Annotated in this window: 53 protein-coding genes, 1 tRNA gene and 3 pseudogenes (2 of these 57 cut by a window edge); 42 read left to right on the top strand and 15 right to left on the bottom strand. The window is 68.6% G+C overall.

Translation table 11 applies throughout. The features are described from left to right. The 4 genes from SGFS_RS25825 to SGFS_RS25810 all read right to left on the bottom strand — a co-directional run. A protein-coding gene (locus SGFS_RS25825) for an IS4 family transposase (RefSeq protein ID WP_286252351.1) crosses the window boundary here: on the bottom strand, positions 1 to 805 show its 5' portion. It extends 557 nt beyond the left edge of the window; only the first 805 of its 1362 coding nucleotides appear in the window; the start codon lies at positions 803 to 805; its stop codon lies off the left edge, out of view. A 373-nt stretch (positions 806 to 1178) separates the two neighbouring features. Next, positions 1179 to 1571, bottom strand: a complete 393-nt coding sequence (locus SGFS_RS25820) for a hypothetical protein (protein ID WP_286253817.1) — start codon at positions 1569 to 1571, stop codon at positions 1179 to 1181. Next, complete coding sequence (locus SGFS_RS25815; protein ID WP_286260061.1) at positions 1565 to 1993, bottom strand: ATP-binding protein; 429 nt, start codon at positions 1991 to 1993, stop codon at positions 1565 to 1567. The genes SGFS_RS25820 and SGFS_RS25815 overlap by 7 nt, the downstream gene beginning before the upstream one ends. Positions 1994 to 2039: 46 nt before the next feature. Then, positions 2040 to 2447: an NUDIX hydrolase gene (locus SGFS_RS25810; RefSeq protein WP_286260060.1), complete on the bottom strand. Its 408-nt coding sequence runs from the start codon at positions 2445 to 2447 to the stop codon at positions 2040 to 2042. A gap of 107 nt (positions 2448 to 2554) precedes the next feature. Between SGFS_RS25810 and SGFS_RS25805 the strand changes: the two genes are divergently transcribed. From SGFS_RS25805 to SGFS_RS25760, 10 genes are all read left to right on the top strand, one after another. Then, the gene (locus SGFS_RS25805; protein WP_286253816.1) at positions 2555 to 3343 is read left to right on the top strand and encodes a GntR family transcriptional regulator; all 789 of its coding nucleotides are present in this window, start codon (positions 2555 to 2557) and stop codon (positions 3341 to 3343) included. 168 nt (positions 3344 to 3511) lie between these two features. Continuing rightward, positions 3512 to 3868 (top strand): SCO3933 family regulatory protein, encoded by a 357-nt coding sequence (locus SGFS_RS25800; RefSeq protein WP_055711324.1) that lies wholly within the window; start codon positions 3512 to 3514, stop codon positions 3866 to 3868. After that, the gene (locus tag SGFS_RS25795; protein ID WP_286253811.1) at positions 3868 to 5244 is read left to right on the top strand and encodes an FtsK/SpoIIIE domain-containing protein; all 1377 of its coding nucleotides are present in this window, start codon (positions 3868 to 3870) and stop codon (positions 5242 to 5244) included. The genes SGFS_RS25800 and SGFS_RS25795 overlap by 1 nt, the downstream gene beginning before the upstream one ends. 83 nt (positions 5245 to 5327) lie before the next feature. Then, positions 5328 to 5987 (top strand): DUF2637 domain-containing protein, encoded by a 660-nt coding sequence (locus SGFS_RS25790; RefSeq protein WP_286253810.1) that lies wholly within the window; start codon positions 5328 to 5330, stop codon positions 5985 to 5987. A gap of 11 nt (positions 5988 to 5998) precedes the next feature. Beyond that, positions 5999 to 6190, top strand: coding sequence for a mobile element transfer protein (locus SGFS_RS25785; RefSeq protein ID WP_031059711.1), 192 nt, complete (start codon positions 5999 to 6001; stop codon positions 6188 to 6190). Between the two features lie 24 nt (positions 6191 to 6214). Continuing rightward, complete coding sequence (locus SGFS_RS25780; protein ID WP_286253808.1) at positions 6215 to 6409, top strand: hypothetical protein; 195 nt, start codon at positions 6215 to 6217, stop codon at positions 6407 to 6409. 25 nt (positions 6410 to 6434) lie between these two features. Further along, complete coding sequence (locus SGFS_RS25775) at positions 6435 to 6680, top strand: SpdD protein (protein WP_286253807.1); 246 nt, start codon at positions 6435 to 6437, stop codon at positions 6678 to 6680. Positions 6681 to 6835: 155 nt separating this feature from the next. Next, positions 6836 to 8122, top strand: coding sequence for a replication initiator (locus SGFS_RS25770; protein ID WP_286260059.1), 1287 nt, complete (start codon positions 6836 to 6838; stop codon positions 8120 to 8122). Next, a complete protein-coding gene (locus tag SGFS_RS25765; protein ID WP_141594888.1) occupies positions 8115 to 8297 on the top strand; it encodes a helix-turn-helix domain-containing protein in 183 nt (60 codons plus the stop codon). The genes SGFS_RS25770 and SGFS_RS25765 overlap by 8 nt, the downstream gene beginning before the upstream one ends. Beyond that, complete coding sequence (locus SGFS_RS25760) at positions 8297 to 9460, top strand: tyrosine-type recombinase/integrase (RefSeq protein ID WP_286253802.1); 1164 nt, start codon at positions 8297 to 8299, stop codon at positions 9458 to 9460. The genes SGFS_RS25765 and SGFS_RS25760 overlap by 1 nt, the downstream gene beginning before the upstream one ends. Before the next feature lie 55 nt (positions 9461 to 9515). On the opposite strand, the gene SGFS_RS25755 is transcribed toward SGFS_RS25760, so the two are convergent. Then, positions 9516 to 9591: transfer RNA gene (locus tag SGFS_RS25755), tRNA-Arg, on the bottom strand. A gap of 905 nt (positions 9592 to 10496) precedes the next feature. Continuing rightward, on the bottom strand, positions 10497 to 11180 hold the full coding sequence (locus SGFS_RS25750) for a GntR family transcriptional regulator (RefSeq protein WP_286253800.1): 684 nt from the start codon (positions 11178 to 11180) through the stop codon (positions 10497 to 10499). Between the two features lie 109 nt (positions 11181 to 11289). Here SGFS_RS25750 and SGFS_RS25745 point away from each other — a divergent pair, with 109 nt between their 5' ends. The 20 genes and pseudogenes from SGFS_RS25745 (at position 11290) to SGFS_RS25645 (ending at position 36430) form a co-directional block, all read left to right on the top strand. Next, positions 11290 to 12456, top strand: a complete 1167-nt coding sequence (locus tag SGFS_RS25745; protein WP_286253798.1) for a mandelate racemase/muconate lactonizing enzyme family protein — start codon at positions 11290 to 11292, stop codon at positions 12454 to 12456. Positions 12457 to 12620: 164 nt separating this feature from the next. Continuing rightward, on the top strand, positions 12621 to 13964 hold the full coding sequence (locus SGFS_RS25740; RefSeq protein ID WP_286253797.1) for a cation:dicarboxylate symporter family transporter: 1344 nt from the start codon (positions 12621 to 12623) through the stop codon (positions 13962 to 13964). A gap of 580 nt (positions 13965 to 14544) precedes the next feature. After that, a complete protein-coding gene (locus SGFS_RS25735; RefSeq protein ID WP_286253796.1) occupies positions 14545 to 16290 on the top strand; it encodes a CocE/NonD family hydrolase in 1746 nt (581 codons plus the stop codon). Then, on the top strand, positions 16287 to 17930 hold the full coding sequence (locus SGFS_RS25730) for an AMP-binding protein (protein WP_286253794.1): 1644 nt from the start codon (positions 16287 to 16289) through the stop codon (positions 17928 to 17930). The genes SGFS_RS25735 and SGFS_RS25730 overlap by 4 nt, the downstream gene beginning before the upstream one ends. Beyond that, positions 17927 to 18715, top strand: a complete 789-nt coding sequence (locus SGFS_RS25725; RefSeq protein WP_286253792.1) for an enoyl-CoA hydratase/isomerase family protein — start codon at positions 17927 to 17929, stop codon at positions 18713 to 18715. Before SGFS_RS25730 ends, SGFS_RS25725 begins: the two co-directional genes overlap by 4 nt. After that, a complete protein-coding gene (locus tag SGFS_RS25720) occupies positions 18712 to 19470 on the top strand; it encodes an SDR family oxidoreductase (RefSeq protein ID WP_286253790.1) in 759 nt (252 codons plus the stop codon). The genes SGFS_RS25725 and SGFS_RS25720 overlap by 4 nt, the downstream gene beginning before the upstream one ends. A gap of 126 nt (positions 19471 to 19596) precedes the next feature. After that, positions 19597 to 20565: an NADPH:quinone oxidoreductase family protein gene (locus SGFS_RS25715; protein WP_286253789.1), complete on the top strand. Its 969-nt coding sequence runs from the start codon at positions 19597 to 19599 to the stop codon at positions 20563 to 20565. 134 nt (positions 20566 to 20699) lie between these two features. Further along, positions 20700 to 21389 carry a TetR/AcrR family transcriptional regulator gene (locus SGFS_RS25710; RefSeq protein ID WP_286253787.1) on the top strand — a complete coding sequence of 230 codons (690 nt, stop codon included), beginning with the start codon at positions 20700 to 20702 and terminating at the stop codon, positions 21387 to 21389. A gap of 832 nt (positions 21390 to 22221) precedes the next feature. Next, positions 22222 to 22740 carry a (2Fe-2S)-binding protein gene (locus tag SGFS_RS25705; RefSeq protein WP_286253785.1) on the top strand — a complete coding sequence of 173 codons (519 nt, stop codon included), beginning with the start codon at positions 22222 to 22224 and terminating at the stop codon, positions 22738 to 22740. Positions 22741 to 22743: 3 nt separating this feature from the next. Then, the gene (locus SGFS_RS25700) at positions 22744 to 23745 is read left to right on the top strand and encodes an FAD binding domain-containing protein (RefSeq protein WP_286253783.1); all 1002 of its coding nucleotides are present in this window, start codon (positions 22744 to 22746) and stop codon (positions 23743 to 23745) included. Continuing rightward, entirely contained in the window at positions 23742 to 25916 is a 2175-nt protein-coding gene (locus SGFS_RS25695) for a xanthine dehydrogenase family protein molybdopterin-binding subunit (RefSeq protein ID WP_286253781.1), read from the top strand. Before SGFS_RS25700 ends, SGFS_RS25695 begins: the two co-directional genes overlap by 4 nt. Before the next feature lie 303 nt (positions 25917 to 26219). Beyond that, positions 26220 to 27380 carry an XdhC family protein gene (locus SGFS_RS25690; protein WP_286253779.1) on the top strand — a complete coding sequence of 387 codons (1161 nt, stop codon included), beginning with the start codon at positions 26220 to 26222 and terminating at the stop codon, positions 27378 to 27380. Positions 27381 to 27709: 329 nt separating this feature from the next. Next, positions 27710 to 29350, top strand: coding sequence for an MFS transporter (locus SGFS_RS25685; RefSeq protein WP_286253777.1), 1641 nt, complete (start codon positions 27710 to 27712; stop codon positions 29348 to 29350). Between the two features lie 201 nt (positions 29351 to 29551). Continuing rightward, a complete protein-coding gene (locus SGFS_RS25680) occupies positions 29552 to 30526 on the top strand; it encodes an Lrp/AsnC family transcriptional regulator (RefSeq protein ID WP_286253775.1) in 975 nt (324 codons plus the stop codon). A 59-nt stretch (positions 30527 to 30585) separates the two neighbouring features. Further along, a complete protein-coding gene (locus SGFS_RS25675; protein ID WP_286253773.1) occupies positions 30586 to 31599 on the top strand; it encodes an amidohydrolase family protein in 1014 nt (337 codons plus the stop codon). Positions 31600 to 31713: 114 nt separating this feature from the next. After that, positions 31714 to 32581: pseudogene (locus tag SGFS_RS51855) on the top strand (IS630 family transposase); the annotation flags it as partial. A gap of 208 nt (positions 32582 to 32789) precedes the next feature. After that, positions 32790 to 33539 carry an SDR family oxidoreductase gene (locus SGFS_RS25660; protein ID WP_286253771.1) on the top strand — a complete coding sequence of 250 codons (750 nt, stop codon included), beginning with the start codon at positions 32790 to 32792 and terminating at the stop codon, positions 33537 to 33539. Between the two features lie 353 nt (positions 33540 to 33892). Further along, the gene (locus SGFS_RS25655; protein ID WP_286253770.1) at positions 33893 to 34732 is read left to right on the top strand and encodes a helix-turn-helix transcriptional regulator; all 840 of its coding nucleotides are present in this window, start codon (positions 33893 to 33895) and stop codon (positions 34730 to 34732) included. A 488-nt stretch (positions 34733 to 35220) separates the two neighbouring features. Continuing rightward, entirely contained in the window at positions 35221 to 35457 is a 237-nt protein-coding gene (locus tag SGFS_RS25650; RefSeq protein ID WP_286253768.1) for an NAD(P)-binding domain-containing protein, read from the top strand. A gap of 229 nt (positions 35458 to 35686) precedes the next feature. Next, positions 35687 to 36430: an NADPH-dependent F420 reductase gene (locus tag SGFS_RS25645; RefSeq protein WP_185007532.1), complete on the top strand. Its 744-nt coding sequence runs from the start codon at positions 35687 to 35689 to the stop codon at positions 36428 to 36430. A gap of 411 nt (positions 36431 to 36841) precedes the next feature. On the opposite strand, the gene SGFS_RS25640 is transcribed toward SGFS_RS25645, so the two are convergent. The 3 genes from SGFS_RS25640 to SGFS_RS25630 form a co-directional block, all read right to left on the bottom strand. Then, entirely contained in the window at positions 36842 to 37018 is a 177-nt protein-coding gene (locus SGFS_RS25640) for a hypothetical protein (protein ID WP_286253766.1), read from the bottom strand. Between the two features lie 12 nt (positions 37019 to 37030). After that, positions 37031 to 37291, bottom strand: a complete 261-nt coding sequence (locus SGFS_RS25635; RefSeq protein WP_286253765.1) for a hypothetical protein — start codon at positions 37289 to 37291, stop codon at positions 37031 to 37033. 105 nt (positions 37292 to 37396) lie between these two features. Continuing rightward, positions 37397 to 38335, bottom strand: coding sequence for an alpha/beta fold hydrolase (locus SGFS_RS25630; protein ID WP_286253764.1), 939 nt, complete (start codon positions 38333 to 38335; stop codon positions 37397 to 37399). 97 nt (positions 38336 to 38432) lie between these two features. Between SGFS_RS25630 and SGFS_RS25625 the strand changes: the two are divergent. Continuing rightward, positions 38433 to 39278 (top strand): annotated as a pseudogene (locus SGFS_RS25625) (IS5 family transposase). Here the strand turns inward: SGFS_RS25625 and SGFS_RS25620 are convergent. Next, a complete protein-coding gene (locus tag SGFS_RS25620) occupies positions 39256 to 39648 on the bottom strand; it encodes a nuclear transport factor 2 family protein (RefSeq protein ID WP_185007536.1) in 393 nt (130 codons plus the stop codon). The pseudogene SGFS_RS25625 and the gene SGFS_RS25620 sit on opposite strands and share 23 nt — an antisense overlap. Before the next feature lie 294 nt (positions 39649 to 39942). Then, positions 39943 to 40116, bottom strand: a pseudogene (locus SGFS_RS25615) (DUF6233 domain-containing protein); the annotation flags it as partial. Between the two features lie 123 nt (positions 40117 to 40239). On the opposite strand from SGFS_RS25615, the gene SGFS_RS25610 reads away from it, so the two are divergent. From SGFS_RS25610 to SGFS_RS25580, 7 genes are all read left to right on the top strand, one after another. After that, on the top strand, positions 40240 to 40989 hold the full coding sequence (locus SGFS_RS25610) for an SDR family oxidoreductase (protein ID WP_286253758.1): 750 nt from the start codon (positions 40240 to 40242) through the stop codon (positions 40987 to 40989). 509 nt (positions 40990 to 41498) lie between these two features. Beyond that, positions 41499 to 42335, top strand: a complete 837-nt coding sequence (locus tag SGFS_RS25605) for a helix-turn-helix transcriptional regulator (RefSeq protein WP_286253757.1) — start codon at positions 41499 to 41501, stop codon at positions 42333 to 42335. 247 nt (positions 42336 to 42582) lie between these two features. Next, positions 42583 to 43176, top strand: a complete 594-nt coding sequence (locus SGFS_RS25600; protein WP_286253755.1) for a TetR/AcrR family transcriptional regulator — start codon at positions 42583 to 42585, stop codon at positions 43174 to 43176. Between the two features lie 106 nt (positions 43177 to 43282). Continuing rightward, on the top strand, positions 43283 to 44023 hold the full coding sequence (locus tag SGFS_RS25595) for an NADPH-dependent F420 reductase (protein WP_286253754.1): 741 nt from the start codon (positions 43283 to 43285) through the stop codon (positions 44021 to 44023). Positions 44024 to 44296: 273 nt separating this feature from the next. Continuing rightward, the gene (locus SGFS_RS25590; protein WP_286253753.1) at positions 44297 to 44995 is read left to right on the top strand and encodes a nitroreductase; all 699 of its coding nucleotides are present in this window, start codon (positions 44297 to 44299) and stop codon (positions 44993 to 44995) included. 156 nt (positions 44996 to 45151) lie between these two features. Continuing rightward, positions 45152 to 45289 (top strand): hypothetical protein, encoded by a 138-nt coding sequence (locus tag SGFS_RS25585; RefSeq protein ID WP_286253751.1) that lies wholly within the window; start codon positions 45152 to 45154, stop codon positions 45287 to 45289. Positions 45290 to 45402: 113 nt separating this feature from the next. After that, positions 45403 to 45549, top strand: coding sequence for a hypothetical protein (locus tag SGFS_RS25580; protein ID WP_286253749.1), 147 nt, complete (start codon positions 45403 to 45405; stop codon positions 45547 to 45549). A gap of 29 nt (positions 45550 to 45578) precedes the next feature. On the opposite strand, the gene SGFS_RS25575 is transcribed toward SGFS_RS25580, so the two are convergent. From SGFS_RS25575 to SGFS_RS25560, 4 genes are all read right to left on the bottom strand, one after another. Next, positions 45579 to 47060 carry a hypothetical protein gene (locus SGFS_RS25575; RefSeq protein ID WP_286253747.1) on the bottom strand — a complete coding sequence of 494 codons (1482 nt, stop codon included), beginning with the start codon at positions 47058 to 47060 and terminating at the stop codon, positions 45579 to 45581. Continuing rightward, positions 47053 to 47940, bottom strand: coding sequence for a hypothetical protein (locus tag SGFS_RS25570; protein ID WP_286253744.1), 888 nt, complete (start codon positions 47938 to 47940; stop codon positions 47053 to 47055). Before SGFS_RS25570 ends, SGFS_RS25575 begins: the two co-directional genes overlap by 8 nt. Before the next feature lie 387 nt (positions 47941 to 48327). Beyond that, positions 48328 to 48792 (bottom strand): hypothetical protein, encoded by a 465-nt coding sequence (locus tag SGFS_RS25565; RefSeq protein ID WP_286253741.1) that lies wholly within the window; start codon positions 48790 to 48792, stop codon positions 48328 to 48330. Positions 48793 to 49297: 505 nt separating this feature from the next. Beyond that, on the bottom strand, positions 49298 to 49819 hold the full coding sequence (locus SGFS_RS25560) for a hypothetical protein (protein ID WP_286253739.1): 522 nt from the start codon (positions 49817 to 49819) through the stop codon (positions 49298 to 49300). A gap of 465 nt (positions 49820 to 50284) precedes the next feature. Between SGFS_RS25560 and SGFS_RS25555 the strand changes: the two genes are divergently transcribed. The 4 genes from SGFS_RS25555 to SGFS_RS25540 all read left to right on the top strand — a co-directional run. Continuing rightward, positions 50285 to 50626, top strand: coding sequence for a helix-turn-helix domain-containing protein (locus SGFS_RS25555; RefSeq protein ID WP_286253737.1), 342 nt, complete (start codon positions 50285 to 50287; stop codon positions 50624 to 50626). A gap of 550 nt (positions 50627 to 51176) precedes the next feature. Then, positions 51177 to 52601, top strand: coding sequence for a hypothetical protein (locus tag SGFS_RS25550; protein WP_286253735.1), 1425 nt, complete (start codon positions 51177 to 51179; stop codon positions 52599 to 52601). Continuing rightward, positions 52598 to 53416: a hypothetical protein gene (locus SGFS_RS25545; protein ID WP_286253733.1), complete on the top strand. Its 819-nt coding sequence runs from the start codon at positions 52598 to 52600 to the stop codon at positions 53414 to 53416. The genes SGFS_RS25550 and SGFS_RS25545 overlap by 4 nt, the downstream gene beginning before the upstream one ends. Positions 53417 to 53505: 89 nt before the next feature. After that, positions 53506 to 57671, top strand: partial view of a hypothetical protein gene (locus tag SGFS_RS25540; RefSeq protein ID WP_286253730.1) — the 5' portion only. It continues 229 nt past the right edge of the window; the window shows 4166 of its 4395 coding nt (coding positions 1-4166); it begins with the start codon at positions 53506 to 53508; the stop codon falls past the right edge of the window.

Genomic DNA, 57671 nt, shown 5'->3' with positions numbered 1-57671 from the left:
TGATCACACGCAGCGTGAGGGCGGTCAGGTGTGCGGGCATCGGACCGCGGCGGCCGTGGCGCATCCACCGGGTGAGCCGGTCACCGGAGCGCCGGTCGGTGACCAGGGTGAGATGGGTGCCGTCCGGCAACGGGCGGATGACGGGCAGCAGACGCCCTGCCTGCACCCGCCACAGCACATCGGCGCCGGTGGCAGCAGCGTCCCGCAGGGCCTCGAAGCCGTCGTAGCCGCGGTCGGCAAGCAGCAGCATGCCAGGCTGCAGAGAGGGCAGCAGAGCACGGGCCTGCGGCCACTCGGTGTACTGCTGCGGCCCGAACACCGCATCGATTAGGGCACGGGTCCCGCACTCCACCAGCGCGGTCAGCCGCACCTGGGGATAGCCGGCCGGACGTGTGGTGCGGGCCGCATGCCGCCTGAACCGGGCCACGTTCGCTTCGCTGTCCGCCACCTCCACGCAGGTGCCGTCCCAGGCCACCAGCCGCAGACTCCGCCAGAACACCCCCGGCGTTGCCGGGGTGCCCACCGTGCCGCGAAGCCGGTCGAACAGCAACGCCAGCGGCTCGACCCCCAACCGCCGACGAGCCTGCCGCAGAGCCGCTGCCGATGGATCGGCAAGTGCCGAACCGGGCCACCTGGCCGTCAACGACGCCCACACCCGGCGGTATCCACACTCCGGGAACAGCACCATGGCCAGCACGAAGTAGACCACCACCCGCGCCGGCAGCAGCCGCACCCGCCGCTCACCCCGGCCCGCCGCTCGAACCACCTCGTCCACCAGCGACGGCGGCACCCACCGCGTCAACACCCCTAAATGACCGGGCAACCACACCCACGACCGGTCCCGAACCACCCCTGCGGTGGCACACTGAACAGACAACGGAGCCCCCTCGGACCGTGACCTCGACACTCACAGTCCGCGCCGGGCTCCGTTCCCATGTCAACCCACCCGACCAGCCACAACAGCCCTAACTTCCCGGTCTTGCCGTAAAGCCGTGGAGCCGACCGCCCGAGCCACGACGTACCCCTTCTCTGGCATCAGGTGGCCGCATGCTTTGAGCGCGGCACGGGCGCCGGCCGGGCTGGAGCGGGGCGTAGACAGGAGCGCAGGCCCGGCCGGGGGCCGGGCCGCGCGCGGTGAGCGGAGCGAGCCGCCTTGAACCAGTAAAGAAGGTTGTAACTCAGTTGGTCTGCTGGTCCGGTCGCGGCTTGAAGTCGTATGCGCATGACGGCAGTTGCCTGGCTTCGCGGTGCGCGAGCGGCAGGAAGACCACTGGTCGGATGGTCCAGGTGATGCGGGTCGTGGTGTGGGTGACGGACACCGTGCAGGGCTCGCAGCGCAACAGGGCTCGACGGGTCTCTATGCGGCCGTCGTACAGCCACTCCCACGCCTGCGCTGACGCGTCCGGGTCGAATGCCGGGGAGATGGTGCGGAGCGCCACGGCTACCCATCTGTCGGCCTGGGGCGCCGAGTAGGCGTCGAACGACCCCCTCAGCTCCAACCGGCCCTGACCGTTGAGGTCTTCGGTCCAGCATTCACACCAGTAGCCGCGGCGGGCGTCGTCCTTCAGCACAGGCGGTCTCCCGGTCGGGTGCCGGTGAAGAGTTCCGCAGTGACCGTGTAGCCAGCCTTGCTGCCGTGGATGGCGATTCGGTGGGCGAGTGCGGTGACCATGCCCAAACCGCGGCCGTGTTCGGCCTCGTCGTCCTGGTGCTCGACTTTCGGGGCCGTACCGGTGCCTCCTCCGTCCGTCACTGACAGGGCGATCACGTTGCGGGTCACCGCTAGGGCCAGGTGGAAGCTGCCCGTCTCCAGGCCGCTGGCCGTATGGAGGATTGCGTTCGCGCTCAGTTCGCTCACGATCAGTTCGGCATCGTCGGCCAGGGGTGATCCGCGCAGGATGTCGCGTGTCCAGCGGCGGGCCCGGCTCACCTCTTCCGGAAATCCTGGGCAAGTGAGTCCCCAGACCCGGGCGGTGCTCGTATACTCGTGCATACAAGTTCCTTCATGCTGGTAGGCCGCCATGTGCAGCGGGTTCGGGCTAGACGAGTTTCACGCCGTCGTGGGCGCGGATGGCCGGCGGGGATGCCGCGTCCAATGCGTCCAGGACGCGGATCGCGTACGCCTCGTCGGCAAGCTCGGTGACTTCTTCACGGGTGGCCCAGCGCAGGGCGCGGGTCTCGTCTCCGGTGGTCGGCGTGCCGTCGGCCGCCTCGCAGCGGAAGACCAGCGAGACGATCAGTCCCGTCATGTTCTTGTAGACGCCGGTCAGGGTCGCGGGAAGCGCGATCTTGACGCCGGTCTCTTCGAGAACTTCGCGCTGGAGGGCTTCCGGGATGGTTTCCTCGCGTTCGAGGACTCCGCCCGGCGGTTCCCAGTGGCCGTTGTCGCGGCGCTTGATCAAGAGGGCACGGCCCTGTTCGTCGACGATGACTCCGGCGACGCTCACGGAGTGCGGACGGTCGGTGCTCACGTTCCTCGGCCCTCTCGGCTGGCTAGGCTCTCCACCGTAGCAACAACAAACGCCCACTCGTCTAGATATCTAAAGGAGTACACGTGCCCTCTCTTCCTTCCGGCCTCCTCGGCGATCTCGACCCCACGAGCGATCGTGCGGTTTTCCGGCAGATCGCCGACCAGCTGCGCGAGGCCATCGACCGTGGGCGGTTCAAGGAGGGCGAGAAGCTGCCCTCGGAAGCGGAACTTGTCGATCACTACGGGGTATCCCGGATGACGGTCCGAAACTCCTTCTCCGTCCTCCAGGGCGAAGGACTCGTGCACGCCGAGCACGGCAAGGGCGTCTTCGTGCGACCACGGCCGCCCGTGCGGCGGCTCGCCTCCGACCGGTTCGCCCGGCGGCACCGTGAGCAGGGCAAGTCCGCCTTCATCGTCGAAGCGAACGCCGCCGGCAGTCACCCTCAGGTCGACAGCCTTGAGGTGAAGGAAGAAAAGGCCAGTCAGGACGTCTCGGCCCGGCTCGGGTCCGTGCGGCGGGTGCTGGCGCGTCGGCGCCGGTATCTGCTCGACGGTCGTCCGGTCGAGTTCGCCGCGTCCTATCTGCCCCTGGACATCGCGCGCGGTACGCCGATCGCCGAACCCAACCCCGGCCCCGGTGGCATCTACGCCCGGCTGGAGGAGCTGGGCCATCGCCTCGATCACTTCGAGGAGGAGATCCGGGCCCGGATGCCCTCGCCCGCAGAGGTGAAGACGCTGCGGCTGGCCTCCGGTGTGCCGGTCATTCACCTGATCCGCACTGCCTTCGACACCGAGGGGCGGGCCGTTGAGGTCTGCGACACGGTTATGGCGGCGGATGCGTACGTGCTGTCGTATCAGCTTCCGGCGACGTAATCAGGTGGTTTGCGGTGGTGCGCGGGGATGCTTCTCCGACTCGTACACCCCAACAGGCATACTCGTATAGACGAGTGGGCAAGTGGTGTGGCAGAGTCGTTCGCATGAGCCCGGAGACCGGGTTCACCGGACGTCACATGTATAGACGAGTAGATAGGGGAAGTTCCCTTGCGTACCATCCGTGTTGAGACCTCGGCCGCAACGATCCTGCTGACGGAGGCTCCCGAGCCCAAGGTCCGGGACCGGCAGACGGGCGAGATCGCCAAGGACGCCGTCAGCGGGGAAGCGCTGATGACGATCGGCGTCGTCTACATCGAGGACGGCGAGTCGTCGCTGATCAAGGTCACCGTGCCGGAAGGCGGTGTGGCCGAAGGGCTGGCCCTGGGGGCCCCGGTCGCGCTGCCGGGGCTGGTCGCCCGGCCGTGGGAGTCGGTGTTCAACGGACAGCAGCGGCACGGCATCGCCTTCCGCGCCGCCGCCGTGACTCCGGCCGCCTTCCCGGCCGCCATGGGGGCCACCGCCTGATGTCCGACCTGGTGACACTTCTGGAGGTGGGTGGTCCTGTCGCCGCACTCGGCGGCGGGGCCGCCTACGCCCGAGCCAAACACCCCCGCGTGTACTGGCCCACGGTCGGCCTGCCGATATCCACCGCCCGACTCCTCGGGACGTACGGCTCGGTCATGGAGGCATGCGGGCTGACCGTGGCGCCGTCCCGGCTGCGGGTCCTCGCCGTCAAGGCCACCACCCGCCGCGAAGTCCGGCCGGTACCGCCGCGCCGGGGCATCATCCGGCCCACCGCGACCGGGCTGCGGCTTCGCCTCCGGCTCGCTCCGGGCCAGGAACCGGCGGACGTCGCCGCCTCCGCCGAGCGGCTGCGGCACGCGTGGGGGGTGCACGCCGTGTACGTGACGACGGTCAAGCCGGGCGTGGTCGAACTGCGGCTTGTCGGCTTCGACGTGCTGCGGAACGTGCGGATGCCCCGCAAGGCCGCCGTCGAGTTCCTCAAGGTGCCCGTGGCACTGCGGGAGGACGCGACCCCGTTCGTCCGCGACTACCGCACCATTCCCCATCAGCTGACCCTCGGCGCCACGCTGTCGGGGAAGTCCATGTACCTGCGGCACCTGATCACCGGGCTCGCCCGGCAACCCGTCGCGCTGGTCGGTATCGACTGCAAGCGGGGCGTGGAGCTGGCGCCGTTCGCCTCCCGGCTCTCCGCCCTCGCCACCGACCCCGAGCAGGCGGCCGAACTGCTGCCCGTGCTCGTCAAGGAAATGGAGAACCGCTACGACCTGATCAAGGCCCGGCAAGGCATCGCCCCGGACACCCCCGACGAGGAGATCACCTCCGACATCTGGGGCCTGCCCGAGAGTGAACGCCCGGTACCGATCGTGCTGTTCGTCGACGAGGTGGCCGAACTCTTCCTCGTCGCCACGAAGAAGGACGAGGAACGCCGGGACGAGATGGTCACCCAGCTCATCCGCCTCGCCCAGCTCGGCCGCGCCGCCGGGATCTACCTGGAGGTCTGCGGGCAGCGCTTCGGCGCCGAGCTGGGCAAGGGCGCCACCATGCTCCGCGCTCAACTGACCGGCCGGGTCTGCCATCGCGTCAACGACGAAGCCTCCGCGAAGATGGCCCTCGGCGACATCGCCCCCGAAGCCGTCCTCGCCGCATGCGCCATCGCTCCCGAGCTGCCCGGCCTGGCCGTGGCCGGTGACACCTCCGGCGGCTGGTCCCGCATCCGCACGCCGTACCTGTCCCTCGGCGACGCTGCCGGGATCTGCCGGGAATCGGCCCACCTGGTGCCCGACCTGCCCGCGCTCAAGCCGTTCCAGCCCTACGTGCCCGTACTGTCCGTCGAGTCCCCGGCCCCGGCGGTACAGCCGCACCCGCTGACCGACTGAGCCTCACTCCCACTCCGGTCGGCGTGACCGTCTCGCGCCAACTCCCTACCCCTGCCATGCCTGCACCCGAAAGGAGCCCCTCCATGCGCGCCCAACTGGCCCGTGTCGACGCGGTGCTCGTCCAGGCGCTCATCGCCGCCGCGCTGTCCTTCGCCCACCTGCACGACATCGCCCTGGCGGCCGGACAGGACGGCTGGAAAGCGTGGGCCTACCCGGTCTCGGTCGACCTGTTGCTCGTCGCCGCCTGGCGCCGACTGCGCTCGGGTGAGGCGAAAGCGGCCGGGTGGTGCTGGTTCGTCATCGCCCTCGCCGCCTCCCTCGGCGCGAACGTCGCCACCGCCGGCCTCCTCGACATGAACGACGTCCCGGCCTGGCTGCGCATCCTCGTCGCGGGCTGGCCCGCCGTCGCCTTCCTCGGCGGAACCCTCCTCGCCCACACCACACCGACAACGGCCGCCGAGGACACCGAGCACACAGCCGACCCTGCGGACCAGGAGGACGCCCCCGAACACGTCCCGAACCTCGACCCGGTGGAGCCGCCGGAACCGTCGCCGAGTCCACCGGCCATCGAGCCGCCGCCTGAGCGACCTGCCGTCGCCGTCCCGGCTGCCCTCGTTGAACACGCCCGCAAGGTCGCCGCTGAACACCACACACGCACCGGAACACCCATCGACACCCCCACCCTTCGCGCCCGCCTCGGCGTCCCCGCGCCCATGGCCGAAGCCATCGCCGCCCACCTCTGAAAGGAAGCCCGATGTCCGCCAACCGCCGCTTCCGCAACGTCACCCGCATCGGCCCCGTCCAGGTCGCCACGTCCTACGACGGCCGGGGCCGTGAGAAGCACACCGCCGCCTGCACCGCGCCGCGCTGCGGCTTCTCCGCCGACTACGACAGCCGCGCCGCCGCCGAGCTGGCCGCACGCACCCACCGCTGCCCCGTCCGCTGATCCGCCGAAAGGACCCCGCACACCGTGACCGTCAGCCTGCCGCTCGTCGTCGTCCTCGGCCTCTTCGCCTGGGGCGCGGTCAAGTTCCTCGGCGTCCGCACCTGGGTCGTCGTCCTGATCGCCCTCTTCGGCTTCTGGCTCTCGCAGACCTTCCTCGCCCCCGCAATCGAATCCGGCACGCGTACCGGCGTTGACGTCATAAACCGCTCACACGCCTAGACGAGTAGATGAGGAGGGCGTGACCATGTTCCTGCCCAAGTACCCCGACAACCCCACCCCGGCGCCCGCACACACCCACACCCCGACTGACCCGGCGCCCGTCCGGCGCACGCTCCCAACGCTCCACATCAGCCCCGCCGTGGTGGCGGCCGTGGTCATGGGCGGTGTCGTCCTTACCGCGCTCCTGGCCGCCGTCGCCGTCTCGGCCATCTCCGTGGCCATCGCGGCTGTGGTCCTGCGCTCCCTGCTGCGCGAGCAGAACCGGCGCTGAACCGCGCCAAGCACCTGGGGCGGCACACACGACCAAGCATCTGCCGCCCCAGGGCCATAACTCCTGACCGAGCCAGTCAGAAGGAGACCGCCATCTTCACCCGCACCACCCCGCCCCCGCTCCCGGACCTCACGAAGCTCGCCGAGCACGGCACCCTGCCCGGTATCCTCCGCCAGCTCTCCGGCCTCGGCGGCTGCACCCACCCGATCCGCCTGGACGGCCACCGCACCGAGTACGACATCGACACCACGACCGGCGAGATTGGCCGCGTTCTCCAGCACCTCGACTCCACCGACCTCCCGGCCGGGAACCTCCTCGTCCGATGCAACAACCGCCGTACGACTCGGTGTGCGGCCTGCGCCGAGGTCTACCGCCGGGACACCTTCCACCTGATCACCTCGGGCCTGCGCGGTGGCAAGGGCGTCCCCGAACACGTCGGCACCCACCCCCGCGTCTTTGCCACCTTCACCGCACCGAGCTTCGGCCCGGTCCACAACCGTCCTTCCAGCGGGCGCCCCTGCCGCTGCGGCACCCGCCACGACCAGGACGACGAGACACTCGGCGTCCCACTCGACCCCGACACCTACGACTACGAAGCGGCCGTCCTCTGGAACGCGCACGCCGGTCCGCTCTGGCGGCGCTTCTCCACCTACCTGCGCCGGGAAGTCGCCAAGCGCGCGGGACTGTCACAACGCCGGTTCCGCGATCACGCCCGCGTCTCCTTCGCCAAGGTCGCCGAGTACCAGAAGCGCGGTGCCGTTCACTTCCACGCCGTCATCCGCCTCGACGGCCCCACCGGCGCAGACTCCCCGCCCCCGGCGTGGGCCACAGCAGAGCTGCTGACCGACGCCATCGAGGCAGCAGCGGCCAAGGTCCGCGTGGACGGCCCGGTCATCGACGACCGCGCCCACACCTTCACCTTCGGCCGCCAACTCGACGTCCGCACCATCCGCTCCGCCGACTTCAACAACGGCCAGGAACTGACCGAGCGGGCAGTCGCCGCATACATCGCCAAGTACGCAACCAAGGGCGCCGAAACCGCCACGGGAGCTCTCGACCGGCCACTGAAGTTCGCCGCCGAACTCGCACAGCTCGACATCAGCGACCACGCCCGCCGCCTCATCCGAACCGCCTGGACCCTCGGCGCCCGCAAAGACCTCGAACACCTCCGTCTGCGCGCCTGGGCCCACATGCTCGGCTTCCGCGGCCACTTCTCCACCAAATCCCGCCGCTACTCCACCACCCTCGGCGCCCTCCGCGACGCCCGCGCCCAATGGCGCCGCACCCAAGCCGCTGCCGCCCTGCCCGAGCGCGAGAACACCACGACGTACGTCCTCGCCCACTGGGTCTTCGCCGGAACCGGCCTCACCGACACCGAAGCCTGGCTCGCCACATCCCTCGAACCCGCCCCCGGAACGGAAGGAGAGCCCACCCATGCATGACGACGAACTGCTGACGGTGCCTGACGTGATGGCGCGGCTCAAGCTCGGTCGCTCCACGGTCTATGACCTCATCCGCTCCCGTCGTCTGCCCTCGATCACCATCGGCCGGTGCCGTCGCATCCCCGCACGGGCTGTCCGTGAGTACATCACCAGCGAAATGGAGGCGGCTGCCTGATGGCCGGCCAGCGCAAGCGCAACCCCAACGGGGCAGGCACGATCACCAAGCGCAAGGACGGCCGCTATCAGTGCGCCGTCTACGTGCTCCAGCCGGACGGCACCCGCGCCCGCAAGTTCGCCTACGGCAAGACCTGGCAGGAGTGTGACACCAAGCGTAGGGAGCTGCTCGCCAAGGCCGACCAGGGCGTGCCCGTGCCGACCCGCTCGGCCAAGCTCTCCGAGTGGCTGCCGTACTGGCTGGACAACGTGATCAAGCCTCGGCGGAAGCTCAGCACGTACGACAAGTACGAGTCGCACGTCCGGCTCTACCTGGTGCCGCTGCTCGGCTCCAAGCGGCTCGAATCCCTCGCCGTCGCCGACGTGCGCGGCTTTCTCGTCCGTCTGGAGAAGGAGACCACTGCTGCAACAGCCAAGGAGTCGCACCGCGTTCTGCGTTCCGCCCTGTCCTCCGCCTGCCGCGAGGAGCTGATCACGCGCAACGTCGCCAAGCTCGTCGAGCCGCCCCGTACGGACAACCGGGAGATGAATCCCTGGAGCCTGGACGAGACGCTCACCTTCCTCGCCGCATCCCGCAAAGACCCCCTCTACGCGGCCTTCGTGCTTGCCATCGCCATGGGCCTGCGGAGGGGAGAGATCATCGGTCTCCGCTGGTCCGACCTCGACCTTGAAAACCGCATGCTCTACGTCCGCCAGCAGACCCAGCGGCGCCGTGGCGTCCTGTACGACGACGACCCCAAGAGCCGCCGTCGACGTGTCGTCCCGCTTCCCGCGCTCTGTATCGCCCCGCTGCGCTGGCACCGCATGCGGCAGTCCGCTGCACGCGCCAAGGCGGGGGAGCAGTGGCAGGAGTCGGGGTACGTCTTCACCACCCGTACCGGTCGCCAGGTCGAGCCTCGGAACGTCTACCGCTCCTTCACCCGCGTCGCCGAGTCCGCCGGCCTTCGCGTGATCCGGTTGCATGACGCTCGGCATGGCACGGCCACCCTCCTCACGGCTGCCGGAGTCGCGCCCCGCGTCGTCATGGAGATCCTCGGGCACAGTCAGATCAGCATCACCATGGACGTGTACACACACGTCGTGCAGGACACCCAGCGCGAGGCGATCAGCCACATGGATCGCCTGCTCAAGCGGCGGCCGGTTGTGAGTGACCGCCCCCGTTGATGTCAGAAGTGGATGTCAAAGGCCCCGGACCAAGATCGGTCCGGGGCCTTTGCGCTGGTGCCCCCGGCAGGATTCGAACCTGCGACACCCGCTTTAGGAGAGCGGTGCTCTATCCCCTGAGCTACGAAGGCGGGGGCTTGTGGAAACCTTGCTGAAAATCCAGGCGTCGGATTTTCGACGAGGAGCACAAGCCCGCTGGTCAGACGTAGTGCGACGCTCTCCGCACAGTCACCTGAGCAGACAGTGCGACGTACCAACGGCCGACCAGGGACAGCCTAGCGGATGCGCGCCAGCGACTGTCCTCTGTATGGAGGCAGGAGAGCGGGTCGGCGAGCCGGAGTGCCTCTGAGCTGCGGCTTCTGTGGCCTGTAGCGAATGATTGATGGGCGTTCTGGGGGCGGAGGTCAAGGGCGATTGGACCGTTCTGCTCCATGCGTCAGCTTGTGGTGCCACCGGGCGCTGTCTTGCCGGCGTCTGGCACGGCACGTCGTCCCTTGTTCCGGGAGGCCGGGGCTTCTTGCGATGCGCGCGGGCCGGAGCTCACTTGCCGTTGGTGCGGTAGCTGGGACGTGTTGCGAAGGTAGATCTTGGGCGGACGATGATCAGCGATCGTGGGGCGTGATGTGCCCAACGGGGCGGTGGGCTCGGCTGGAGCCGTTGTTGCCGGGGGCGAGAAGCGGGAATGCCGGAGACCTGGTCCCGGGCGACAGTTGATCGCCGGAATACCTTGGTGGATCCGGACGGTGCACTATGGCGCGGCGTGACCCATCGGTACGGACTGTGGGACCGGGGCTGCGATCGTTGTTCCGGCGTCGGCATCGCAATGACGCGTGGAAGCGGATCCCCACTCGTTTGTGACCACACGTGCTGTCCGTCAGAGTGGCTGCAGGCAGACCGCTAAACACCATATGAGGGCCCAGGTGTTACTGCGAGACTTGAAGCTGCTGGAGTCGACGACTGCCAGGAAATACTCCAGCTCACGCACTCCCATCAGTCCTCTCCCCTCATGCACCACGACGGCGCCGGTCGCCGCGCGTCACGTCACGCGGATGCCCTCGCGGTCTTCGAGGGCGCTGATCGCGGTGGCTGTGAGGCTGTGGGTGATGTGGCCTCGCATCAGCTGGGCGGCTTCGGCGGCGCGGCCGTTTACGATCAGGGAGACAAGCTGATGGTGTTCCTCAAGGTCCCGGGTGCGGGGTTCGTCACCGGGCGGGAGTTCGAGGCCGAGGCGCCGGTAGCGGTCGGACTTGTCCCACAGGTCGTCCAGGAGACGGATGAGGACGTCGTTGTGCGAGGCCCGGTACAGCGCCTGGTGGAAGGCGCGGTGGGCCATGAGTGCCTTTTCCCCCCATTGGCGGGTGACGGGGAGGAGCTTGTCGACGGCGGCCTGCATGGTGGCGATGTCGTCGTCGGTCCGTCGCTGGGCGGCAAGCTCGGCGGCGGTCGGGTCCAGGGACAGGCGGACCTCGAAGAGCTGGCGGGCCTCGTTCGAGTTCATGACGGAGACCCGGACGTCGCGGTGGGTTTCGACGGTGACGAGTCCCTCGCTGCTGAGACGGCGGATGGCCTCGCGCAGGGGCGTGATGCTCATGTTGAGGGACTCGGCGAGGTCGTACTGGGCGAGCCGTGACCCGGCAGGAAGAGTGCCGGAGAGGATCCGATCGCGGAGTTCTGCGTAGGCGAGGTCGCTCTTGCTGAAGAACAGGTTCTGTCCTGCCATAGCCCCCTGACCGTCCCTTTCCGGGGGTTCCCCACCCCTTGACAGCCCGCATCGGACCGGCTCAGTCTAACAGCCGTCACATCTTATAAGATATAAGGAAGGCTCCCCAGTGAAGATCACCAACGTCTACGAGGGCGTCGTTCCGATCAGCTCCTCGATCCGGAACGCCTGGATCGACTTCAGCTCCATGGATTGTTCGATCGTGGCGATCGAGAGCGACGTCATCCGGGACGGCAGGCCCGTGGTGGGCTACGGCTTCAACTCCAACGGCCGCTACAGCGCCGGAGAGATCCTGCGCCGCCGGGTCCTGCCCCGCCTCCTCGAGGCCGAGCCCGGCCGCCTGCTGGACGAGCAGGGCGGACTGGACCACGCCAAGGCCTGGGACGTGATGATGCGCAACGAGAAGCCCGGCGGGCACGGCGAGCGCTCGGTCGCGGTCGGTGTGGTGGACATGGCCCTGTTCGACCTGGCCTCCAAGATCGAGGGCAAGCCGCTGTACCGGTATCTGTCCGAGCGCTACGGCGACGGGCAGCCCGACGACTCCGTCTTCGTCTACGCCGCCGGCGGCTACTACGCCCCGGGCAAGACCCTCACCGACCTCCAGAACGAGATGCGCGGCTTCCTTGACCTGGGCTACGACGTCGTCAAGATGAAGATCGGCGGCGCCGACCTGGCGGAGGACCTGCGCCGTATCGAGGCCGTCATCGACGTCCTGGACGGCGACGGCTCCCGGCTGGCCGTCGACGTCAACGGCCGCTTCGACCTCGACACGGCCCTGGAGTACGGGCGGGCCATCGAGCCCTACGGGCTGTTCTGGTACGAGGAGATCGGCGACCCGCTCGACTACCACCTCAACGCCACCGTCGCCGAGCACTACACCGGCTCCATCGCCACGGGCGAGAACCTCTTCTCCCTCCAGGACGCCCGCAACCTGATCCGCTACGGCGGCCTGCGCCCCGACCGCGACACCATCCAGGTCGACCCCGCGCTCTCCTACGGTCTGGTGGAGTACCTGCGCATCCAGGACATGCTCCGTCAGCACGGCTGGTCCTCGCGCCGCTGCATCCCGCACGGCGGGCACCAGTTCTCCCTGCACATCGCAGCTGCCCTCAAGCTCGGCGGCAACGAGTCCTACCCGGGCGAGTTCCAGCCCACCGGCGGCTTCGCCGACGACGCCGTCGTCGAGAAGAGCCGCGTCGGCCTGACCGACACCCCCGGCATCGGCTTCGAGAGCAAGGCCGCCTTCTACAAGGTGCTGCGCGCCCTGCACAGCTGACCGCCCCCCACCGCGGACGCGCACGCCACCGGGTGGGCGCCGTCGGCCGACGCCGCCGGATACGGGCGCCACACACGAGAGCGGGGACGCCCGGGCCGTGTCGCGTCCCCCGAACCCCCACGGGACAGGGCTACACCCGATCGTCGTGCAAAGGAGCACCAACGATGACAAGCACCACCACCGTCGCCGGCCGCCCGCAGCGGTCACGGCTGAGCCGTCTCATACGGGAGCTGTGGTTCCAGGTCGTACTGGCCGCCGTTCTCGGCATCGCCGTCGGCATCCTCGCGCCCGGGCTGGGTGAGGACCTGAAGCCGCTCAACGACTGGTTCATCGCGCTGGTCAAGATGATCGTGGTCCCGGTCGTCTTCTGCGTGGTCACCACCGGCATCGCCTCCATGGACAACCTGCGCAAGGCCGGCCGGATCGGTGTGAAGGCGATCGGCTACTTCCTGGTGCTGTCCCTTGTGTCCATGCTGATCGGGCTGGTCGTCGCCAACATCTTCCAGCCCGGCGCCGGCCTGCACGTCGACCCCTCGTCACTGAACGCCGAGGAGGTGCCCAAGACCGCCACCGAGCACGCCACCTTCACCGGCTTCATCTCCTCCCTCATCCCCGCCTCCCTGCTGGGCGCGATCACCGGGGACGCGATCCTGGCCGCGCTGATGGTCTCGATCGTCTTCGGTGCGGCCCTGAACATGGCCGGCGAAGAAGGGGTACCGCTGACCCGCGGCATCAAGGCGCTGTCGGACGTCGTCTTCCGCATCGTGGGCTGGGTGATGCGGCTCGCGCCCCTGGGCACCTTCGGCGCCCTGGCCACCGTGGTCGCCACCTACGGCGCCGAGAGCCTCAAACAGCTCGGCTATCTCATCATCCTGTTCACCGCGACCTGCGTCGTCTACGTCCTGGTCGTCCTCGGCGCCATCATGCGGGCCTGCCGCCTGAGTCTGTTCGGCCTCATCCGCTTCCTCAAGGCCGAACTGCTCGTCGCCCTCAGCACCTGTTCCAGCGAGGCCGTCCTGCCCCAGCTGGTACGCAAACTGGAGATCCTCGGTATCGGCCGGCCCGTGGTCGGCATCGTCATCCCCTCCGGGTTCTCCTTCAACCTGGACGGCTCCGCGGTCTACCTCACGATGGCCTCCCTCTTCCTGGCCCAGGCCATGGGCATCGACCTGTCCTGGCAGCAGCAGCTGATCATGGTCGGCGTCATGATGCTCACCAGCAAGGGCACCGCCGGGATCGCGGGCGGCGCGTTCATCGTTCTCGCGAGCACCGTCACCGCGGTCGGCCACATCCCGCTCGCCGCCCTCTCCCTGATCGTGGGCATCGACCGCATCCTCAACGAGGGCCGCGTGTTCATCAATGTTCTCGGCAACGCCGTCGCCGCCATCGTGATCGGCAAGTGGGAGAACGACTTCGACACCGAACAGGCCCGCAGGGTCCTGCACGCCCGCACCACCACGCCGCCGCAGGACGAGTTGGACACCGCCAAGGTCAGCGCGGGCAAGTAGCCGTGCCCGTCGAGTGCGGTCATCCCTCGACCCCGTACACGTCACCCACCGGCGGCACCCTCCAGGCCGCCGCACACCAGGACGGATGAGGACCCTTCCAGTGAGCACGCCCGGCGTCGCCCACTCGATGACCATCCGCCTCGAAGCCCCGCGGCAGGCAATGCGGTTCTTCAGCAGACGGCCACTCTGGAGGCGCTGGGCGGTTCAGTCACCGCCCTCGCCGTCGTCAGCCGACCGACCGTCTCGAACGGTCCTTCCCTGAGATTCTCGACGACGTGCCCGGGCCCGGTACTCATCGTCCGGACGGCCACCTGGGACGTCGTCTCCGGGCCCCGGCTTCTGCCGTCTGCCACCTCGCCTGTACCCGTTCGGAAGCTGCCCCTCGACCGCGGCGGCGTCGAGGAACTCGCGCAAGGCGCCACGCATCGATACACCCTCGCGGACCTTGGGGTCCTCACCGGGTTCCGCGCAAGTGAATCACGTGCGGTCTACCTTCCATCCGGTAATTGACAGGGTACGAACGTACCTCTTAACGTACCCACATCCGGGGGCGACGCCGTCAGCTCAATGAGGAGCACCGATGCAGCACATATACGACATAGACGTCCAGGTCCCGATGCGTGATGGCGTAGCCCTCGCCGCCAACGTGTGGCATCCGGCCGAAGGGGCGGCCCCGACGCTGCTCGTGCGCCTGCCGTACGGCAAGGACGTGATGGGCTTCGGCCAGTCAGCCATCCCCGACCTCCTGACTCTGGTGGAGGCCGGTTACGCGGTGGTGGTGCAGGACTGCCGGGGCACCCACCGCTCGGAAGGCGAGTTCGTTCCGCATATGGCCGATCGGGCCGACGGCGAGGACACCGTCGCCTGGATCGCGGAACAGCCATGGTCGGACGGCACGGTGGGCATGTACGGGCCGTCCTACCTCGGGATGGTGCAGTGGGAGACCGCCGTGACCGGCGCTCCTGCGCTCAAGGCGATCGCACCGGCCTTCACCTCGATCGACAACTACGAGTCGCCCTGGTATGGCGCGGGCGGTGCGCTCTCACTGAGTCTGGTCACGCTGTGGAACGCCATGATGTACGCGGCCGATGCGCAGCGGTCTTTGGCGGCCGGTGAGGGCTCCGTGGACCAGGTGCAGCAGCTCGGCCAGGCGCTGCTGTCCGCCGAGTCACTCAACGAGGTGCTGCCGACGGCGGAGGTTCCGGTCCTAGCTGCGTACGGGAAGTGGTGGGACGACTGGATGGCCCACCCCTCCCACGACGCGTACTGGGACGCCATGGAGCTGACGCCCGAGCTCAAGAACGTCACCGTTCCGGCGCTCAACATCGGCGGCTGGTACGACCTCTACATCGGGCAGACCATCCGCACCTACACCACCGCCCGCCGACAGACGGGCACTGCGCAGGCGCGCGAGGGGCAACGGCTGATCATCGGTCCGTGGGATCACATGGCCACGACCGGCGTCTATCCCGACCGCTCCTTCGGCCCGCTGGCCAGTGCCCAGATGCTGGGCCTGACCGGTCTGCATGTGAAGTTCTTCGACCGCTGGCTGCGCGGCGACACCACCGCTCTGGACGACGTGGCACCGGTGAAGATCTTCGTGATGGGTATTGACCAGTGGCGCGACGAGCAGGAGTGGCCGTTGCCCGACACGCTGTGGACCGACTACCACCTCACCAGCGGCGGTCGTGCCAACACTGCTGACGGTGACGGCGCGTTGACCACCGAGCCACCGGCCGGCGTCGAGCACGACACCTACCTCTACGACCCGCGCCGTCCGGTTCCCTCGGCCGGCGGGGCATCCATGCCGGTGACACCGGGATTCTGCGGCCCGGTCGACCAGCGGACCGTCACCGGCCGCGACGACGTGCTGTGTTTCGCCACCCCCGTGCTCGAAGAGCCTGTCGAGGTCACCGGTCCAGTCAGCCTGACCCTGTTCGTCTCCTCCTCGGCGGTGGACACCGACTTCACCGCCAAGCTCGTCGACGTCTTCCCCGACGGCAAGGCGATCAACCTGTGCGACGGGATCCTGCGCACCCGCTACCGGGGCGGCCTCGCCACGGAAGAGCTGATGGAGCCCGGCACGGTCTACGAGATCACCATCGACATGACAGCCACCTCGAACGTGTTCCTTCCCGGTCACCGCATCCGCGTGGACGTCTCCAGCAGCAACTTCCCCCGCTACGACCGCAACACCAACACCGGCGGTGTCATCGCCCGTGAGAGCGAGGAGCAGATGATCCCCGCCGTCAACCACATCCATCACGGGCCGAACCACCCCAGCCGCCTGGTCCTGCCGGTCATCGACCGCAAGGACCAGCGATGAGCGCCGCCGACCGGGTCGCCGAACTGACCGAGACCTTCACGGCTCCGTCCCTGGATGTTGCCCGACTGCTGTGCGACCGGCATCCCGCCGACCGCACGGCGTTCACCGTGGTCGACAGCGCCGGGAAGACTTCCGCCCTGACCTTCGGCGAGCTCGCCGCGGAGTCGCACCGCTGTGCGCGGGCGTTGCAGGGGCTCGGGGTCGGTCCGGGCGACCGGGTGGCGACCCTGATGGGCAAGAGCACCGACCTGGTCACCGTCATCCTCGCGATCTGGCGGCTCGGCGCGGTCTACGTCCCGCTGTTCACCGCCTTCGCACCCCAGGCCATCGCCCTGCGCCTGGAAGGCGCCGGTGCGCGCGTCGTGGTCGTCGACCCGGACCAGCGCCACAAGCTCGACCCGGGCCCCGACATGCCGGACGACCCCCAGCGCCGCCTCGTCGTCACCGGAACCGGCGCGCAGCACGGTGACGCGTCGCTGGCCGATCTCGTCGCGGACGCGTCGACCGAGCCGGTGCCCGCCGTCCTCACGAGCGGGGACGGCCCGCTGGTGCACATGTTCACCTCCGGCACCACCGGCAAGCCCAAGGGGGTCATCCACCCTGTCTCCTACATCGCCGGATGGCAGGTTTACCTGGAGTACGGCCTTGGCGTCACCCGGGACAGCGTCTACTGGTGTGCCGCCGACCCCGGCTGGGCCTACGGGCTGTACTCCGCCATCGTCGCTCCGATGGCCGCCGGCATCCCCAGCCTGCTGCTGTCCGGCGGCTTCTCCCCCGAGACAACCTGGCGCACCCTCCTCGACCACCAGGTCACCGACTTCACCGCCGCCCCGACCGTGTACCGGGGACTGCGCTCCTCAACGGCGCCGGTACCGCAGGGACTGCGCCTGCAGCGGGCGTCCAGCGCGGGCGAGCCACTGACCCCCGAGGTCAACGAGTGGGCCCGCTCCGCGCTCGGCCTGGCCGTGCACGACCACTTCGGCCAGACCGAGGTCGGCATGCCCCTGGCCAACCACCACCACCCCGAACTCGCCCGCCCCCTCAAGGCCGGATCGATGGGCCGGCCGGTACCCGGCTGGAGCCTGACCGTCCTGGCCGACGACAAGGACGAGCCCGCCGGACCGGGCGTGCTCGGCCGGGTCGCGATCGACGTCACCGAAAGCCCGCTGATGACCTTCCGTGACTACCAGATCCCGGGTCAGGCCGGCGCCAAGTTCACCGCCGACGGCCGCTGGTACCTCACGGGCGACGCCGGCCGGGTCGACGACGACGGGGACTTCTTCTTCTCCTCCCGCGACGACGACGTCATCATCATGGCGGGCTACCGGATCGGGCCGTTCGAGATCGAGAGCGTCCTCGCGCAGCATCCCGCCGTCGCCGAGTGCAGCGTCATCGGCGCACCCGACGACGTCCGCGGCGAGGTCATCGAGGCATACGTCGTCCTCCGCGACGGCGGTGACGGATCACCGGAGCTGGCCGCTGAGCTGCAGCTGCTGGTCAAGACCCGCTACGCCGCCCACGCCTACCCGCGCACGATCCACTTCATCGACGCCCTGCCCAAGACACCCAGCGGGAAGACCCAGCGCTACCTGCTGCGCAGCCGTCGCCGCACGGAACTTTCAAGCCGAGAGCCACAGTGACCGACACCGTACCTCTCCTCGTCGAACAACGCGGCGCCGTCAGGTGGTTGCTGCTCAACCGCCCGGAGCGGCGCAACGCCCTCGACGCCGCACTCATCGAGGCCCTGGGCAAGGAGATCACCAGCGCCGAGGACGACCCCGCCACAGCAGTGATCGCCGTGGCGGGCAACGGGCCGAGCTTCTGCGCCGGCGGGGACTTCCACCAGTTCCTCCAGCTGCACGACCGCGGCGACAACCCGGTCGGCTTCCTGGCCGACGTATCCGCCTGCTTCAGCCGCATCGCGGCCAGCCCGAAACCCTGGGTCGCCGTCCTGCACGGTCACGCCGTCGCCGGGGGCCTCGAACTCGCGCTGGCCTGCGATGTCGTCGTCGCCGCCGACACCACCCTCATCGGCGACGGCCACCTACAGCGGCGGCTGGTACCGGCCGGCGGGTCCAGCGTCCGGCTTCCCGGCGCGGTCGGACGGGGCCTGTCGCGCTGGCTCCTGCTCACCGGCGAACTGCTGCCCGCCACCGAGTTCGCGCACACCGGCTGGATCCACGCGATCGTGCCCGAGGCCGACCTCGACGACACAGCCACCCGCGTCTGCCACCAGTTGGCCGACCGCCACAGCCCCGCCCAGCAACGCCTCAAGACACTCCTGCACCGCATCGACGGCATCACCCCCGAGCAGGCTCTGCGCGAGGAACTGGCCACCTTCGCCGACAACTGGACGGCGAGCTCGGTGGCCGACGCCCTGCGCGCCTTTCTCGCTCTCCGGACCACGAAAGCAGACAACAAGTGAACCGCTACCACGGACGGGTCGTCGCCATCACCGGGGCCGCACAAGGTCTCGGCCTCGCCATGGCGACCCGGTTCGCAGCGGAGGGCGCCACCGTCGCGCTGGCCGACGTCAACGAACAAGCCCTCACCGATGCCGCCGGGACCATCGCCGACACCCACGACCCGAAACTCCGCACCGACGTGATGGACGTGACCGACTCGGCCCAGGTCAATGCCTGGATCACCGGCATCACCGCCGATCTCGGCCGCCTCGACGTGCTCGTCAACAACGCCGGCATCATCCGCGACAACCGCGTCGAGGACATCACCGACGACGACTGGCACGCGGTCATCGACGTCAGCCTCACCGGCGGCTTCCACTGCGCCCGCGCCGCGTTCGGTCCCATGAAACGCCAGGGCTACGGACGCATCATCAGCTTCTCGTCCATGTCATGGCGCGGAAACTTCGGCCAGACCAACTACGTAGCCGCCAAGGCCGGCATCGTCGGCATGACCCGCACCCTCGCACTCGAAGGCGCCCGCCACGGCATCACCGCCAACGCCATCGCCCCCGGCCTCATCGAGACTCCGATGCTCGCCTCCATGAACGGCCCCGCACGCGACAAACTCACCAACAAGGTCCCGATGCGCCACACCGGCAGGCCCGAGGACATCGCCGAAGCCGCGGCCTTCCTCGCCAGCGAAGCCGCCGGCTACATCACCGGCATCGTCCTCGACGTCGACGGCGGCATCTCCATCGGATCCTCCATCCGGTAACCGCGAGCCCCGCGAACGAGTGACCCGTGAGAGGGAGTCGTCGAGGACGGTCACACAGCCGACCCGGTTCGCAGATGTGCAAACACACAGTGGTCACGAAACGGTCCTTGGGACCGGGAGGTACTGATGCAGGGAGTACTCGTCACCGCATTCGAGGGTCCTGATGCCCTGGTCGTACAAGAGCTTCCGGAGCCGGAGACCCGAGAGGGCCAGGTTCTCATCGACGTCGAATGGGCGGGTGTGGTCTTCCCGGACATCCTGCAGACTCGCGGGGAGTACCAGACACGTCCCGAACTGCCGTTCGTCCTCGGCTGGGAGGTGTCCGGAACGGTCCGCACGGACGGCGCCGGATTCCGCGCCGGTGACCGCGTGGCAGCCCTGCCGGTCACCGGTGGCTTCGCCCAGACCGTCGCTGTCGACGCAACGATGGTCTTTCCTCTCCCGGACAACGTCGACACCCGCCGCGGTGCGGCCCTGCCCCTTAACTACCTGACCGCGCATTTCGCGCTCGTCCACCGGGGTGCTCTCCGCCCCGGCGAGGTCGTCCTCGTCCACGGAGCCGCGGGCGGAGTGGGGAGCGCGGCCTGCCAACTGGCCGCAGCACACGGCGCGCGCGTCATCGCGGTCGTATCCACTGAGGAGAAGGCCGAACTGGCCAGGTCCGTAGGAGCACATGAGGTCATACGTGTCGGCGGATTCCTCGACGCAGTCAGAGCCCTCACCGACGGCCAGGGCGTCGACCTCGTGGTCGACCCGGTCGGTGGGGATCGCTTCCCGGACTCGCTTCGCGCGCTGCGGCACGGCGGGGGGCGCCTCCTCGTCCTGGGATTCGCGGGCCGGGGCATCCCCACGGTCAAAGTGAATCGTCTGCTGCTGACCAACACCTCTGTGCTCGGAGTGGGGATGGACGAGTACTGGCGACAGGATCCGGAGGCCGCCCGTGCCTGTTGGCGCGAACTCCGGCCCTTGCTGAAGTCCGGTCGGCTGGACCCGCCCCTCTCGTCCGTCTTTCCCCTGGAACAGGCGGCGGCTGCGCTGAAGCACCTGGACCAGCGAAGGGGCCTCGGCCGCACACTGCTGCAAGTCGGTGCCTGACGACGAGTCGCTCACGCGAACATTCCCCGTGGGTACGTTAGGAGGTACGCTGGTACCCATTCGCAAGGGGTCGGCTTCCGGCCCGGACGACCACTCGCCGCTTCAGGCGAAGATCCTCATGGGAGACTGCCGCGGTGACGGCCCAAACTGACTCGCGTGACCGACGCCCACGCCGAACAGCGCGCAGGCGCGTCGTCGACACACGCCGGCGGGACGAACTGCTGCTCCAGGCCGAGGCGATCATCCTGGCCGAAGGCTTCACCGCGGTGACCATGGACGAGCTCGCCCAACGGCTCGAGTGCTCCAAGGCGACGCTGTACAGCCTCGCCTCCACGAAGGAACAGCTGGTACTGGCAGTCACCCGCGCCTTCTTCCGGGAGGCGACCGCCGAGATCGAACAGGCTGTCCAGGCCGAGCCCGACCCCCGGCAGCGCATCCGCGTCTACCTCACCGGCGTCGGCACAGCCATGCGCCGGCACTCCCACGCCTTCTACGACGACATGGTCGGCTACGAGCCGACGGCGCAGATCTACCGCAAGAACTCCGCCGCCGCGGCGCACCGGGTCCACGAACTGATCGAAGAGGGCGTGCAGACCGGCGTCTTCCGCGCCCTCAACGGCCACTTCGCCGCCCACGTCGTAGCGGTCACCATCGACGCGGTCCAGTCGGGGGTCCTCCTGGAGAGGACCGGCCTGACCGCCGGCGACGCCTTCTCCGAGCTCGGCGATCTCCTGCTGGACGGGCTCAGCTCGGGGCAGGGCGCATCCGAGCCCCTTTCCACAACTGCGCGCTCGTCCAAGGACCAGGTGTCGACGCCCAGGTAAGCCCCAGGGAAGGGGCGCACCTCTCGGATCGTCTCCGCAGGCACCACCCCCTATCCAGACGACGTGCGCTGTCATTGTCGGACGGTCCGGCTTTCACCACATGAGGGTGTACATGGGCGGTGGGACCATGTGATCGTCAACGAGCCGCATCGACCGCTGGGCCTGCGGGGACGCCGGGCATTCCCACGCGTATCAACTGTCCTTGGTGGTGCCGCCGAAGGCGTGACACGGACAGCCACGCGCAGGGCGTGACGTACCGCGCGGCCCGGACCCGGCCGGGGAGCGCGCCGTCGCGCTCGCCGACGTCACCGCCGCCGAGTCGGGCGCGGACGCCCCGCGTCGGCGTTCCTTCGGCACGCACCCCGCGGGCCGCCTGGTTTCAGTCCGACCTTCCGCCGCCGAACGCACCTGCCGCCGAGGGGCCGTTGGCGGCCATCCTTTGGTGGCCTGAAGGTGCAGGTCAGGTAGACCCGCTCTGGGGGTTTCGTCCGGAGTGCGGGGCGGTCGGATCTTCCGCCTTCGACGATTGTCGCGAGCCCGCACATCCCCCGTAGGCGCCCGCTGGTCAGACGTGGTGCGAAACCCTCCGCGATCACTCGATCAGACCACGCGACGTACCGACGACCGACCGGGAAACGGCCTGGCGGATGTGCGCCTGTGCGTGTCGTCCGAGGGGCTTGGGCTGGGGTGGCTGGACCGTTCAGGGACCTCTCCATCAGGCAGAGACCGCCGATCCATGGATAAACCTTCCTCTCCCGCTCCTGCGCGGGCGCTTCTACGGTCGAGGCCGCAGGCGCTCACCCGCCCGCCGCAACGAAGGAGCGAGCCCCCTATGGAGAAGACATCGACGACCACGAGGCCGCCGACCGGCCTGGTGGAGACGGCCTTCACCGTCAACGGCGAGGAGGTGTGCCTCGCTCTGGATCCTCGTGAGTCTCTGCTGGACGTGCTGCGGGAGCGTCTCGTGCTGACCGGAACCAAGAAGGGGTGCGATCAGGGGCAGTGCGGTGCCTGCACGGTGCACATCGACGGCCGTCGCGTCGTGTCCTGTCTGACTCCGGCGGTCCAGGTCGCAGGACAGGACGTGACGACCATCGAAGGCGTCGCGGCCCCCGACGGCACACTGCACCCGTTGCAGCAGGCTTTCGTCGACTGCGACGCCCTGCAGTGCGGCTACTGCACACCTGGGCAGGTGATGTCCGGCCTGGCCTGCCTGGCCGAAGGCCACGCCGAGACCGACGGCGCCATCCGTGAGTACATGAGCGGCAACCTGTGCCGGTGCGGCGCGTATGTCGGCATCACCGCCGCCATCCGCCAGGTGGCCGACCAGGCCGCGCAGAGCGAGGTGTAGACGGTGCGCTCCTTCGCCTATGTGGTACCCGACAGCGTCGCCGGGGCCGTCGATGCCCTGGCCGCCGCCGAGCCGGGTACCAGGATCCTGGCCGGTGGCACGACCCTGTACGACCTGATGAAGCTCGGCATCGAGGCGCCGCCGGCCGTCATCGACATTCACCGTCTCGCCGAGCTGACCGAGATCAGCACCAGTGACGGCGAACTGTCGTTCGGTGCGGGAGCGAGAATGGCCGAGGTCGCCGACCATCCGGTCGTACGCCGTGACTATCCGGCGCTGTCGGAATCCTTGTGGCGGGCGGCGTCCCAGCAACTGCGCAACATGGCGACGGTGGGCGGGAACCTGCTGCAACGCACGCGATGCGGCTACTTCCGCGGCGGGGCGGAGTTCCCCTGCAACAAGAGGAATCCCGGCAGCGGCTGTGCGGCTCTCGAGGGACTCGACCGCACCCACGCGCTGCTGGGCACCAGTGACACCTGCATCGCCACCTACCCGGGCGACTGGGCCGTAGCCCTGATCGCGTTCGACGCCGTACTCGACGTGGTCGGCCCAGCAGGCGAGCGGACGCTGCCGCTCGGCGAACTGCACGTCGAACCGGGAGACAACCCCCTGCTCGAACACACCCTGGCTCCCGATGAGTTGATTCTGCGGATCCGCGTTCCCGCGACACCCGCCGGTCGCGGCTCCACCTATCACAAGATCCGTGACCGGGAGTCCTACGCCTTCGCCCTCACCTCGGCCGCCACCGCCGTGACGCTGGACGCCCAGGGAACGGTCACGGACTGCCGGATCGGTCTGGGAGGGGTCGCCACGCGCCCCTGGCGGGCGACGACAGCGGAACGCTCACTGATCGGCGAGCAACTCACCAGGGAAACCGCCCGCCGCGCGGGGGAAGTCGCCTTCGCCGGGGCCCGCCCTCCGCGCACCGGCGCGTTCCGAGTGGAGCTGGGCATCCGCACCGTCACTGACGCACTGCTCACCGCCGGGAAGCGAGCCGCCCGATGAAGACCCCAGACCTGCGCCGCGTCGACGCCCACGAAAAGGTCACCGGCAGCGCACGCTACGGCGCCGACCGCGTCCCGGCCGACCTGGCGTATGCCATGTTCGCCGTGGCCACGATCGGCAGGGGCCGCACCGTGGCCATCGACACGGCCGCGGCCGAGGCGGTCCCCGGAGTCCGTCTGGTCCTGACCCGGTTCAACGAGGACGAACTGCGCGGCCCCGGGTTTCTGATGGGTGGAGGCTTCGCCTTCCAGAGCCTGCAGCCGCTGCTCAGCGATGTCGTCGCCTACCGGGGACAGCCGATCGCGTTGGTCGTCGCCGACACCCTGGTCGCCGCCACCGAAGCGGCGGAACTCGTCCGGGCACGCTACGAGGCCGAGCCGTTCGCCGTCGGACTCGACGACGAAGGCGCCACCTCCGTCGTCCAGGAAGAAGCCCTGCCCTGGTTTCCCGACATCAAGGTGGGCGACGCCGAGAGCGCGTACGCGGCGAGCCCGGTGCAGATCGACGAGACCTACCTGCACCCGGCTCAGCACCAGGTCCCGATGGAACTGATCAGCTCAGTCGTGGAATGGCAGGGCGACAGGCTCGTGGTGCACGAGGGCACCCAGAACGCCGGCGCACTGCGCCACGGAGTCGCCACGCAGCTGAACCTCGATCCGGCCGACGTCGAAGTCATCTCGCCCTACATCGGGGGCGGCTTCGGATCCCGCAACGCGCTGCAGCCGCACATCGGGCCACTGGCGCTCGCCGCACGCAGGCTGATGCGTCCGGTCAAGCTGGTCGTTCCGCGCCCGCAGACGTTCCACGCCGGCAGCTTCCGGCCGGTCAGTCGTCATCGCATCCGGCTCGGCGCCGACCCGTCGGGACGGCTCCTGGCCGCCCTCCACGACGCGGAGCACCAGACGTCCCGCCACGACCTGTACCCCGCCATGTTCACGGAGATGACGTCGAGGCTGTACGCCGTACCCAACTTCGGGGGACGTCAGCGCCTGGTTCAAACCGATGTCCAGACGCCGGGATTCATGAGGGCTCCGATGGAGGGCCCGGCCAGCTTCGCCTTCGAGTCGGCCATCGACGCACTGGCCTACGCCACCGGCCAGGACCCCGTCGAGCTGCGGTTGGCCAACGACACCGCCACGGACCCGGTCACCGGGCTGCCCTTCTCCTCCCGCCACCTGGCCCAGTGTCTGACACGGGGTGCGGAGCGGTTCGGATGGGACAAACGCGATCCGCGTCCGGGGTCGATGCGTGCCGCTGACGGATCGTTCGTGGGCCTGGGCGTCGCTGTCGGCGCCCACCCGGTCCTGGTCGCTCCGGCCGTGGCCCGTATGTCCGCGGCGGCCGATGGCCGGGTGACCGTCGGCGTCGACGGCCACGAGATGGGGCAGGGCATCCGCTCGGCCATCGCTCTCCTGGTCGCGGAGGACCTCGGTGTTCCCGTGCGGGACGTCGTCGTGCAGGTGGGTGACACGCGCATCGCGCCGCAGCATCTCACCGCCGGTGCGTGGGGCACCGCGACGGCGTTGCCCGCGGTGCACAAGGCACTGCGCGAGCTGCGCAAGCAGCTCGGCACGGGCGACACCGGGACCGTGGATGTGGCAGCCGCGGTCCGAGCCACCGGAGGCGGGGCGACGGAGGTGGAGGTGACCTCCGTGGGACCGGGCCAGCCCCCCGAGATGCTCGACCGTTCACGGGCCGGCCTGTTCTCCGCCGCGGGTCCGGTCTTCCCGGACTTCACGGCCTTCAGCTGGGTCGCTCACTTCGTCGAGGTCCGCATCGAGGCCACGACACGGCGCATCAGTGTGCCCAGGGCGCTCTGTGTGGTCGACTGCGGCCGGGTCGCCAGCCCGGTCACCGCGGCCAGTCAGGTCCGCGGGGGCGTGACCTGGGGCATCAGCCAGGCGCTCCGAGAGTCGAGCGAGGTCGACCCGCGCTTCGGCGGGTTCCTCAACACCACGCTGGAGGAGTACCCCTTCGTGGTCAACTCCGACATACAGGAGATCGACTTCGACTTCATCGACGAGCCCGATCTGCTCCTCAACGACGTCGGTGTGAAGGGCCTCGGAGAGGTCACGATGATCGGCGCGGCAGCCGCTGTCGCGAACGCGGTCTTCCACGCCACCGGACAGCGCCAGAACCGGCTGCCCATCCGGATCGAGCACGTGATGTAGGCCGTCAACCCGTCAGGATGACTCCGGGCAGGAGTGCTCGGGTGGTGCGACCGACATCGCACCACCCACGGGATCACTGGAAATTCAGCCTCCCCGGAAATGCACATCCGGGGCTTGCCCGGGTGCCGTTCTGCACGGCGCAGGCCCCGTTCGCCAACGCGGTCTTCGATGCCACCGGCCTGTCCGGTAACCGGTCTCCCGCCCGGCTGCCGGACCCACCAGGGTCGCCGCCGCGTATGCACTCCCCGACGGCGCGGCGGCGACCCGCCCCACGCCCCGACGGCAAACCACGGAGAAGGACTCATGCTGAACATCGCGGACACACTGCACCGCTGGTGCCGCGAGGCACGCCCCTTCGCCCTGGCCACCGTCGTCGACGTCACCGGCAGCGCGCCCCTGCCCGTCGGTACGTCGGTCGCGGTGGACGAGGACGGCAACGCCGTCGGAAGCATCTCCGGCGGCTGTGTCGAAGGCGCCGTCTACGAACTGTGCCGACAGGTGCTACAGGACCGGGGCGCCCCGCAGCGCGCATGGTTCGGCTACTCCGACGACGACGCCTTCGCCGTCGGCCTGACCTGCGGCGGCGAACTCGACGTTCTCGTCCAGCGCATCGACCCCGCGACCCGGCCGCATCTCGCCGCGGCCCTCGCCGAGGTTGCCGGGGACCGACCCGCCGCCGTGGCACAGGTCGTCGACGGCCCCGACGGACTGATCGGCGCCACCCTGAGCGTTCTCGGCGACAGCTGGACCGCCGACGCGACGCTGGCCGCAGGGCCGACAGGCCAGGCGGTGGCGGACCGGGCCACAGCCCAGCTGCGGGCGGGACGCACCGCGGCCACCTCGTTCGGCGGGGACGCGGACACCTGCCCCGACCGGCTGTCCGTCCTCGTCCATGTGGCCGCGACCCGCCCCCGCATGCTGATCTTCGGCGCGGTCGACTTCGCCACCGCGCTCAGCCAGGCCGGCCGCTTCCTCGGCTACCGGGTCACCGTGTGCGACGCCCGCCCCGTCTTCGCCACCGCGGCCCGCTTCCCGCACGCGGACGAGGTCGTGGTCGACTGGCCGCACCGCTATCTGGAACGCACCGAGGTCGACGCCCGTACCGCCGTCTGCGTCCTCACCCACGACTCCAAGTTCGACATCCCCCTGCTGCAGCTGGCACTCGAACTGCCCGTCGGTTACGTGGGCGCGATGGGATCCCGCCGGACGCACGACGAACGCCTGCGTCTCCTGCGCGAGGCGGGCGTCGCGCAGGACCGACTGGCTCGGCTGCGTTCCCCGATCGGTCTCGACGTCGGTGCACGCACGCCTGAGGAGACGGCGGTCTCCATCACCGCGGAGATCATCGCCCATGCCAACCAGGGCACGGGCCTGTCCCTGACCCTGGGCACGGGCCCGATACACCGGCCGGGTCCCCAGGCAATCGACGAACATCGTGCCCTCAACCGGCTGGTGACGCCGTGACCTGGCACGCCCTCCGGGACGGCCCCTCCCACACAAGGACTGATCATGACGACCTTCGCCCTCGCCGAGGGCGGCGCCTGCGCCGTCCCCGGGCCCGCATCACTGGGCGGCCGGAACGGCTGTATCCGCGGCTCTGCCAGATCTTCGGGCACGCCGACAGCTGCCGGCCGTTGTTCTCTGCCGGGTCGGACTTCCTCCGGACCGAAGGCCCCGATGTCGGATTTCCGGGATCCGGCGCTCGTGGCTGGCCTCGGCTCCCCGGCAAGCCGGAACGTTGCGGCGGAAGCCAGCCGACCACAGCGCCTGGTACCTAAGGGAGAGAGTCTTTCGTGAACGTCACGACCACGGCGAACCCGCCGCAGGAGCGGCGGGTGCCCACACTCGTCATGGCCTGCGTCGGCGTGTTCGTCGCCTATCTGCCGGTGACCACCGTCTCGGCGAGCCTGCCCGCCATTCAGCGGGCGCTGAACACGTCGACCTCGCAGCTGTCCTGGGTGAGCGTCGCGTTCGTGCTGCCCATGGCCGCGCTCATCCTCACCGCGGGCGTCTTCGGTGACGTGCACGGCCGCAAGAAGGTCTTCCAGGCGGGCCTGGCCTTCAGCGGTCTGGGTGCCCTGATCGCACTGTGCGCCCAGTCGATCGAGGTCGTCTGGGCCGGACAGGCCTTCGCCGGTCTGGGCGCGGCCGCGTTGCTGCCCACGACCCTGGCCCTGATCAGCCACACCGTTCCCGATCCGCGAGAGCGCGGGAAGTTCATCGGCGTGTGGGCGACCTCCCTGATAGCCGCCCTCGCACTCGGCCCCGTCATCGCGGGCGTGATCCTCGACCACTTCGCGTGGCGCTGGCTCTACCTGCTGCCCGTCCCCGCCTCGCTGCTCGCGCTGGTCGTCTCGACGAAGCTGCTCACCGACTCCCGTGCCCCAGGCACGCGCCGACTGGACTGGCCCGGCCAGATCACCGCCGCGCTGGCCATCACCGCTCTGGTCTACGGGATCATCGAGGGCGGCGCCAACTCCTTCACCGACACCAAGGTGATGCTTGCCCTGTCCACCGCCGTTGCCGCATCGGTCGCTTTCATACGGGTGGAGCGGCACAGCTCCAGCCCGATGCTGGACCTGACACTGTTCCGCAGCCCCTCCTTCACCGCCACCTCACTGATCGCCATGATCAGCTTCCTCGGGCTCATCGGGTTCTTCTTCGCCCTCAGCCTCTACTTCGGCATGGTCCAGCAACTCAGCACCCTCGAATCGGCCTGGCGCCTGCTGATGGTGTGCATAGTGCCGCTGGTCCTCGGTGTCCCCATGGGACGCCTGGTGCACCGGGTCTCTCCGCGTGTGCTGATTCCCGGCGGCCTGCTGGTCGTGGCGGTCGCGCTGCTGTCGCTGACCACGATCGACGCCAACACCTCGTTCGGTTCACTGGCCTGGCGGATGGCCCTGCTCGGCCTGGGCGTGTCGTTCGTCCTGACCCCGATGACCGCCACCGCCGTCAGTTCGGTGCCGTTCCACCAGGCCGGTATGGCCGCTGCCGCCAACAACGCCTTCCGTCAACTCGGCGGCGCCCTGGGCCCCGCCGTCCTGGGCGCGCTGCTGTCCTCTCGTGCTGTGGACGCTCTGCCCGGACATCTCACCGACGCGGGGCTGGGCGGAGCGACGATCCGGCGCGTCACCGAGACCGCGGACGCCGGCGGACTGAGTGCGGTCGGCAGGCTTCGCCTGGGCGCGGACACCCCGCATGTCCTCGGCGCCCTGTCGCAGGCGTTCATCGACGGCCTTCAGCTCTGCCTGGTCGTCGCGGCCGTCCTGACCCTGCTGGCGGCCGTGGTGGGCTTCTTCCTGCTGCGCCGGCCACAGCAGCAGTCGGTCCTACCGGCAACAGACCCGGCTGCCTCCGTACAAGGGCCTCGCACACCCGACCTGCCCACCGCCGGCACTCAGACGGTGCCTGGCGCAGGCAGCCGCCCCTCGTGAGCCCCGGACCCGCACCGAGATGACACCAGACGTACCGGCACGGCTCAGGAGCGGACAGTCACCGCGCCGGTACCGGCGCCGACCGTGGGGACGGGCACGGCGCCGCTCAGTGGCCCGGGATCGGACCCTTCCCGTCCCGGGCCACACAGCGCTGTCGTACGACACGACGTGAACTTCACCCGGCCGAAGCAGGAGCCATCGATGCAGTCCCCTTCACCCGACGCGCTCGATCTGAAGCTGCTGCACGCGCTCCAGGTGGACGGGCGGGCGCCGTTCAGCCGCATCGCCGAAATCCTCGGAGTGTCCGACCAGACCGTCGCCCGCCGCTTCCGCAAACTGCGCACCACCGCCGGACTCAGGATCGTCGGCATGACCGACGAGAGCCTGCTGGGCCGCCAGAGCTGGATCGTCCGGCTGCGCTGCACTCCCGACGTGGCCGAACAACTCGCCACCGCGCTGGCCCGGCGTCCCGACACCTCACACGTCGATCTCATCTCCGGCGGCACCGAAGTGCTGTGCGCCATGGGAGCCCGCAGCCGACAGGACCGCGACGAACTGCTCTTCGACCGCCTGCAACGCACGCCTCAGGTCATTTCGGTCAGCGCCCACTGCCTGCTGCACACCTTCTACGGCGGCCCGCTCGGCTGGCTCGACAAGACTCAAGCGCTCGAACCCGACCAGGAGGCGGCACTGCGTCTCCCGTACAGCGAACCGGTAGCCGCCCCCATCGCTCTCGAAGGAGCGGACGAGGCGCTGCTCGCCGTGCTACGGCGCGACGGCCGCGTTACCTTCAGTGAACTGCAGACCAGCACCGGCCAGTCGGAGTCCGCTGTCAAGCGGCGCCTGGAGCGTCTGCGCTCCACGGGCATCCTCTACTTCAAAGTGCAGCATGACCGCGAGTCCCTCGGACACGGCATCAGCGCGATGCTCTGGCTCACCGCCGCCCCCTCCGCACTCGACACCGCCGGACGGAAACTGGCAGAACACCACGAGGTCCGCTTCGCCGGCGCCACCACCGGCCAGGCCAACCTCCTCGCCACCGTCGCCACCTCGAGCACCAGCGAGCTCTACACATACCTCAGCAAGAAGATCGGCGGCCTCGACGGCGTGCAGGCCGTGGAAACCGCCCTGACCCTGCGGCACGTCAAGCAACTCACCTACGAGCCGAGCCGCTGACCGCCGAGCACCGCCCCCCTGTATCGCACTCACATTCCAATTGGACGGAGAACAAGATCATGCGCATCGTTGCTCTAGAGGAACATGTCCTTTTCACTGATCTGGCGCAAAGGATTTCCGCCGCGGACGTCGCTGCATCCGGATGGGTGCCGGCCGGATGGGCGCCCTCTGATGCAGACGAGCCGGCGAGTGCGCTCGACCGGGCCCTGGACGATACAGAGCAGGAACGCATCGCCTCGATGGACGAAGCCGGAATCACCATGCAGGTGCTGTCGGCCGTGGGCCCGGGCGCCGAGATGCTGGCCGGTGAGGAGGGTGTGAGCCTTGCGCGCGACTACAACGACCGACTGGCCCAGGCCGTCGAACGGCAACCGGATCGGTTCGCGGCGTTCGCGCACCTCCCCATGAAGGATCCCGAGGCGGCCGCGGACGAACTGGAACGGTGCGTGACCCGACTGGGCTTCCGCGGCGCCTCGATCAACGGGACCACCGACGGACTGTTCCTCGACGACCCGCGCTTCGCTCCGATCCTGTCGCGTGCCGAGGCCATCGGCGCCCCCCTCTATATCCATCCCGGACCCGCGCCACGTGCGGTGCGCGACATCTACTTCCAGGGGCTGCCGGACTTTACCGCGTTCATCTTGTCCAATGCCGGTTTCGGCTGGCATGCGGAAACAGGACTTCACATTCTGCGCCTGGCCGTGTCGGGCGCACTCGACCGAAATCCGGATCTGAAGCTGATCATCGGCCACATGGGCGAGCTGCTGCCGATGATGCTTCAGCGCGTCGATGCGATGTTCGGACCGGGAAAGGAAATCGGGCTGCAGCGAGACGTATCGCAGACCATCTTGGATCAGGTGTGGATCACGACCAGTGGCTTCTTCGACCAATCCGCGTTCCTCGCCGCCCTGACCGCTTTCGGCGCGGATCGCATCCTCTTCTCGGTCGATTATCCGTACAGCCCCAATGACGAGGCCACGGCGTTCCTCAACAACTTGCCGGTTTCTCCCGCCGATCGGGCGCGGATCGCCCATGGCAACGCCGACGCGCTCCTTGGCTTGTCAGGAGCCTGATCGTTCGCGCTCTCTCACACTCTCAAGGACTCCGGAGAGAACCTGCTGAACTTGATCGGGTGATGTCGGGGCGTTCTCCTGACGCCTCTGCGATGGTCAGGTAGCTGTGGGCTTGTGAGATGTGCGCAGGGCGGCGAGCTGACCGACGCTGGGAGGGCAGCGCGGGAGCGGGTCCGACTGCAGGCCGTGGACCGCTTCGAGCGCGGGGAGAAGAACCGGGAGGTCGCCGCCGCGCTGCGAGTGAGTGAGCGGTCCGTGGAGCGGTGGCGCCGGCCCTGGCGCGAACACGGTGCGGCCGGTGCCGCCTCCGTGGGATCTCCCGGACGACCCCAGCTCAGCAATGCTCAATTGTCCCGGCTTGAAAGCGAGTTGCAGCGTGGGCCGTTGGCACACGGCTGGGCAGATCAGCGGTGGACACTGGCCCGGGTGAAGACGCTCATCGGTCTTATGCTCCACGTCTCGTACACACTCCAAGGCACGTGGCGGCTCCTGAGACGGCACGGCTGATCGTGGCAGCAGCCCGCCCGCCGGGCCATCGAACGCGACGACGCGGCGGTCGAGTTGTGGAAGAAGGACGTCTGGCTGCGGGTAAAAGCACCGCGGCGGCTCTCGGTGCCTGGATCGTCTTCCAAGACGAGGCCGGGCAGTCGCTGACGCCGCCGCGCTCCAGGACCTGGGGCCGCAGGGGCTGCACGCCGTGGTGCGGGTACGCGGGCGAGGATCGGGCCGGGTGTCGATGGCAGGGATGGTCTGCTACCAGCCGGGCCGCCGCTCGCGGATGTTCTACGCGGTACGCGAGTACCGGTGCCGCCTGGGCCAGCCGAAGGGTTTCGGCTGGCGAGACCTGCGCGACCTGGTCGTGCGGGCCCGCATCCAGCTCGGCGGGCTCATCGTGCTCGTCTGGGACAACGTGCGCCTCCATCTCACCGCGGGGATGGGGGAGTTCATCGCTGCGAACGCCACCTGGCTCACCGTCTTCCAACAGGTTGTGATCCTGGCCCCCGGGTTCTCCTACCGGTGGCTCGCTACGCCCGCTCTGGAGGCGCTGACCGGGCAGGAGCGTCGTCTGCGGCTCAGCCAGGGAGCGCCGGTCCATGGATAAGCCGTCCTCTCCCGCCGCTGCGCGGGCGCTCCTACGGTCGAGGCTGCGGGCGCTCACCGGCCCGCCGTACCGAAGGAGCAAGTCCCCCATGAAGATGACCGGCAACACGATCCTGATCACCGGCGGAACCTCGGGCATCGGCCTCGGTCTGGCCCTGCGTCTGCACGAGGCAGGCAACAAGGTGATCGTCGCCGGCCGGCGCAAGGAACTCCTCGACGAGATCACGGCCGAGCACCCCGGCATCGACGCCCTCGTCCTCGATGTCGCCGACCCCTCCTCGATCGCCCGGGCCCGTGAGACCGTGGCGGCGAGCCACCCCGGGCTGAACGTCCTCGTCAACAACGCCGGCATCATGCAGCGGGAGAACCTCCTCGACCCGGCCGGACTCCAGGTCTCCGAAGATCACATCGCGACCAATCTGCTCGGCACGATCCGGATGACGTACGCTTTCCTGCCGCTGCTTTCGGGCAAGGACGACGCGGTCGTCATGAACGTCACCTCAGCGCTGGCGTTCGTCCCCTATCAGAGCACCCCGACCTACAGTGCGACCAAGGCCGCGCTGCACTCCTTCTCCGAGAGCCTGCGCATCCAGCTCGCCGGCGCTGACACCGGTGTCCAGGTGATCGAGATGGTCCCGCCGGGCGTGCAAACCAACCTGTTCGGCCAGCAGGACAGCGAACACGCCATGCCGCTGGACGACTTCCTCACCGAAGCCCTCGACCTGCTGCGCGAGAAGCCCGACGCGAAGGAGATTGTCGTCGAGCGTGCCAGGTTCATCCGCGACGCAGTGGCCACCGGCTCCTACGACGACGTCCTCGCCATGATCGCCGGCAGTTGACCGACCTGTTGTTTCCGACGGGAAACAACAGCACGCGAGAGCCGTCACGCGACGAACCTCGTCCCATCGGCCGGGCCGGGCGACGAGGCCCGGGGCCGGTCAAAGCGTTGGGTGTCCTCGACGGGGGACCATCGCGGCGGGCCGTCTTCCAGACCGACGGCCTGCGGCGTACCGCCGACGGATGGTGAATCTCCCAGCGGATCAGGCAGGGGCAGGTGATCATCGGGTCGTCTCGCTGCGAGCGCCCTCGGTGTCGGCCGTGTGAGCGGCTTCGCGCGGCTGGGAGAGGAGTGGCTCAGCCATGGATCGGCGGTCTCTGGATAGCCCGGCGGGATGGGGCGAGGATGGGTGGCATGGACAAGAAGGAACTGGCGGAATTCCTGCGCCATCGGCGTGAGGCGCTGCGGCCCCGCGATGTCGGGCTGGTCGAGGGGCCGCGCAGGCGTACGCAGGGGCTGCGACGTGAGGAGGTCGCCCAGCTCGCCGGCATGTCCACCGACTACTACGCCCGGCTGGAACAGCAGCGCGCCCCGCAGCCCTCCGTCCAGATCACCACGGCTCTCGCCCGGGCACTACGGCTGACCCTGGACGAACGCGACCATCTCTTCGCCCTCATCGGCCACAACGCACCGGCCCGCTTCCACCGCTCCGAACATGTCAGCCCGACCCTGATGCGGGTCCTGGACCGCCTGGACGACACCCCGGCCCTGGTGCAGACCGACCTGCTCGACACCCTCGCGATGAACCCCTTGGCCATCGCCCTGCTCGGCGACCAGACCCGCCACACCGGTCTGGCCAGCAGCGGCTACTACCGCTGGTTCATGGACCCCGCCGAACGTCTGGTGTATCCCGAGGAGGTCCACGAACACCACGGCCGCGCCCATGCGGCGCGCCTGCGGGCCGCGCTGACCGCCGGCAGCGACACCCCCCGAGCCGCCCGGATCCTCGCCGAACTCCAAGAACACAGCCCCGAGTTCGTCCGCATGTGGGAACTGCAGGAAGTCGCACAGAGCTACGACGACTGCAAGACCCTCCTCCATCCCGAACTCGGCCGCATCGATGTCGACGCCCAGCTCCTGTTCACCGAGAACCGCGCCCAGACCCTGGTGGTGCTGACCACTCGCCCCGGCACGGAGAGCCACAGCAAGCTTGAACTGCTCTCCGTCATCGGGCACCAGCAGCTCACCCCCTGACGTCCTGGACTGGGGGGACCGGGCCGGGCTCGGCGCGGGAGGGGCCGAACAAGCTGGAGACCTGTGTGGCGAATCCGGCCAGGGGCGCTGGTGATGCATGCGGGTCACGGTCCAGGACGCCGGAAGTCGTCGGGTCCGGCGGCGCGGCACCCCGCGCACCCACTTCCGCACGGCTCTTGTCCTGCGCGCTGCGGCCAGACAGGTGGGCCCCTGGGCTGTCCGGACTCCGTGGTCGGGCCGCCGGTTTGACCGGATGCAGCCTCCGTTTTACTCTCGCAGATAGGCGGAGGCGGCATCCGTTTTGATGCGGCCGCAGGATCACGGCAGGCAGGAGGGTGCATGAGCGCCGGTGAACAGCGGGGACGTAAGCCCCGCGCGGTCGTCCAGCGCAACCGCGCTGCCCTCCTGAGCGCATCCGGGGCGTTCCGGCCGGGACGCCCGGCAGCCTCGCCAGCTCCGTCACCGGCGACTTTGAGGAGGCGCGGCGTGTGGCCATGCGGCTCGTGGACGACACCGGCTACGACGCCGGCATGCTGGCCGACTCCTGGCGCCAGCAGCCGAACAGCCCCGCCTACTGCACCGAACTGCCCCTCGACGAGCTTCCCGCGGCCGACCGCGGCAAGGGCGCGGCCATCCGCGACAGCCTCCCGGAACGCTTCGCCGCCCTCCCGGCCAACCCCACCGTCGATGACGTCGTCGAGATGAACCGCGCCGCCCACCGCTGAGTCGCCCGACGCGACTCTCGCGGACGCGACGGCACGAGGGCGGCAATGCCGGCACACCACGAACACACACGACGAGCACGAAGAGCGGCGCTCACTTCGGCAAGGTCGCCATCACCCACTGACACCACCGCGTCCGCGATCGGCCGCAGCCCCGGTCGCGCCGCAGGGACCAAGCCCGGGAACCCCGGTCACCGAAACCGGGGTTCCGTTCCGGACAAGGAGTTTCACCATGAAGATCGGCATTCTCGGCACCGGGAACATCGGCAAGACGTTGACCAGGCGGTTGAGCGCGGCCGGGCACGAGGTGAAGGCGGCCAATTCGCGCGGCCCGGAGACGATCGAGGCGGACGTACTGGCCTCGGGCGGACGAGCGGTGACAGCGGCGGAAGCCGTAGCGGACGTCGACGCCGTGGTCCTCTCGATTCCCTTCGCCCGCATTTCGCAGGTCGCACCACTGATCGCCAAGGTTCCGGCTGACACGGTGGTCATCGACACGTCGAACTACTTCCCGCATCGGGACAACGGAATCGCGGCGATCGAGGCCGGCCAGGCCGAGAGCGTGTGGGTTGCAAAGCTGCTGGGCCGGCCCATCGTCAAGGCGTGGAACTCGATCGGAGCCGAGTCGTTCGCGCACAGGAACAAGCCGGTGGGAAGTGCGGACCGCATCTCGCTCCCCGTCGCGGCCGACAGTCCGCGCGAGCGTGACCTGGCCATGGCACTCGTGGAGGACACCGGGTTCGACGCCTTTGATGCGGGGCCGCTCGCGGAATCGTGGCGGCAGCAGCCCGGCACACCCGCCTACTGCACGGATCTCACCCGTCAAGAGCTGCCGGACGCACTGGCGACGGCCGACGCGGCGCGATCACCGAAGCGGCGTGACCTCGGGCTCGCCGTGATCCGGGAACGCTTCGGGGCCGGCGTGCAACCGGACGCGGAATACCTTGTCCGCCTGAACCGCGCAATTTCCATGTGAGGAGGTACGGGGGCCGACGCGGTGACCCGTGAGAGGCCCTCGTGTCTCGCCCCTGTCTCCAACTGCTCCGCGACGAACCCCGCCACCCCCGGCGGCACGTCGGCCGGCGCCGACAAGAAGGTGCCGGCATCCGTACAGTGCCCCACTGCACCGCGGCCCAGCCGGTTGTGAGACCGGCGCTTGGCCCGGGTCTGTTCCAAGGCCACCACGTCCAGCCGGAGAACCCCTCCGGCTCCTGAATGGAGGGCTCGTCGGCGAACCGCGCGTACCGGCCTTCTGCTCTCCTGAAAGCCAGTCAACTGCCACAGGTGGTGACGCCAGGCAACAGACACCTCACTGGAAGCCGGCATCGGTGCGTCGCAGGTCGTCGGCGTGGACGACGCTGGCGACACCGCCGCCCTCCCGCGCTCCTCATCCGATCCGAACCCCCGGGCGGTTCAGGGTGGAGTCCGGACGGCTGTTCACGATCACCGTGCCGCGCTGGGTCATGGTGACCCGGTCGTCGTGCCGCCGCACTCCCGGGCAGGCGGGGAAGTAGGCGTCGTGGTGACGGCTGCCACCTGCGTCGTGCCAGAAATGCAGCGCCACGGACGGCATCGGTCAGGTGATCATCAACTCGGCGGTCTGCCCACGGACCGGCCCGCCCGCCGGACCCCACGCCTCCAGCGTGACGCCCAGGGACGGACCCGGACAGCTCGCCGGGTCGGACCGGCGGATCGGTGCGCCGCCGACGAGCGCGGTCGCCACGCCCGTCCCACCGCTCGCGGACTGCACCTCGACGTGTTCCCCGACCGGGGTGCGGATCCACTCGTCCGCGGATGCCGGCAGGTGCGATCCGGCTGAGACGTCGTCAGGCGCCATTTACGTTGGCCTCGGTGTGCCGGCTTTCGAGGTCGCCGTTCAGGGACCGCGCGAGTTCTGGCATCGGATGGTTTGGACGTCATGTGGTCGTGTGGTGCTTTTTGGTCAGGGGGTGGAGGTGGGGTAGAAGGCGTTGATCTCGGCCAGGACGCGGTCGGGTGCTTCGTGGGCGAGGAAGTGTCCGGCGCCGGGGACGACGGCGGAGGTGGCGTGGGGGGCGGCGTCATGGATGGGCGGCAGGAACACGTCGGCGAGGGCGGCCTGGGTGATCATGTGGACCGGGATGGTCAGCGGGGTGTCCTGGAGTGTGGTGTTGTCGGCCTCGTCCTGGGTCAGGGTCCGGTAGAGCTCGAAGCCGGCGTGCAGGACCTGGGGGCGGGAGAACACCCGGACAAACTCGGCGAGTTCGTCGTCGGAGACGTTCTCGCCGGCGGTCTTCACACTCTGGAAGAAGTGGGTGAGGAAGGTTTCGACCCGGCCGGTGACCAGTTCCTCGGCGAGCGGATTCTGCAAGAAGAAGGAGAAGTGCCAAGATACCGATGCGAGGGTGGCGAACTTCAGGTTCTTGCCGACGAGGCCGCCGTCCATGAGGAACAGGCCCGCCACCTGGTCGCGGTGCTGGGCGGCCAGTGGGTAGGCGACGTTGAGGCCGAAGTCGTGGCCGACGACCTGTACGTTCTCGTGGTGGCCCAGGTGGTTGAGCAGCTTGTGGACGTACGTGGCCAGGACCGTCTTGGTCATGGAGGGCGGGTTTCCGGTCGAGTCGCCCATGCCCGGCAGGTCGATGGCGATGACGGTGCGGCCGGGCAGCAGTGAGGGCATGATCGGGCGGAACTCGTACCAGCTCTGCGGCCAGCCGTGCAGCAGCACCATGACCTGCGGGCCGTCGCCGCCGATGACGTAGTGCATCTGCACGTCGTCGATGGTGATGAAGCCGTGCCGGAAGTACTTGTTGAACTCGGCGTCGTCCTTGGTCGCCGCGTCGTAGCCGGGGCTGAGCGGCTCCTCCGACCCGACGGCTACGGCGGTGGTGAAAGCGTTCATGGCGGCGTTACGTCCTTTTTTTGGGGTCCGTGCAGAAAGATCGTGTTGCGCTACGGCGGAGATGTACGTAATCCCGTGTTTTCTGTGGGGTGTGACCATGGCGCGGCGGAAGCCGTGGGAGGTCAGTGACGGGTTGTGGGTGGTGATCGAGCCGCTGTTGCCGAAGCATGAGCGGCGGTTCCGATACCGGGGGCGTAAGCGGAGAGATGACCGCAGGACGCTCCAGGGTGTGTTGTTCGCCTGTACACAGGTGTCCAGTGAGAGTTCCTGCCGCAGGAGTTGGGGTTCGGTTCGGGTCCTGCCCGCTGGCGGCGGCTGGCCGAGTGGCAGGAGGCAGGGGTGTGGGAGGAGCTCCAGCGGGTGCTGCTGGACGGGTTGCGGGCGGCGGACCGTCTCGACTTCTCCCGCGCCACCGTCGACGCCTCTCATGTGCAGGCCAAGCGGGGACGAAGCAGCCCGAAAGTCGGTCCGAGCCCGGTTGACCGCGGGCGGCCGGGTTCGAAGCATCACGTGCTGACCGATGCCCGCGGCACTCCGCTGCGGGTGTCTCTGACCGGCGGTCACCGCCACGATGTCACCGGGCTTCTGACGCTGATCGACAGCCTTGGGCCGGTGCGGGCAAGCGGGGCCGCCCCCGGCGCAAACCCAGGATGCTGTATGCCGACCGCGGCCAGGACTACGACCTCTATCGCCGCCGACTGCGCGAGCGTGGCATCACACCGGAGATCGCTCGACGGAGCCGGCCGCACGGCTCGGGTCCGGGCAAGGTCCGCTGGGACGCCGAGTCCGCCAACGCCTGGCTCCGTGGCCCTCGCCGCCTGTGGATCCGGTGGGAGCACGCGAGGACATGCACGACGCCTTACTGCAACTCGCCCATTGCATGACACTCGCCCGCAAGCACCCGGCTTTTGCAAGCACCCCTAGAAGCGACGTGGCCAGGTGAGATGGATGGCCCGCCGGGAAATGCGCCAGCCGTCATCGGTGCGTCGCAGGTCGTCGGCGTATACGACGCTGGCGACATCGCCGCCCTCCAGCAGGCTCAGTCCTTTGGATCGGGCCCGCACCTCGTCGCCCGGGCCTTCCGACACGACGATGTTCGTCGTGTGGTGGGCCTTCGCGTGTCCGGGGGCGTTCATGAAGGCCGCGATCGCGTCCAGCCCGACGACCGGGTCACCGCCGAAGACGCTGCCGTCCCACACCGCGTCTTCGGTGAGGCATTCGCCGAGACGGTCCAGTTCGTGGTCGTCCATGATGTGCGCCCACAGCGCCACGACCCTGCTGATTTCGACGGTGTCTTCATTCGTGGGTTTCACGTTCGGCTCTCCATTTTGTGCGTTGCTGGATCAGGCCTTGGCGCCGCTCAGCAGGGCCAGCACCTGGTCGTAGGCGCCGTTGACCTCGGCGATACTCTCCTTCGCCGCAGGGGCCGGGCGCGCCCGGCAGTCTCGACTATGGGGGTGTATCGGCGGGGGCGGGAGAGGATCACATGTCCATGGACCGACAATCCTCCCCAGCCGGCCACCATGGAGATCGCGCACGAGAAAGAGCTGCGGTCGTGAGCTACGAGACGTGCTCAACCAGCTGGTACGGGACGTCGAGCATGGGCTGCACAGGGGGCACAGCCGGGTACCGGGATGCTCCGCGGCGTCCAGTGCCTGGCCCGGGGTCGGCAGCGGCGCCCCGGTGGGTGCTTCCTCGCAGTCGACGGCGTGGACGACGCCTCGGCCGGGACCGCGGCCGCCGTCCGGCTTCTGCAGGACCCAGCCCGACGGCCGGCGTTCGCTTCACGAGACAGAGACCGCCGACCCATGGATAAACCGTCCTCTCCCGCCGCTGCGCGGGCGCTCCTACGGTCGAGGCTGCGGGCGCTCACCGGCCCGCCGTACCGAAGGAGCAAGTCCCCCATGAAGATGACCGGCAACACGATCCTGATCACCGGCGGAACCTCGGGCATCGGCCTCGGTCTGGCCCTGCGTCTGCACGAGGCAGGCAACAAGGTGATCGTCGCCGGCCGGCGCAAAGAACTCCTCGACGAGATCACGGCCGAGCACCCCGGCATCGACGCCCTCGTCCTCGATGTCGCCGACCCCTCCTCGATCGCCCGGGCCCGTGAGACCGTGGCGGCGAGCCACCCCGGGCTGAACATCCTGGTCAACAACGCCGGCATTCAGCTGCTGGAGAGCGTCCTCGACCCGGCCGGACTCCAGGCCGCGGAGGATCACATCGCGACCAATCTGCTCGGCACGATCCGGATGACGTACGCTTTCCTGCCGCTGCTTTCGGGCAAGGACGACGCGGCCGTCGTGAACGTCACCTCCGCGCTGGCGTTCGTACCGCTCCCGTTCACACCGACCTACAGCGCGACCAAGGCCGCGCTGCACTCCTTCTCCGAGAGCCTGCGCATCCAGCTCGCCGGCGCTGACGCCGGCGTCCAGGTGATCGAGGTGGTCCCGCCGGCTGTACGCACGACCCTGATGGGCCAGCAGGACAACGAGCAATCCATGCCGTTGGACGATTTCCTCACCGAGGCTCTCGACCTGCTGCGCGAGAAGCCCGACGCGAAGGAGATTGTCGTCGAGCGCGCCAGGTTCCTCCGCGACGCACAGGCCAACGGCTCCTACGACGAGGTCCTCGCCATGATCAGCGGCAGCTGACCGACCTGTGACAGACGCGGAACAACAGCACGCGGGCGGGTCCTGTTGAGCCGCATCATGGACCAACGCGAGCAGGATCCGCCTCGGGGAGCTCCTCACCGAGGCCGCGGAACGGTACGGAAGCGCCTTCGGCTCCGCCCCGGTCGTCGCACTGGAGGCGACCGGCTCCGTCCGAGCGCCGAGGGGCACGCGAGCGCCCGGCTGACACGGCGAACTTCGTCGTGCCAGCCGGGCCGGGCGACGAGGCCCGGGGCCGGTCAAGCGTTGGGTGTCCTCGACGGGGCAATGTCGCGGCCAGCTGTCTGCCATGCCGACGGCCTCCGGCGCACTGCCGACAGCTGGTGAATCTCCCAGCGGATCACGCAGGGCTGATGATCATCGGGTCGTCTCGCTGAGAACGCCCTCGGTGTCGGCCGTGTGAGCGGCTTCGCGCGGCTGGGAGAGGAGTGGCTCAGCCATGGATCGGCGGTCTCTGGATAGCCCGGCGGGATGGGGCGAGGATGGGTGGCATGGACAAGAAGGAACTGGCGGAATTCCTGCGCCATCGGCGTGAGGCGCTGCGGCCCCGCGATGTCGGGCTGGTCGAGGGGCCGCGCAGGCGTACGCAGGGGCTGCGACGTGAGGAGGTCGCGCAGCTCGCCGGCATGTCCACCGACTACTACGCCCGGCTGGAACAGCAGCGTGCTCCGCAGCCCTCCGTGCAGATCACCGCGGCTCTCGCCCGGGCATTGCGGCTGACGCTGGACGAATGCGACCATCTCTTCGCCCTCATCGGCCACAACGCTCCGGCCCGCTTCCACCGCTCCGAACATGTCAGCCCGACCCTGATGCGGGTCCTGGACCGCCTGGACGACACCCCGGCCCTGGTAACGACCGACCTGTCCGACACTCTCGCGATGAACCCCCTGGCCATCGCGCTGCTCGGCGACCAGACCCGCCACACCGGTCTGGCCAGCAGCGGCTACTACCGCTGGTTCATGGACCCCGCCGAGCGACTGGTGTATCCCGAGGAGACCCACGAAAGCCACGGCCGCGCCCAGGCAGCACGCCTGCGGGCCGCGCTGACCGCCGGCAGCGACACCCCCCGAGCCGCCCGGATCCTCGCCGAACTCCAGGAACACAGCCCCGAGTTCGTCCGCATGTGGGAACTTCAGGAAGTCGCCCGCTACGGCGACTGCAACACCCTCCTCCATCCCGAACTCGGCCGCATCGACGTCGACGCCCAGCTCCTGTACACCGAGAACCGCGCCCAGACCCTGGTGGTGCTGACCACCCGCCCCGGCACGGAGAGCCACAGCAAACTCGAACTGCTCTCCGTCATCGGGCACCAGCAGCTCACCCCCTGACGTCCGGGACCGGGGGACCGGGCCGGGCTCGGCGCGGGAGGGGCCGGACATGGGCACCCTGGACTGGTGCAGCCCGCACGGCTTCTGCCTGCGCTCTACGGCCGAATATGTCGGCCCCCTGCGATGTCAGTGCTTCGCGCTCGAGCCGCCCATTTGACCGGACGCTGCCTCCGTTTTACTCTCGACTAAGTACGGAGGCAGCATCCGTTTTGATGCGGCCGCAGGATCACGGCAGTCAGGAGGGCGCATGAGCGTCGCTGAGCAGCGGGGACGCAAGCCCCGCGCGGACGTCCAGCGCAACCGCGCGGCCCTCCTGGAGACCGCGCAGCGTCACTTCCTGCAGCACGGGGTCGGCACCTCCCTCGAAGCGGTGGCCAAGGAGGCAGGCGTCGGGCCCGGCACCCTGTACCGGCACTTCCCCACCCGGGAGGCACTGCTGGCGGCCGTGCTGCAGACCCGCTCCGAAGAGTTGGTGGCCCGCCAGGCGGACATCGAGCAACTCGGTGACCCGGCCGAGGCGTTGGAGCAGTGGCTGCGCGCGATGGAGGAGTACCTCAGCGCCTACAGCGGTCTGCCCGACCCGCTCATGGCCGCGGCCCGGGCGCAGGAACCAGACAACCCGCTCACCATTCCCTGCGACACCCTCATCGCCACCACCGATCAATACGTGCGAGCCGCGCAGCTCGCGGGGCGCGTGCGCTCCTCGGTGCGGGGCAACGACCTGTTCCTCGCGGCCTGTTCCGTTGCCTGGATCAAGGGCACCGGTACCGAGGAGGAGTCGCTCGACCGGCTCCGCACGCTCATCGCGAGCGGCTACCGCCAGCAGGACACCCAGGCGTAAAGCCGCCAGGCACCCTGCTCCGCCCCGCAAGGCCAGGCGGCACCACCACCCATCCATCACATCGTGCTGCCCTCAGGGGCGGCACAACCTCCTTAAGGAACAAGTCATGAAAATTACTGTCATAGGCGCTGGCGCCATCGGAGGAAACCTCGCTGCCAAGCTCAGCACGGCCGGTCACGACGTCCAGGTGGCCGACGCCCGCGGCCCCGAGGCCGTCCGGGCGGAGGTGCTGGAGTCCGGGGCCCGCGCGGTGCAGCTCGCCGACGCCGCCGTCCAGAACCGGGACGTCATCGTCCTGTCGATCCCGTTCGGAGTGGCGGGCCAGCTGGCGGACCTGTTCGCGTCGGTGCCCGACGAGACGGTGGTCATCGACACCTCGAACTACTACCCCGGCATGCTCAGCGACCCGATCGAGGCGGTGGACAACGGCCAGGTGGAGAGCGTGTACACCGCCGAGCTGCTCGGGCGCCCCGTGGTCAAGGCGTGGAACGCAGCCCTGGCCGGAACACAGCAGACCCGGGGCGTCCCGGCCGGAACGCCCGGCCGCCTCGCCATCCCCGTCGCCGGCGACTCCGACGAGGCGCGGCGCGTGGCCATGCAGCTTGTGGACGACACCGGCTTCGACCCCTACGACGCGGGCACACTGGCCGACTCCTGGCGCCAGCAGCCCAATAGCCCCGCCTACTGCACCGAACTGACCCTCGACGAACTGCCGGCGGCCCTGGCCGCGGCCGACCGCGCCAAGGACGCGGCCATCCGCGACAGCCTCCCGGAACGCATCGCCGCCCGCGGTGCCAATCCCACTCTCGACGACATCGTCGAGATGAACCGCGCCGCCCACCGCTGAGTCACCCGACGCGGCACTCGTGCACGCAACGGCACGAGAGCGGCAGCAGCGGCACGCCACGAACGCACAAAGACGAACACGAAGAGCGCACCGCCCCCCCCACGCTGCAGCCTCGGCACCCCGCTGCCTGCGAACATCCGCAAGCCTGCAGATAGCGGCAAGAGCGCATCTCGCATCCGGCCCTCACGCCGACTGCCGCCTCGTGTGGCCTGCCGTACTGCGCTGTGCCGCGGCCGCCGTGGCGGCGACTGCGCGCCACGGAGAGGAACCGCCTTGCCCGGCACCGCATCACCCTTCACCGACATCGCACGCTCCCGACGCTCCCCGCGGCGGTTCCTGCCCACTGCTCTGTCTCCTACGGACATCCGCGGCGTGCTAGAAGACGCACAGACCGCCCCCTCGAACAGCAACACCCAGCCATGGACGGTGCACGTCGTCTCGGGTGCGGCGCGCGACGCCCTGGGCAAAGAGCTGCTCCGGGCCGAGGAGGAGGGGCGGACCTCCCCGGATTTCACCGATGGCTACGGCGAGGGCCTGTACCTCGAGCGGTCGCAGGCCCTGGGTGCGAGTGTCTACCGGGCCCGGGGCGTCGAGCGCTCGGACCGGGACGGCAGGAGGGCGGCGGTCCGCGAGAACCTGGAGTTCTACGGGGCTCCCCATGCCGCGTTCCTGTTCATGCCGGCGCTCGGAGACGGGGTGCGGACGGCCGGCGACATCGGCATGTACGCACAGAACTTCCTGCTCTCGCTGGCGGCCCGGGGGCTGGCTGGCATCCCGCAGACCGTCCTCGGCGTCTACGCCGACACCGTCCGCGAGTTCCTGGGCGTCCGCGCGGAGCTCAAGCTGCTGTTCGGGATCTCCTTCGGCATGGCCGACCCGGAGGCACCGGTGAACACGCTCCGCACGGAGCGGGTTCCGCTGCAGTGGAGCGTGGTCCTGCATGACACACCGGGAGTCCTCAGCAAGCAGTAGTTCCACCGACTGCCGGAACCATTCGGCGGGCGGGCACACATCGCTGCGTCTGAGGAGTGGCCATGACAAGCTGACAGGTGATCCTGGGCATGCAGTTCAACGGCGGATCCGGGGGCCTGGCGGCTGCCCGGTGCGAACCTGAACAGCTACACGGACATGGACCAGTTCGTGCGTTACGCGCAGGCCGCCGAACGCGGCAAGATCCAGCTGCTGTTCATCGCTGACACCCCGGTCCTGGACGTCGACCTCGACCACCACTCCCTGCACCACAACACCGCTGACCTGCCAGAATAATGACGGTCTCGGCATCACAACGGTACCCGGACCGTGGAATCCGCGGTCCGTCAGCTGTGTCACGGGCGGTACGAATTTTGATGTGTTCACACCCGAGGAGCCGACTCGCGGCAGTGGCATCTGGGGACGAAGGCGTCGCCACCCTGTCGCTGCGGGTCATCACACCTGGCGGCAGCGACGACGACGCATTCTCCGCGTGCATGGGCGGCCCGGTCCACTGGGGCGAGGCCGTCGGAACAGGTAGCACCACGGCGCGCTGATGACGGCGGTACGACAACAGCGTGCCGGACTACGCCACCTTCCGCCCCGCACATTCAGCTTGTACGGTCTTTGACCGCTCCAGGAAGATGCGCCGGCTGGTGGCGTTCTGAGCGAGGGCGAAGCCGAGGAGGAAGACCTTCTGGCGTTCGAGCCCGTAGGAGATCATGCGGTTGTTCCACATGCTCTGGTCCAACTGATTGTGTACGGACTCGGAGTCGCTGCGGTAGGGGTAGATCTGCTGGTGGGTGAGGGTGGACTCCGGGATCTGCTGAAGGTGTTCGGCGCGGTGGAAGTCGCGTTCGGTGTCGCTCTTGTGCCTGCGGCCGGTGGCCGGATCCGTGCCGACGCGGTCATCGGGAGTCGTGGTGATTCCGACCTGGACGCGGTGCGGATGTGCGCCGTGGCGGCAGGGGATGAGCAGCAGGTGGTACCAGCGCGACTTCGTACGACCTTGTCGGTGTTCGAGGCGGCTGACGGGGACTGGGAGCAGTGTGCTTGTGCCGTCGTCGAGGAGGACGCGTTCGGCTATACGACCCTGGTCGCACCATAGATCGTGGCGGCAGCGGCCGAAGCGCAGGAGTTCGTAGGCCCGGGGTTTGACGGATCCGTGCTGGTGGTTGATGACCAGCAGGCCGAGGCGGGCGAGGGCGTCGCGGTGGACGCCGCGGAACGCTCCGTCGTAGATGACGCCCATACAGCCGGGCAACAGGCGGCTGAGCTGCGTGAAGGAGCGTACTGCGACGGCGGCCTCGTCCTCGTATTCGCCGCCGGAGACATGCCGGACGGTCAGGATGACGCGTTGCCAGTAGCCGTCGTCACGGGCTGAGGCGAAGAACCACTTCGTGCCCCGCGCGGGGCGCTTCTCCTTCTCACCGTTCTCGTAGTAGAGACGAGCTGCGGGGTCTACGCGGTGCCTGCGTATCTCCCCGGTTGTGGTGTCGACTGTGTAGGCGTGTTCCGCTTTGGAGGGTGCTTTGGGGACAGTGGCGTCGCCGACAAGAAGCTGACGGCGTTCGGGTCTCACCCAGTTCCGTGTGGCATCCTCCGGGAACAGGCCCTGGTGCAGGGCCTGTTGGACGGCATGCTGCTCGAAGAGGTGCTGCAGCGTCTCGATGCTGGGGGCCAAAAGCTTCTCTTCGGCGTACAGGTACTGGTTGCGGCTCGGCGGGGTGAGCGGCAGCAAGGCGGCTGCGGTGCGTCCGGCGTGCCGCCGTACGGAGGCACGGACGGCCCGCCACTGTCTGCCGTCGAGGCTGCCGACGGCGGAGCGTTTGGAGCCGGTGACGGTCATCAGGGAGGCGAGCAGGAGGTAGACGACTGCTGGGTACTTGCGGGGGCAGCCGATACTGGCCGGCGCGGGCAGCTGTTCGGCCATCTCGTAGATGAGGGTCTCGTCGAGGCAGTCCGCGATCCGCTGTGGCTGGGTGCGCTGTTCCTTGTCGCTCAGCTGGCGCTTCCTGCTGGGCCGGAGATATTGAGGGAGGGCATCGCCGAAGACATCGTCAGGCACCGACCGCCTCCTGCCCGTCCTCAGCGCTGGAGGTACGCCATGTGTAGCCGACGACCGCTGCGGCTCGGTCCAGGGAGCGCAGGCCGAGGCGACGGGCTGCGTCCTCGATGCGCCCGGTGCGCTCGAACTCCGCGACCGCCGCCCAGGCGGTGATCGAGGACGGTTTGACATCTTCCTGGTCGCCCAGGCCGATGCGCCTGAGGAGGTCGCCCAGGGCGACACAGGCACGTGCCTGCAAGTAGGCGTCGGATCCGTGCCGGTCGGACACGGCCAGGCGGGCGTTCGGCGCGGACTCCTTGCGCAGCTGCCGCGCGCTGACGAACTCGGCGCGGCTGGTCAGGACGTTGAGGCCCCAGTCGTCCAGGGGGCACCAGCGTGCGTCCACCTTGGTGGAGCCGTGCATCCACACACGGCGGTGGTTGACGTCGAGGTCTCGTACGCGGATGTGCCCGATCTCCCCGCTGTGCCCGCCGGCCAGCGCGAGCGCGGCGGCGGCTCCATGGCGGCTGGGACGGGTGACGAACGAGGCGCGGTGGCGCAGATCGATGACCTCGTCCTCGGCCAGCGGCCGGACACCGCCGATCGCACGAGCGGGCAGGACGATGTCCCGGGCGGGGTCGGCGTCGCTCAGACCGAGCTCGCGCAGGGTGCGGTAGGCGGTACGGACTACTGAGCGGCGTAGCCGCATCGTGGCCGCCGCGGAGTCGGTGACGCGGCCGTGGCGGCTGCGGCCGCGGGCGGTGACGAAGTCCTCTGCCAGATCGGTGGTGACATCGCCGAGGACCACGACGCCGCGCAGCTGCATGTAGCGCTCGCAGCGTTTGAGCAACAGACCGAACTTGTCGAGGGTTTGTTCGGTGAATTCGCCGCGGGCGGCCATGGTCTGCCAAGCGTCCTGGACACGGCCGAACGCGTATGTGAGAGAGGGTTCGCTTCCCACAGTGAGGGCCCTTCGCCGGGGTGGCACCAGCACAACCGGCTCTGATCCCGCAACGACAGGATGCGCGAACGATGGGATCGAAACGGTTGAAATCGTGGTGTTCCATACATGCGACACCTTGGGCATGGATGATCTCCGCGGCAACAGGAGGGAGGCAAACGGGTGTGACAGGCGCAGCGGTCGCGCTGGCAGGAGGCAGACGTGCTCAGGCGCGGTGCCGACGCAACGGCTCCGTGGTGGCACGACTGCTGACCGCCTGGCTCAACGAGTGCAGGCGGGTGAGCGGCGCCGCGGCCGGGAAGCCGCGGCGCCGGGAAACGGGCTCGCTCAGCCGGTGGTCTGCTGTCGAAGCCGTGGGGACAGAGAGGCGAAGACGGTCTGGTAGGCGCCCATCAGCGCGATGAACCGGTCATCGGGCAGCGCGGAGATCTGCGCGGGAGTGGCACTCATCAAGGGGTCCAGGACGCCCAGCGACTCCTTCTTGTTCGGCGCGGAGGCCGTGGGACGCTCCTCTCCGGCGGGGAGCGTGCATCGCCCCAGTTCGTCACGGTCGACCAGCAGGGCATACACCAGCCACTCCGTGAGATAGAGGCCGCGTTCCGCAGGGCCAGGAGCGCCGGCCTTGAGTCGTCGGGCCAGCTCGGCCTCATCCAACGGCCCGGAGGACAGGTGCTGTACGGCGGATCGCTGAAACCACTGGCCCTGCCAGCTGTCCCGCAGCAGAAGCCGCGCACGCGCCGAATCGGCGCTTCGCAACTGAGCGAGGGCGAAGCCGAGCTCGGTCAGTGCCAAGGAGCCGGGGTCGGCTCGGAAGATCCCGGCCTGGGCAAGGAAACCTGCCGTCCCGCTGACGGACCTCGGAGCGATATTGAGCCGCCTCCCGACGGTAGTGGCCCTGACGGCAGACCGGCCGGGGCCGCCGAGTTCGGCTATGGCGTCGATGACTTCAAGCTGCCGGCGCGGGGTGAGGCGCTCGGTCGGAAGGATCCGCGATCGCGAGGAATCGGAGGGCGCCATCACGCACCTCCTGCACGCAGGGCGCAACGGGTCATGGGTGGCGCGGAGGAGCGGCATTTGCTGATGTATGGCGCCAGGAATGGCATAACGGGCCCTCAGTTCGTGTCCTGCTACAGGCATTTCTGATCAGGGCCCGTCGCGGAACAGGGGCTATGCCCTAGGGTGGTGTTCGATGCGTGGGCCCTCAGCTGACGTGTCACCGGCGCCGCTGGAGGAGAACCGCCAAGTACTCTCTGGCGGCGCCACGCGCACGTTGCTGCTGGGTGTGAGGTTGCAGTCTCTAGGTGTCTGTGCGGTATGCCTCCGGGATCACCAGCAGTCGGTAGGCGCCCCGGCGGACGATTTCCACCGTCTCCCTCTTGTGCAGGGCCGCCAGAGCGGCGCGGATCGCACTCGCGGTCGAGTCGGGTCGGACCTCCCGTACGCGCTCGTAGATCAGCGTCAGTGGAGTGATCTCTCCGATGTCGAGCGCGTCCACCACGAGGTGCTTCAGGGAGCGCCCTGGAGCACTCGGAGCGGCAGCCGTGTCTGCGCCGGGCTGCTCTGTTTGTTCGTCGCGAGAACCAATGTCCGATGCGTCCTGTGCCTGTTGCCCGACGTACGCTTCGGCGGCCTCGACGGTCGCCAGGACAGCGGCATGGCGCTCGGCCGCGACACGCTGAAGGTGTTGGGTTTCCTGCAGCACGCGCTCGGCTTCCGCTACGGCCAGATCGGCCGCTTCACGACGGGCTCGCTCGACATCTGCCAGCTCCCGAAGACGGGTGATGAGCGGCTGAGCAGAAGTGCTCGTCGCGTTAGCCACCACACCCTCCTCGGCTGCCTCCGGAGCGACTTGTGGATCACCCTACCTGGCGGCGCAGCCAACTGCAGCAAGTAGCCGAATGCTCCGTGAGCAAAACGCATCTGATGGTTCGTCTGCTCACACTGGACGGTCGGATTAGTGGTGATCTCATGCCACTTGCGTCAGTGGGTTGCGTCCAACCTGCCAGTCAGTAAGGAGAGTTGATGCATCAGGTCAGCGATGCGTAGTGCCAAGTCACTTATTTTTGCGGACGGTTGGTCGGTGCAGCGGTAGGTGAGCCGACGGGTACAAGAGGAGAGGAGACGTAGATACCCGGTCGTCGTGCGTGACACGGAGGGGACGGCTTCAGGCGCCGCGGGCGACCGTGGATGAGCGTAGGCATCCCGTGGCCGGACCGTATTTCGACGGGTTGCAGCGCTCGCACAGCTTGCCCAGAGGCGCTACTGCGCGTGGCACGATCGGGCCATGCCACGCAGCAACAACGACAAGCCCCCTCTGTTCTATGTGGCGGACGGCACCTGGCCTGAGGTGACCCTCGCCTCGGATGCTCCGCTGAGCGCTCACTGCGGCCTGTTGCTGGCGCGAGACCTGCGCCGGACGATGCGGTCACGTGATCTGTCCCTGCGGGGACTCGCCGAGGTCGCCTGTGTTGCCCATTCCACTGTCGCCCGGGTGGTCAACGGTGACGTGCTACCCGACATCGGCACTCTCACACGCCTGGAGGACGCCCTCGACCATCAGCTCTGGCCGGGACCGTCCGCGGTGCGGTCGGCTGCGGTCTCGATGCCAAGGACTGTGGGTCGATGAGATGGGAGCAGTCAGACCGGTGCGTGATCCCACGGCTTGAGTGTGCAGGCGGCCCAGGAGAAGCGACGCAGCCGTGCCTGGTGCACATGGGCCGCGGTGTCGCCGTAGAGCGGGATGTGCACCCTCCAGCGAACTGATTCCCTCGTTCCCTTCACAGTGCGCGATTGCTGAGGCTTACTCCAGGATCGATGCCTCAATGTGATTCTCGAGCAATGTGCGCAGGGTTGGGCCGCGAGGTAAGCGTGCCATCGTGGGAAGCTGCCTCCTGGGGCCTGGCAGGTCTCGAAGCGGCGGGCTGATCCACCAATCTCGGGCTGCTGTACCTCCCTGCATGGGGCCTGCGGCTCGCCAAGGGTACGAGGAGCCGGCCGTGTCCGAGGCCGCCTGCGGTCCGTCAAGGATGAACAGACAAATAAGCTGAGAAAACCCAAGTCCGAAGTAGTCGCACATGGTTAGTGTGTCAACTGTGCGAGATGAGACCTGGGAGCCTGCTGCCACGGTTGACGAAGGCCTCAGCCGTAGAGCGAAGGCGCTGGCATGCACCGCCCCGTTGCACGAGCTCGACGCCCGTAAGGGCATGATCGAGTGGGCCGAGGCGAAGACCTATCTGATGGCGGAGATCGCTCTGTACACCATCGACCAGGTCGCGATCACCATGGACTTCGACACAGGCGCCGGGCACCAGCACATCGTGGAGCGGGTCCAGCGGTTCGTCGCACGACAGACACCGCAGCGTCCTGCGAAGGAGCACGCGCGGGTCACGGCCTGGGTGCTGGAGAGTCTGATCAATGTCGGGGACGTGGATCGTACGTTCCGTCGACCGTACGGAGCAGTGGACGCCAACGGCGTCTACCGCGTGCACACGTTCGACTTCAAGCTCATTGAGGAGCGCAGGGACGCCACGGGCAAGCTGTACCTGCGTGCCTCCCACGAGGCTCTGAACGTCCTGGTCGGCGCCCTGGACACCGATGTCGAGTCCGCTCAGGTCGCCGCCGAGGTGAAACTCGACAACCTGATCAGACGGGGCCAGCTGGCAGACGCGAAACAGGTCGCCGAGCAAGCTCGTATCCGGACGATCCAGTATGGGGAGATGATCCGGGTCCAGTTGGATGCCACCAAGCGCAACGTGCAGGCGGTGGACTGGCGGGAGAAGGTACCGAAACTGCTCGACGACGCGCTTGCCCACGTCGAGGAACGGGTCAAGGCCGAACGGGCGATCGCGAAGTACATGGCCGAGGCACGCGACGAAGCGGAGGAGCCCGTGCGCAAGAGCCGCGCGGCGGAACTCGTCGACATCGTCGAGGACTGCGTACGACGCCACATCAAGCTCCACGCCCGCCTCATGGGGGCCCGGGACCTTTTTCGGGAGCAGCAGGATCGCCAGCAGTTCGCCGACACTCCCCAGCGCCAGACCCTCAACCTGTACGGCCACCTCCTCATGCCTGCTCTCGACCTGCCGGTCACTGACGCCTCCGCACTGGCCGACCGCTACTTCACGGATTCCTCGGGCCCGGTCGTCCGCGATCTGCCGGACCTGGCCACCCTCGTTCCCCTGCTGCTGCGCCCGGCACCTGAACGCACGCGGTTCGCGGGCGAAGTCCTCGAACCCGACCTGGAGACGTCGGAAGAGCAGAAGCGCTTCACCGACCGCCAGTGGGAACAGGCCGACGCGCTTCTCGACCTGCCGGACGAAGTACGCACGCTGTCCGGTCTCCTGGACGAAGCGGCAGCCCTCGACCCCGAGCTTCCCGAACTCGTAGCACTCCTGGCGTTGCACGCGTACGGCCCGCAGACCGGAACCGCCCTGCGCCGCAGAGACGACAGGGTCCTGCTGGCCGTGCACGCCGACACCAGGCTGAACAGCCAGGGCTTCGAGGGCGACGACCTGCTCCTCACCACGGCACGGCTTGTGGCCCCCGCCACCGCCGACCGCCCGACGCAGACAAAGAAGACCACCGGAGGTGACGACCGATGAGCGGTGTCCTCGGCACCTACAGCGAGCACGACGCGGAGGAGGCGATGCGGCTCGTCGGATACGGCCTTAGGCCCAGGCTGCGCCCGCACCGGGACGCCGACTACGCGTCCCTTGTCCGCCGCTATGACGAGGAACCGGCGTTCGAGGAACTGGTGAGGAAGAGCGCGGCAGGTCTCGGGCTGCGGGTCATCGGAATCACCCAGCGCGCAGGCGCCGTCTTCGGCGCTCTGCCGGGCTCGGTGTTCGAGACCAAACTCGATCTCTATGCGCGACAAGCACGCCAGGCCCACCAGCGAGAGGCGGAGCGGGTGCTGCACGGCATCGCCCACCTGGCCATCGCCGCCTGCTGTTTCCCGCGGCCCGAGGACCTCGCCGACGACGGCTACGTCGGCCAGGCCATGGTTCCGACAGTGGACAACCTGGTACGCCACCTCTGCCAGGAACTGTCCGAACGGGTGGCCGGATCCGAGGAGAACAGCGACCCCATGGCCAACGCCCCCGAACTGGAACGTGCCTGGCGTGTCTACCTGCGCAGGCCCGAGGCCGGTTCGACCAGCGACGGCCGCGTCGCCCCGCCGTCCACCGAGGCGATCGTGGGCAAGGCGCTCCGCTACCTAGTCGACCAGGGCATGCTGACCGAGACAGAGGACGACGAGCGTCCGGTGAAGGTCTACCGCACCACCGGCCGCTACCAACTGCAGGTCCGTGAACTGGCAGCCGTCGAGGTATACGACGAGTTACTTCGTCTCGGCGCCCCCGCAGGGCACGCTGCCGGCGACGTCGTGCGGGTTTCCGACTCCGGCACGCTGTACTGACGGGCTCGGGTGTGGACAACACAATGAACTATGAGCTCTCTCGGGTCCGCTTGTGCTCGGTCGGCCCGACGGGCGCACGGTTCCAGGACGTGACCCTGGACCTCAGCGGTGCCGGGCGTCCGGTCACCCAGGAGCAGGCGGATCTGTTCGACTCTGTGACGCAGACGTTGCGCCCGTCGCCCGCCAGCGTGCTCTTCCTGGAGAACGGCGGCGGCAAGTCCGTACTTCTCAGACTGGTGTTCTCCGTACTGCTTCCTGGGAGAGGCCCCGTCAAGGGAGCCGCCGATCCTCGTCTCCTCGACGACTATGTGCTGGGCCAGGATGTCTCCCACATCGTTCTCGAATGGACGCACGCGGTGAACGGCCGGACGCTCGTCACCGGCAAAGCCATGGCGTGGAAGAACCAGACGGTCTCCAAGATCGCCGAAAATCTCCAGGAGTGGTGGTATCACTTCCGCCCTACCGACACGCTGGCCCTGGACACCCTCCCGATCGCCGACGGTGGCCGCTATCTGTCCTTCGACGCCTACCGCAAAGACCTGATCGAACTCAGGGACCAGGATCCGAGGCTGGAACTGGACTGGCCGAAGTCCCATGCAGACTGGACGGAGCGGCTGGGGGACGACCTTGGTATCGATCCCGAACTCTTCCGCTATCAGCGGGTGATGAACAAGGGCGAAGGCGAGGCGGTACGCGCGTTCGACCTCGACTCGGACGCGAGCTTCGTTGACTTTCTACTCAAGGCCGTAGTCAAGCAAGACAGTCTGACCGAGTTGGCCGATCTGGTGTCCCAACACCAGGACAAGCTCGCTCGGCGGCAGAGCTTGTTGCTGGAACAGGAGTTCGTGGAGCACACGGTTGAACTCCAGGGCCCCCTAATCGAGGCGTCGCGCGCCGAGGCCGAGGCACGGAAGTCCGTTAAACAGGCCGAGGAAGGCCTGGTGACGTTCGCCGGGCAGCTCAAGCGTCGCGTCGACGACGATGACGTCAACCTGGGGAAACTGGAACAGGAGGTGACACGTCTTGCCCGGGAACGGGACGACGCCGTTCACCTGGCCAAGCGGTGGAGCGCGACCGTGGCCGAACAGAGACTCAGCCTTGCCGCAATGCGTCTTGAAGAGGCCAAGGCTCTCGTCGCCCGAGCGTCCACGGAGCGGGACGACGCCAACGCCCTCACGGAAGGCTGGCAGGCGACGGCCGTCGTACTGCGCCACCAGGAGAAGACCGGCGAGGCGGCCCGGCTCCGTGAACTGGTCAACCTCGGCGAAGAACGTGCCCGCCCGGCCCTTGAAGCACGCGATCACGCCGCCAGGACACTTGCCTCCGGGCTCTCGGCCCTCGCGCGCGAAGCCGACACGCGGGCGCGCCATGAGGAGGACACAGCGCGTCGACGCGACGAGGCCGAGGCGGAGACACGCGGCAAGCGGGAGGAGGCGCTCAAGGCCGCGACCGAAGCGCAGGGCGAGCGGCGGAGCCTCATCGAGAGGATGGAGGCGGTCGATGCCGACGCTGAGCAGGCCGTGGCCGACGGACTGGCAGCCGACCCCGAGACGCTGCCACAGGCCGCCCAGGATGCACAGCACGCTTTGGAAGCCCTACGTAACAAGATCGACGCCCTGGCAGAGGAAGAGGACGCAATCGCCGAGGAACACATCGAGGCCCAGCGGCTCCTGGACGAGGCGAAGGAGAACGAGGGGAAGGCACGCCAGCTTGCCGAACGCTTCCAGGACAGGCTGCAACAGGCCATGGGTCCCAAGACGGTACTGGAGTCCGAGCCACGGCTGACGGCACTCCTCGACGGGGAACCAGTCGACCTCGAAGACGATGCGCACCTTCTGCTCGAGCGTCTCGCCGAAGCGGTCGCCGAGGGAGAACGGGAACATGTCACACTGCGGATCGAGGAAGCCCGCGACGAGCAGGCCCGCCTGGCCCTGGCCGACGGGCGGCTGCTGCCGCCGCCGGCCGTCGTGACCGAAGCATGCCGGATTCTGAGACACGAGAAGATCGACGCCTGGCCGGGCTGGGAACACATCGCGGACTACCCCCAGCGAAAGCGCGAGGAGTTCCTGGCCCGAGCGTCCCATCTCGTCAGCGGCGTCATGCTGAACTCCGGCGATGACCTGGACAGGGCCCGTGACGTCCTTGCCGCACTGAGCCCCCAGCCCACTGCTTACGTGGCCGTGGGCACTAGCGAGGCACTCGAGTCACCGCAGACCAGGCATCCGGACGGTGTTGCGTTCACCCTCCCTTTCCACCCCGCGCTGTACGACCCCGAGGCAGCCGACGCCGAACACCGGGCCATCGAGGACCGGCGTTCCCAGCGCACACGGCGCCTCGCTGAGATCAAGGCCTCCAAGCACAGGGATGAGGGACTCCGGCACCGGATCGCCACCTGGCGGGAGAGTTACCCGCCCGGCGCCCTTGCCGTCCTGTCCGAAACAGCTGCTATGGCCGCTGACGATCTCGTCACCGCGGGGAGGCTCACAGCCGAGCGACAGCGCGGCGTCACCCGCCTGGTTGAGCGGCAGACACAGAACCGGACAGCTCAACGTACGGCCGCGGTCGAGCGGGATCGCCTGACCGAGGTGAGCAGCAGACTCAACGACATCGCCCGACGCCTGGACCAGGTGTCGGAATGGTCGGACCTGGCCCGTGCTGCCGAGACGCGACGGGACCAGCAGAATGAAGCGGCCGCGCAGGCACTGACCGCCGCGGAGGAGCACCGTCGTCTGGCAACAGAGCACAGGAACACCGCCGGTGAACAACTTCAGATCAAGGAAGGCGCGATCAAGGAACGGGCGGCACTGCCCGGTGCGCAGGATGTGCCTGACGACGCGGATTCGCCACGGGAGCCCATCGCCGTGCTGCGCAACACCTACAAGACCGCGTCAGACAACTACGAGAAGGCCGATGTGCCGGACGAGTTGCGCCGAAGCCTCACCCGGGCAGGGGAGGAGGAAACGGCTGCCGGCGCCGAGTACTCGGCACTGGACGAGGCACTTCGTGACCGGGCCCATCGGCTCCTGTTGACCCCGGAGGCCTCCGACGCGACTACCCGCGCGCAAGCCCTACGGCGTGCGCAACGTACTCGGAAGGCCGCCGAAGAGGCTGTCGGGAAGGCCCAGGTCACCCAAGGACAGCACGAGAACGCCCTGAACGAACGCGACAACGAATTCCGGGCGCTCACCTCCGAGAGCGTGGCGCCCATGCCTCTGGAGCGCCAGCCCCGCGACATCGCCGCATGCCAGGAAGCAGTCGAGGAAGCCGAGTCGAAGCAGTCGGCCGCCGCAGTTGCGAAGGCTTCCGTGGACGCCCTGCACGCCGTGGCCGTCCAGACATGGGAGGTGGCGAAAGACACCGCCAAGGAGTTCGCCATCCTCGCGGAAACCCTCACAGCTCTCACTCCCGAGGAAGCCGCCGCCGAGCCGTTCACGGGTGACGCCGCCGTCGCACGCCGCGAGCACCGCCGACTCAACCAGGCCAGGAACACAGCCCGGGACGATCTGGCCAGACACGACCGGACCCTGCGCAAAGCGATCGAGAGGCTGAAGAAGCATGCGGGCTCTGACAAGTACGACTCCCTGAACATCCCCGTCCGCCGCCAGATCCTGCTCCTCCCGCCCGAGGAACTGACCGCCCATGCACCCGGCTGGGACATTCCCCTCACCTCGCGGCTGCGGAGCCTCACCGACGACCTGAACCAGATCAGCCGACATCTGAAGGTGATCATTGAGCACCTCAAAGGCGAGGTCGACAAGGCCCTGGCCATCCTGCGGTCGGCGCAGCGCCTGTCCACGCTGCCGCGTTCCCTCGCCGAATGGGCCGGACAGGAGTTCATCCAGTTCAACTTCGACAAGCTCGGCGACGAACTGCTCACGGCCCACCTGGGACAGGTGATCGAGGAAGCCGCCGCCGGCGTCACCGGCGACGGACGCAAGACGCGGCGCGACGGCCTCTCCCTGCTGCTGCGCGGCGTGCACACCGCCGTCCCCAAGGGATTCCGGGTGTACATCCTCAAGCCCGACAAGGTCCTGCGAACGGAGCGCGTCCGGGTGTCCAAGGTCAAAGAGATCTTCTCCGGCGGCCAGGAGCTCACCGCCGCCATCCTCCTCTACTGCACGCTGGCCGCCTTGCGGGCCAACACCAAGGGCCGCAGACGCGATCGCCACGCGGGCGTTCTGTTCCTCGACAACCCGATCGGACGGGCCAACGCCGACTACCTGCTCGACCTGCAACGATCGGTGGCGGAGGCGCT

It is taken from the genome of Streptomyces graminofaciens (genome assembly GCF_030294945.1).
Lineage (GTDB): Bacteria > Actinomycetota > Actinomycetes > Streptomycetales > Streptomycetaceae > Streptomyces > Streptomyces graminofaciens.
This window is presented reverse-complemented; position numbering and strand designations above follow the sequence as displayed.

Coding starts and splice junctions, on each gene's coding strand:
- SGFS_RS25815 (WP_286260061.1), bottom strand. CDS start 1,993: ATGCACGAGTATACGAGCACCGCCCGGGTCTGGGGACTCACTTGCCCA.
- SGFS_RS25795 (WP_286253811.1), top strand. CDS start 3,868: ATGTCCGACCTGGTGACACTTCTGGAGGTGGGTGGTCCTGTCGCCGCA.
- SGFS_RS25790 (WP_286253810.1), top strand. CDS start 5,328: ATGCGCGCCCAACTGGCCCGTGTCGACGCGGTGCTCGTCCAGGCGCTC.
- SGFS_RS25785 (WP_031059711.1), top strand. CDS start 5,999: ATGTCCGCCAACCGCCGCTTCCGCAACGTCACCCGCATCGGCCCCGTC.
- SGFS_RS25775 (WP_286253807.1), top strand. CDS start 6,435: ATGTTCCTGCCCAAGTACCCCGACAACCCCACCCCGGCGCCCGCACAC.
- SGFS_RS25765 (WP_141594888.1), top strand. CDS start 8,115: ATGCATGACGACGAACTGCTGACGGTGCCTGACGTGATGGCGCGGCTC.
- SGFS_RS25760 (WP_286253802.1), top strand. CDS start 8,297: ATGGCCGGCCAGCGCAAGCGCAACCCCAACGGGGCAGGCACGATCACC.
- SGFS_RS25750 (WP_286253800.1), bottom strand. CDS start 11,180: ATGGCAGGACAGAACCTGTTCTTCAGCAAGAGCGACCTCGCCTACGCA.
- SGFS_RS25740 (WP_286253797.1), top strand. CDS start 12,621: ATGACAAGCACCACCACCGTCGCCGGCCGCCCGCAGCGGTCACGGCTG.
- SGFS_RS25735 (WP_286253796.1), top strand. CDS start 14,545: ATGCAGCACATATACGACATAGACGTCCAGGTCCCGATGCGTGATGGC.
- SGFS_RS25730 (WP_286253794.1), top strand. CDS start 16,287: ATGAGCGCCGCCGACCGGGTCGCCGAACTGACCGAGACCTTCACGGCT.
- SGFS_RS25715 (WP_286253789.1), top strand. CDS start 19,597: ATGCAGGGAGTACTCGTCACCGCATTCGAGGGTCCTGATGCCCTGGTC.
- SGFS_RS25705 (WP_286253785.1), top strand. CDS start 22,222: ATGGAGAAGACATCGACGACCACGAGGCCGCCGACCGGCCTGGTGGAG.
- SGFS_RS25695 (WP_286253781.1), top strand. CDS start 23,742: ATGAAGACCCCAGACCTGCGCCGCGTCGACGCCCACGAAAAGGTCACC.
- SGFS_RS25690 (WP_286253779.1), top strand. CDS start 26,220: ATGCTGAACATCGCGGACACACTGCACCGCTGGTGCCGCGAGGCACGC.
- SGFS_RS25680 (WP_286253775.1), top strand. CDS start 29,552: ATGCAGTCCCCTTCACCCGACGCGCTCGATCTGAAGCTGCTGCACGCG.
- SGFS_RS25675 (WP_286253773.1), top strand. CDS start 30,586: ATGCGCATCGTTGCTCTAGAGGAACATGTCCTTTTCACTGATCTGGCG.
- SGFS_RS25660 (WP_286253771.1), top strand. CDS start 32,790: ATGAAGATGACCGGCAACACGATCCTGATCACCGGCGGAACCTCGGGC.
- SGFS_RS25655 (WP_286253770.1), top strand. CDS start 33,893: ATGGACAAGAAGGAACTGGCGGAATTCCTGCGCCATCGGCGTGAGGCG.
- SGFS_RS25645 (WP_185007532.1), top strand. CDS start 35,687: ATGAAGATCGGCATTCTCGGCACCGGGAACATCGGCAAGACGTTGACC.
- SGFS_RS25635 (WP_286253765.1), bottom strand. CDS start 37,291: ATGGCGCCTGACGACGTCTCAGCCGGATCGCACCTGCCGGCATCCGCG.
- SGFS_RS25630 (WP_286253764.1), bottom strand. CDS start 38,335: ATGAACGCTTTCACCACCGCCGTAGCCGTCGGGTCGGAGGAGCCGCTC.
- SGFS_RS25610 (WP_286253758.1), top strand. CDS start 40,240: ATGAAGATGACCGGCAACACGATCCTGATCACCGGCGGAACCTCGGGC.
- SGFS_RS25605 (WP_286253757.1), top strand. CDS start 41,499: ATGGACAAGAAGGAACTGGCGGAATTCCTGCGCCATCGGCGTGAGGCG.
- SGFS_RS25600 (WP_286253755.1), top strand. CDS start 42,583: ATGAGCGTCGCTGAGCAGCGGGGACGCAAGCCCCGCGCGGACGTCCAG.
- SGFS_RS25595 (WP_286253754.1), top strand. CDS start 43,283: ATGAAAATTACTGTCATAGGCGCTGGCGCCATCGGAGGAAACCTCGCT.
- SGFS_RS25585 (WP_286253751.1), top strand. CDS start 45,152: ATGGACCAGTTCGTGCGTTACGCGCAGGCCGCCGAACGCGGCAAGATC.
- SGFS_RS25570 (WP_286253744.1), bottom strand. CDS start 47,940: ATGGCCGCCCGCGGCGAATTCACCGAACAAACCCTCGACAAGTTCGGT.
- SGFS_RS25555 (WP_286253737.1), top strand. CDS start 50,285: ATGCCACGCAGCAACAACGACAAGCCCCCTCTGTTCTATGTGGCGGAC.
- SGFS_RS25545 (WP_286253733.1), top strand. CDS start 52,598: ATGAGCGGTGTCCTCGGCACCTACAGCGAGCACGACGCGGAGGAGGCG.